Raw genomic sequence first — 57460 nt, forward strand, 5'->3', positions numbered from 1 at the left:
AAGCCGAATTGAACAACGTTATCGCCGGTGTTAACACTGGATACAAACTGCTGGTCTGTAAAGCCTGACTCAAAAGTGATTACACCAGAAAAAACGTTTGAAGTAGCAACTAAACTTGCAGCAACGGTTATTCCTTTTAAAAGTTTTTGCATTAGCAATGCTCCTTTCTTTTAAAGTTAACATAAATGTCATTTTTAAAAAGCCAGGAGTTTTAGCAAATAACATGCCAGTCTTGTGCAGGCCAGAAATAACGTGCTAATATTAGCAATAATTTAATTAATAATTGAATAATATGTAAAAAAAACTAACTATTACTTCAAGCTGATAAGTAATACTGCTTTTGGATCAACTAACTAGCACTAATTGTGATTATTAGCTATTTCTGAAGTAACGACAGGTCAGATAACGCTTGTGGCAGTGGTATTCGGGATAAAGCTAGAGCAATAAGTGTAATCAAAGGCCAATAAAAAGCAGATATTGTTATTGGTCTTTTTATTAATCGTTATGAGTTTGGTTTTCAAATATAAGTAGACATGGTTTTGAATCACTATCAACTTATGCTCCACAAATTGGGTCTATAATCATGTCGCAATTAGCAAAACTTACTTCAGCGCTAGTCATAGAAAACGTCAAAGCAACTATAAACATAATTGATTTCAGCATGAAATAATCCTCTTCAATATTTACGCTAAGGGTCATAGATTGCATGATCATATTGCATTGTACATGCGACTAGTGAAGCGTTTTGTCATTATTAAGTAAAATTTAATATTGGTATTTTATTTGACTTATAATATAAATACCTCAATTCATACTGCTCCTGTCAAATACACTCAAATCGTTTTCCATAACCTATGGAGTGGAAGAAATATTAAAAGACTTGTTTTTGCTTTGTTTATAGTTTCCTCCTGTTAATTAACAGTTGTTGTGGCTGGGTACTCTTTTCCTAGAAAGACTGTTAATCTATCTGGACTTGTTGTTTGCACTACTTGAGAAAAGCCTGGTTCCATGATAACGACACTTTCTATTAATAACTATCGTTCGGTACTTAATTTAACTATGCTATTGGGGCCACTGACGGTTGTAACAGGACCTAACGGTAGTGGTAAATCGAATTTATACCGAGCGCTACGTCTGTTAGCTGAAACGGCGCAAGGTGGCGTTATTAACTCTTTAGCTAGTGAAGGTGGATTAGAGTCTACTATTTGGGCAGGCCCTGAAAAAATATCTAAGCGCATGCGCGATGGTGTTGTGCCAATTGAAGGTGGGACACGACAGGAGGTGGTTCGATTACGAATGGGGGTTGTAACGGATACGTTAGGCTATTCTATTTCCCTCGGTTTACCTGAGCCTTCACGTTCGGCATTTTGTTTTGACCCTGAAATAAAACGAGAAACTATTTGGGCTGGGCCATTTTATCGCCCTGCTTCAGTATTAGTTGATCGTAAGGGGCCAATGGTGAAAGTGCGCGATGGACGTAGTTGGAAAGTAGTCGAGCAGCATCTAAGTAGCTTTCAAAGCATGTTCGACCAACTATCTGATCCTATCGCTGCTCCAGAAGTTTTCCAAGTTCGTGAGATGATAAGGGGTTGGCGCTTCTATGATTACTTTAGAACAGATAAGGATGCACCGGCCAGGCAAGCGCAATTAGGAACACGAACACCAGTATTAAATCATGATGGTCGTGATTTGGCCGCAGCATTACAAACAATTCGAGAAATTGGTAATCATGAAGCGCTAGATAATGCTATCAGTGACGCGTTTCCAGGAGCACGCATTGATGTTGTACATCATAATGATGGACGCTTTTCTGTTGAATTTTATCAAGAAGGTCTGTTGCGACCATTAACAAGTGCAGAGCTTTCGGATGGCACGTTACGCTATCTATTATTAGTTGCTGCTCTGCTAACCCCAAGACCTCCCTTATTAATGGTGTTAAACGAACCGGAAACAAGCTTGCACCCTGATCTTTTACCTGCGTTGGCGAGACTCATTATCAAAGCCTCTGACAATACTCAGGTTTGGATTGTATCTCATGCAAGTCGTTTAATTGCAGCATTAAGTGATCATTACGAGTGCCATGGTATACAGTTGGAGAAAGTGTTAGGGCAAACTGAAATACAAGGACAGGGAATTTTGGATACGCCACCTTGGCACTATAGGGAGTAGGTTGAAAATGGAGCCATTGGATTGTAAAGACTTAGACTTATCAACTCATTTCAGTCAAAATACCTCGAGTGGCGTTCATTAGTAGTTATACCTCTAGATTGAGAGTCATGGATATTCAGCTTATAGTCATCATCGTTTTTACATTCATTATTCACTTGATTGGGACACTTGCTTATTCAGCTAGAATTGCTGGTACTCGGACAGGGCAAATTGCAGTATCATTTGCCCTCTTCAATATCATGATACTTATTTCAAGAACCTCAAATTCATTTCAAGGCCCTTTATTAGGTAAAAGAATTGAAGAAAGTATTAGTGCAGGCGTAATGGATTCTATTGTAGTAGATTTTAGGTTAATAATATTTTCTGCAACTATAGCAACAATCGTCGGTACATTAACAATGCCTAGTTTTCAAAGACTATTTACTAGAGCGGTAAACAGATTTAAAGCTTATGGTTCTGTACCAAAATTAGCAATGCGCGGTTTTACGCCGACAGGTTTATCTCAAATAATAAACTCTATTACTATACCAACAAAAGCAAATATTTTAGGTTTAGGAAGTAGGGAAAGAATTCCTTTAAAATTTATTATATTTAATATGATTGCTACAGCAGTTTGGACTATTGGTGTGCTTTCATCATTATATGCAGGATGTTTAGAACCAGAGCTAAGGCTTACTTCTAGTCAGTTATCATCGATTATCAATGGAATTGCGACAATTTTAATGTTTATCTACATTGACCCTCATGTGGCTGTAATGACTGACGACGTTGCTAAAGGAGACAGAAGTCAAGCATATTTTAGGCGCTCAATAGTTTGGTTATTAGGAAGCAGATTGTTAGGTACTTTACTTGCTCAAGTTTTACTGCATCCCGCGGCTATTTTTATAGTTGAAGTAGCAAGAATCATATAATTTAGCCGTGATAATAAAGAAGAGGGCGCTTGAAACACTAACCTCATACGAATGCCTAAACCAATCTGTCATATACCTCCTTGGAAAGCCCTCCGCGGCTAGCGGCTTTGGGTAGTGTCTCTGAACGCTTCTATTCGCCCCAGTTGAGCGGATTATGCAGGTAGTCCGAGGTCTTGCGCAGCATGTGGCAATTGTATCTATCGTATTTATTTATGTCATGACCTGTTTTATCTGCTTTTTTCCTATTGAGTAGTGTACATATATCACTGGCATTAAAGGTCAAAGGTCTTCAACAGATTATAACCACACAGCAGCAGTCAAAGGGCTGTAATACCTTTTACATACTGTTCACAAATAAAAACACAAAATCAACATAAAAAAATAAATACGGCACTAGAATTACTTTTCCTCACATAACGGAAAAGAAGAAAAATATGAATAAATATAGTTTACTTTTAACAGGAATGTTAACACTTGCACCATGTGCTTATGCTGAAACTACAGATGTGTTCTGTGCCAAGCTAGATGGAAGTGATTGGTATTGGTTAGTTGATAATGATAATAATCAAGTGAGTATCCCAGGTGTATGGGGAAAATCATGGGTAACAAGTGACTCCTACTTTCAATATTTTAGTGTCTCACAGAATGATTACCAGGGAGTCAATAGACTGTGTAAAGACAATTATGTTGCTCAACCAGCAAATAACCGATTCAATGATTGGTATGTCTTTAAAGTTAATGAATCAAATAATAATTACTTCGTTGCTCCAGGAAAAAAGGCGATATATGGCCCTGATCACGTTTTTTTACACTTTAGTGATATTCGATTAAAGCAAAATATCCAACCGTTAGAAAACAGCTTAGGCAAACTCAGTCGTTTAAATGGTTATAGCTATTCCTGGCGCTCAAATGACATTCAAGACAGTTTAGCTGACCAAACCGAATACGGTGTTATTGCTCAAGAAATACAGACTGAGTTTCCTCATTTGATTAAGCATGATAACCAAGGTTATTTACGCGTTGATTATCGTGGTTTGATTCCAGTATTGCTAGAGTCTATCAAAGCGTTAAAGGTACGGGTTGAATCCTTAGAGGCTAAACAGTAGTAGACTTTTTATGTATTAGATTACTCTTCAAACCTCCCCTTAATTACTTTATTTTTAGCTTGTTCAAAAGTGGCGATATTCACTTCGTATAAGCAAAATACGCTTAGTAAAAACTGTACTCCCTTGTTGTATCCCCCTTGCGAAGGGTGTATATCATCATAGTGGGAGTACAGTCATTTTAAAGTTGATATTGATGTTTTCAAAGAGATATCAAATAGATTAACTTACCAACTCATTTTGTCAGGTTGCCACTCGATATATGGCTGATGAATTTTTTGGGTTATTTTTTGTAGTGTTCCATTCGCTTTGAGTTTATGTAAAGCTTCTGAAATAATAGCGTCCATTTCTTCTCGATTTTCACCTTTGGGAATAACGACAGATGAGTCCCACTGATAATATAGTTTTCGTCGAACATTTTTAATTCTATTTTGTCGGATGTAACTGTCAACGGCATCTTGTTCCATAATGTATCCCTCAATCCTGTCATTCACAAGCATTGTTACTCCGCTTGCAATGGTGGTGAGTTCTTGTGTCTTGAAAGGAAAAAAGTGAGTATGCCCCATCATTGTAGCAATAGAGTGCTTACCTAGATTAATTCTGTTCAGGTTTGGCTTCGTTGCGTTTGTATATAAAACAAAAGCAACTTGCGTGATTTTTTCTGAAGCGTAAGCATAAGGGAGTGTTTCTTCTGCAATATGAGGTAATCTGATAAGAGGTATATGAAAATCTGCTTCGCCACTAACAACATTACTAAGCGAGCGAGCAAACGGGTAAAGGACAATTGAAATTTTTCCCTCTGTGTAAACTTTATCTATAGCTTGTACAACTTCTACAAAGCCACCTTTCGGTTGGCCATCTGGTCCATACTCAGAGTGAACAGGTAAGATTGCAAGACTTGCTTTTAAGTCCCTGGCATTTGCCTTGATAAACGTGATCAAAATGAAAAATATAAACCACCAAATGGTAATGCCATGAATGATCATTATTACAAGCTTTTTCAATAATAAGTTATCAACTATTTGCTAACATACTAGTATAGACCTTAGTGCACCTCGAATAATTGTTTTCTGTCACAGGCTTTCTGGTAAATTCGCAATCAAGGCGTTGCTTTGAAGGCATGCTGGTGGCCTACTGAAAAGTTTGAAGTCAATATTTAGGTACTCACCTGCTATGTTAAGTTTATTTAGTAATATACATCCCTTCACTATGAGGTCTTGTTAATTTAAAACCAAACTTTTCATATAACTCGGGAACATCAGCCATTAGGCATATATATGCACCTTTTGGTGCTTCCTTGTTCAGAAATGCCATAATGTGCTCCATTATTATTCGGCCTAATCCCTTACCTTGATGCTCAGGCTCAACAGCAATATCCACAATATCAAAATTTAATGCGCCATCACCGATAATTCTGCCCATGCCGACTGGTTTACCATTTAAACAGATATGCACGCCATAAACACTATTTGGTAAGGCTTTTACTGCGGCTTGTTTAGGCCTTGGACTTAACCCGGAAACCTTACGCAGGCGAAGAAAGTTATCCACATCAACGACTTCTTCTATAACCTGATACATCCACTTCTCCTAATATTACTAACGGTTAATGAGTTATGAATTGCAGAGTTATTTTAGTTCGGAATAATATGAGGTGAAATTAAAAATAAATATAATGTTTTGTGAATAAATAAAGAAAATGTAATTGTAAGTATAAACTTACTCGATAAAAAATATCACATTAATTAATACATAAGTCGGGTAGATAATTAAACTTTTTTTTGGTAGCTTGTTTGCCTGTTAAGACATGTTATTGCATGTTTTTTAAGGTAGTTAAATTAATAAAAACTCTAAACGTAAACGAAGGGCTATATAGAGAAGAGTCTACGAGGGCTATTCTCAAACGCCATTTGTGAAGGACTAGACCCAAGGAAAGATTATGTTAAAAAAAATATTGTTATCTTCACTCTTTGCTGTGACTTCAATAACGACTGCCTACGCAACAGAGGAAATAAATGAGGCAGAACGGCTGGCTGGTTCTTGTCAAGGTTCTTGGAGGCTGACCTGTAGCACGCCAGCTACGTGTAGTAATTTTTCGAGTACTCAAAGAGGTTATGTATCTGATAATGGCTGCTCGGTTCACTGGGGACCTCACCAGTCAATAGGTTGCTCTAATCCTGGTTACAGAGCGGTGACGGTGGGTAAAAGTGGTGATGATCGTTATACAGAATGGTATTTCAGTTATACCAATCGCGGTCGCTGCCCTGTGAAGGCTGTTGTCCATACCCCTGGCCAAAAAGTAAGCGTATTTAAGGTGCTGATTCAATAGTATTGCTGGTCTTATTCATTGTTTCAGTCAGGTATAGGCTATTCTAGGTTTTAGCTGAAACAATAAATATCTCATAACACAACTGGTTCTGAAGCTAGTTGTGTTGCCCCCCTTTAGGGTACCTCTAGTAAATCTGCATTCTTCCTCTTTCTTAACCGAACTAAACTGTATATTTTAAGTTCATATACCCTCAGGGTGGGGTGTTTTAGGGACGTGCATGAAATAACTTGCTAGATTTTTGTTCCAAGGCACTCGTTTGGCAAGGCGCAAAAAAGAAGGCATAGTGGGCCTACGTCGAGTTTTTGCAACACAGCCAAGCGGGATGGATTGGGGTCAAAACTGTCAGTTATTTCATGCACGTTCCTTAATGATGTAACTGGTATTTTATAGGGTAATCATATTCTATGGCTGGATATTGGCAGCAAATTCAACAACAGGGGCAGCAGCTTTTAAAGCGCACTTTTGATCGCCATCTTCGCTTGGCGGTAACAGGGTTGAGTCGTAGTGGTAAAACCGCATTTATTACATCGCTAGTCAATCAGTTGTTAGAAGGGAGTCATAGTCAGCAATTGCCGTTTTTTGAGGTGACTCAAGATGATCGCTTATTAGGCGTGCGGCGTGTACAGCAACCCCATCCAGAAGTGGCCAGCTTTCGCTATGATCTTGCACTGCAGTCGTTATCTGGTGATCTGCCAGAGTGGCCTGAGCCTACCAAAGGTTTAAGTGAAATACGGCTGGCGCTGCGTTTTTTGCCAGCAACTGGATTGTCTAGCTGGCTTGCTGAGCCTGTAACATTACTGCTGGATATTGTTGATTATCCAGGGGAGTGGCTACTGGATTTACCAATGTTGGAGCAAAGCTTTCTGAGCTGGAGTGAGCAGCAGTGGGCGCTACTCAACCAGGCACCGCGCGTGGAGCTTGCCAGTGACTGGTTGAGCCGTGTAGCGGCTCTTGATTTTACCGAAGTGGCAGACGATCAATTAGTCCGTGAGCTTGCTGAGCAATATACAACACTTATCCAACGATTTAGGGTAGAGCTGGGGTTACACTTTTTACAGCCTGGGCGTTTTTTATTACCAGGTGAAATGAAAGGCGCACCGATACTCAATTTTTTTCCTATTCCTGTAGCCTCGCAAGACAAAAAGACCAATGACAGTTTGCTGGCAGAATTAACCCGTCGTTATGAGAGTTATTGTGAACAGGTAGTCAAGCGCTTTTATAAAGAGCATTTTGCTCAGGTTGATCGACAAATTGTCTTAGCAGACTGTTTACAACCCTTAAATGCAGGGCCAGGCAGCTTTAATGACTTACAACTGGCACTGGAGCAAATTGCAGAAAGCTTTAGTTATGGTAAAAGCAACTTTCTTACTCGACTATTTTCCCCCAAGATAGATAGGCTGTTGTTTGTTGCAACCAAAGCAGATCATGTCACACCTGACCAGCATGGTCATCTGGTGAGTTTATTAACGGAACTGGTCCAGGGTATTAAACGACATGTGCGGTTTGATGGTATTACAGTTGAGTCGATGGCATTAGCATCAATTAGAGCAACTCAGGCAGGTTTTTGTGATTATCAAGGGAAGCAGGTTCCTGCAATTGAAGGCCATCAGTTAACAGATCGCAGCTTGTTGACCTTGTTTCCTGGTGATGTACCTAACTCACCTCCTAAAGCTGATTACTGGCAGAAAAAACCGTTTCAATTTGTTGAATTTTTTCCGCCAGCCAAACAACTAAATCAGCCGCTCCCTCATATTCGGATGGATCAGGCGCTGGATTTTTTACTGGGAGATAAATTGCAATGAGCAAACAAGATGAACAACTGCATCAGGCCATTCATTTTGATAAGCCATTAGCTGAACAGCAAGAGCCAGATAAGATCCAGCAACGTCAGGATTTTACTGCTGACCAGTTTACTCCAAAGCTGGAGCAACCTATTGAGCAAGTTTTACCTGTGGCACCTCGACCAACTAAATCCTTAACTGGGCGCTGGCTGCTGATTGCTGCAGGGTTGGTGGGTGCAGGAGCATTAGCAGAGGTAACTTGGTTTTTAATTGACCAGTGGCAGCAGAGCAGCTTGATTGCAGCCGCTTATACTGCAGGTATTGTACTGCTGGTAACCTGTCTTAGTAAGGTGCTGCTTGGAGAGCTTCGCAGTTTATCTAAGTTGAAAAAACTTCGACAATGGCAGCGAACAGCTAATCGTTTACAGCAAAGTGAACAACAAGGAGAGGCGATACGCTTTGTGAAACGGCTAAGTCAGCGGAGTGGTTATCATACGACAGATGGTTATCAGCAGTGGTTAAGCGCTGTTAATAGCAGCCACAATGATGCAGAGGTCATTACGTTATATAGTCAAACGGTGTTGAAGCCGTTGGATAGTCAAGCCGAGCAGGTCGTCTATCGTTGGTCCTCAGAAGCGGCCTTATTGGTGGCAATCAGTCCACTGGCTATTACGGATATGCTGATACTAGGATGGCGTAATATTAAAATGATCGATAAGTTATGTGAGGTTTATGGTGTCAAACTAGGCTACTGGAGCCGTATTTCCCTTATCCGTACGGTTTTTCGAAATATGATTTATACCGGAGCTACGGAGTTGATTGCGGATATTGGTATGGATTTATTAGGTGCAGAACTGGCAGGCCGGGTGTCAACTCGCTTCACTCAGGGAATGGGGGCTGGGTTACTTACTGCCAGATTGGGTTACCAGGCGATCAATTTATGTCGGCCGATCCCTTTTTCTGTCAAACAAAAGCCTCGCTTGAAACATATCTATGGGCAGTTAATGACTTATTTGAAGCAACAGTTTATGGATAACTTACTGGCGAGTGTTAAGCCTGGTAGTCAGCAGCAATTAAGTAAGAAAAGTAGTGATATGAACAATGTTAATCAAGAAATAGAGTAAAATAAGGGCGCATTTTATGTTGGAGGTATAAGCCCTCCAACAATTTTACTTAACAGCAACTAGCCATCTAGCAAAGATTAACCAGCAAAGTTGCTCGCAACAAACTCCCAGTTAACTAATTGCCAGAAGGCTTTCAAGTAGTCAGGGCGAACATTACGGTAGTCGATGTAATAAGCATGTTCCCATACATCAACAGTGAGCAACGGTTTTTGGTTGCCGGTTAAAGGGGTGGCTGCATTACTGGTATTGACAATTTCCAGGCTGCCATCAGGGTTTTTAACCAGCCAGGTCCAACCAGAACCAAAGTTATTAACCGCTTTATCTGTTAATTGGGCCTGGAAATCAGCAAAAGAGCCAAATGCGTCGTTAATTGCTGTAGCCAGTTCGCCAGTAGGCTCGCCACCACCATTGGGGCTTAAGCAGTTCCAGTAGAAAGTATGGTTCCAGACTTGGGCTGCGTTATTAAATACGCCACCTTCAGAGTTTTTAACAATATACTCTAAGTCTTTGCCAGCAAAGTCAGTACCTTCAATCAGGCCATTTAGCTTAACGACATAAGTATTATGATGCTTACCATAGTGGTAATCTAAGGTTTCTTTGGAAATATGAGGCTCAAGCGCATCACGTTCGTAAGGAAGAGCAGGCAGTTCAATAGCCATTTTTGGTTACTCCATTTATTATTCAATCAGGCTTAATAATAGGGTATGTCTTATATAGACAATAACTTCAAATAAGGCAATACAGTGACATCATTTTTACATGCTTACTTTTACAGCAGTTATCTTTTGTAAAAAAGATGTACCACTAATGTGTTGCATATTACTCAAAGATTGCCTTGCAATAACTATCTTAACTAGCTTTCTTTGCGTTCTTTCGTTAGCCTTGCTGTGAATCTATACCCTACAGGCTTCAGAAGTAGGCAAATCATAGCACTCAAGTGGTGCCTTTTCTACGGGATAAAAAGTAGGGTTAATTGAAACCTGAATACCTCATAAACTATCCAGGTTTAAGGGGTAGTTAATTGATGAAATATTCGGGTTAAAGCGCTTGCCTATTTGTTTCGTATGTACCACTAGTGACTTTGATTCTGGAAGTACCTGGCAGGCTTTCTATGGTGTTTCTTCCCATCAATTGTGAAGGAGTAAAATAACCACCTTCACCGCGGTAGTGCAACAAGTGTTGTACAGCTAATAAAGTGCCTGCCACTGTTAGTTGGTAGCCATTGGGAGTAGTTAGATAGGCTTGTTTGATATCCCCTTGGTCATTTCTTACTTCTCCCCAAACATACACTTTGCTTTGTAACCGCTCTTGCTCTGATGGGCCGCGGCATTTACGTGATGCTTGATATTTTAAAAAGCGTTGAATAGGCGATAGCGATAGTAAAGGACGGTACCAACGTAATCGCCGCAAGCGATGAATACCCACAGGTGACAAAGGAATATAAACTTCGATATTAGGGATATGGGTTGAAAAATAAGCGGTAGCGACATCGCCCCAAGGAATCGTGACAGCCTGCTTGGCGCCATTACCGAAGTCGATTTGGCGCTGTCGGTAGCCAAGCGGTACAGTTTTAATAATGCCATTTTCGCGAACTTTACAGCCGAGTTTTAACCCTTCAATAGCGGTTTTCATCGTACCAGGGCTTAACTGGCTTTTGTTATCAAAGCCTAGTGCTAAATAATTAGCATCAGGCAATGCATTTTTAAGGGTTGCAGCAATACAGTCGGTAGGAATGACATCGAAGCCTACACCAGGGCACAGTACTACATTCGCTGCTTTCGCTGCCTGGTGTTGCGCAAAAACTGCTGTAAATACATCGATTTCTCCTGTTATATCAAGATAGTGAGCACCTTGCTTTATACATGCTGAGACTATTGCTTTACTGGTGGTGGAAAAAGGGCCTGCACAAAGCACCACCAGATTAATATCTGCCAATGCTTGGTTGATAATATCCTGGTCAGTCAAATCAAAAATACGATAAGACAACCCTAGCTCTATTGCTAAGGGGGCAATTTCTTGATCGTTGCGTCCAGCCAAAATAGGCTCTAGCCCTTGTTTTACCGCATCTTTAGCTATTAATTGGCCGGTATAACCATTGGCACCATAAATAAGCCACTTAGGAGAAAGTTGAGTTTTTATTGTTCCTGACTGGCTTTCCAGCATATGTTATAGCTCCGGCAACTGATGTAGTAAGTGGCAGGGGTATCTATCTAAAACTTTCTATTCAGAACAAAATGATTCAGGTTTGACTCAGGGTTAGTAGGCTATTAGGGTGCGTGGAGTTAATCAAGGAAATTGTGACTTGGTTATGATGGCATCAGCTGAGTGATATACAGTCAATCGGTATGTCAGAAAACAAGTGCTGCAATAAATAAGGTAGTGCTAGTTTATATTGTGCATGTATCACAAGTAGTATGGTTAAACTTAAGTAATAAAAAAGTCTATTGGTGAATAGTAACCAATATTCTACAATGGCTGGCAATGTAAAAGGGTGAGAAGTTTTACGATGACTGATAACCGATACGATGAATATGATGATTTACCCAGTGTATCGATTGCAGATGATGATATTGATAGCAGACATTATGGCAGACCAAAAACAATCGTGAAGAAGTCCAGTCCACTGCTTGCATTTGTCGTCTTCCTGTTAGTGATAGCAGTAGCTGCATTGGGAGGGGTTGGTTATTTAACCATTGATAAGCTTAGAAAAGAAAACGCCAGTCTTAAAAAGTCTCAGCAAAAAACGCTAACTATTTTAAGTGAAGTGACGGGTAAGGTGTCAGCTACAGGGGCAGATTTGGCTAAAACTGCTTCTAAACGTGAAGCGCAACGTGTCAAAATGAAAGAGCAGCTGGAGTTGGCCCATACTGAAATTCGTAAGTTATGGGACTTATCTAACAAGCGTAACAAACCAGAAATTGCAGCTAATCAGCAAACCGCAGAAAAAAATGCAAAAGCCATTGCCAAGTTAACCAAGGAGTTGGGTGACAAAGGCACTGCAGTTGAGCAGTTAGCAAAGGACTTTAAAACAAGTCAAGCCAAAATAGCTAAGCTAACCTCTGAGTTAGCCAAGTTGAAAAAAGCAAATGCCAAGCTGAGTAAGCAGTTGAGTAAACAACCAAAGTCTAACCCAGCGGATGACACGGCAATTTCTGTATTAACAGAGCAACTAAATCAGCTGGAGCAAACCGTTGAAACCCTTTCAGCTCAGCAAAAACTGGCAGGCCAGCAAGATAAAGCCAAGCAGGCTGATTTACTCAAGCAGGTGGAAGCTCATGCTGATACACTAAAAGCAATTGATGCATTTAGGCGGCAAGTCAATAGCCAGCTGCTTCAGATTAAGAAAAAACTAAAGTAATCAGGTGTAGAAAAAGCCCACTAAAGGAGTCTTTCTTTGACTGTTTTTAGTGGGTTTCAATACGTCTTTTACCTGGTATATCGTTTTGTTTTTTGGTGTCTAGTGATCCGCATGTAAAATAAGGTAGCAATTTTACATGTGTACTACTAGCAACCTGAACGATATACAACAGATATCTGCTTATCATTTATTTTGTCTACTGATTCTTATATCGAAGAATATTGTTAATAATTCAATAAAAATAAGTTGGTTTAGTTCACGCCAAAAACCAATGACACCGCTATAATCCATTGAACTGAGGCAAATCATTTTTTTTGGGCTGAGGCTCGAAGTGAAAACTATTGGCGTGATGATTTATGAATCAAGAGTAGTATGCTGGAAATCATTTCACCATAGTCAGTGAGTTAACCTATCGCCAACGAGCCTTATATAAAAAAAACTGTACCTGCGCTAGCGGGTATGACTAGAGTAGTTATCATGATGCGGTTAAGTTCTTCTTTATTGTTGCCAGTATCACTGTTAAGTGTATTGTTGATAACAGCTTGTACTAGCAACCCCCCTGTAGAACCCAGCATAAAACAACAGACTTCCTTTAATACAGTCCCAACCAATTATGACTATCAGGGGGCTGACTATAATAAGCAGCTAGGTGCTTATGCGCAGCGTATCCAGTATGCAAATAAGTGGCTGGAAAATAGTAGTAGCTATGACTTGTTTAGTTTTTATAAACCTAAGCGGGAGACGTTATCCCTAACAGCGACCAACTGGAGACAGCTTAAACAAAGTGTTACCAGTGATTTATTACACAAGCCTGTTGTTCAAGTACGCTTCCATATTCCCAAAAATATTAAGCAATCATTGCTCAGAGCTTTCAAGCAGCAAAAAGGCCTGTTAACTCCAGCCCTAAAGCTGAACTCAGCCAATGAAATTATTCCTGACATAGAAAAAACAACACTGTTGCATAATTGGTTTAAAGAAAAACAGCAGTTTAGTTTGCTTTCTTTAAAAAACACCCTGAAATACCATGTGCGCTTTGTTACCAGTGTTGAAAGCCAATGTCCAAATCGAGAACAGCAAGGCATGACAAACTGTGTAATGAAAAGCTGGGTATTATCTAATAACTTAAATTTAGGTGATGACCATAGTCCTTATAACTTGTCATACCTGAATAGACTGCTGAATGAGCACTTGCCTAAAATTGGTTACATGATTATTCCGGATCAGCCTTTGGTTGAGTCCCCTGCAGTTGTGCATATGAAGTTTGCAGACCACTCTAAAACCTTGACTTCAGCGACACCTCAACGGCGTGCAGCTGACATTAGTCCTTATTTTACTGCCAGCCGTATAGACTTTGTGTTAGTTGATTCTGCCAGCCAGCAATTGGAAGGAAAGCTGACTAAGAACAGTGCTTACTGCGAGGCTAAGTTGCTACAACTTGAGGCGCTTGATGCATTGAAAAACAGTGTTAAACCTACACTTAAGCAGCGTCAGCAAATCATGGCATACACTGACAAAATTGCCAGTGAGTTTTGTAAAAATACTTTAAAACAACTCATTAAATAAACGGCATACCTAAAATATAGAGTGTTTAATGGCGTTAGCCTTTGGATTTGAGGCTGGACGCTATAAAGGCCCTTCCAAAAAATATAATAAGTTGAATTTGTGATGCCCGTATAAATTTTTATTACCTATTGTTTAAATTTATTGAGATTTAGGCAGACTAACAGGTTTGGGGCATCAGCCTATCAAAGGCTTAATGGACTTTTTAGAGTCAGTCTACAACTGTAAGATTAATCTGAAAAAAATCACTTATATGGGGATACGCTAACCATTTGTCTTATCTATAAAAGAATAGATGTATACAGAGTTAGGCTGAATTTTAGTATGACACGACTATTTATTTTTATTCTGCATTTCAGGAAATACTGTCCATGCTGAAACTGGGCTATAAACACAGTGCAAAAGGAGCAATATGGTTAGTAGGCAATAAAGTAGTTATTGGTAATGGCACCACTTGTGACTTTATTGTAAAAGACCCTGCAATTGCGGAAGAGCATGTTAGTATTTTTATCCAAGGTGATCAGGCTACCCTAATCGACTTAACAGGTGGGATTAACACCTATGTTAATAATGAACCTGTTTTAAGAAACCGTGTATTACTTGCTGGTGATACCATTCGAATTGGCTCAACTGAGCTATTAATTTCTGACCCGAAACAAGTAAGAGCACCTGTTCATAACCCAGTAAAAAAAGTGACAGGTTGGTATCTTAAGCCAGTCAATCATGATCTTGCTGAAAATACCATAGCTGTTACTGATCAACTATTAGTAGGGCGTGCTACTGATTGCGACCTGTGTTTATCTTCTCCTCATATATCCCGACGTCATGCGGAGCTATATCTGGTTGATGGCTTGCTGTTTGTAAAAGACCTTATTTCTGCCAATGGCTCTTTTATTAATGATCTACAGATTACAGAAGGTCGGCTTCGTACGGGTGACTTAATTACCTTTGATCAATACAGCTTTGTGGTAATTGGCCCGCCTGAAGATCAGAGCAAAACCAGAGTTAGGCCAAAGTCGCAAACAATGACCAACCAAAATTATCATAAAACCAGTACTGGCTTTATACCGCTTAATCAGTTGAATAGTAATTTGCAACAACAAGAGTTATTAAATGCAAGTAAGTCTGATAGTAGTGGTTTCAAGCTCTGGGGATGGGGAGCTTTACTACTGATTTTATTGACACTGCTCTGGTGGTTTAATTTAATCAGTTAGTCGTTCATTAAATGTGTAGACCTAAAAGTGGACTATGATCAGTACAGAAATAATAGCTTCTTATTCGATTATTTCTGTAGTGACTGCTGTTTTTACTGAATTAGCAATAAAACACTTTTCATGAGACAAGTGATGTATTTCCTCCAGCTGTTGTCGGGTTGGTTGGTTGCCAATGAAGGTGATCTGTGGGCGTAGAGTGACTTTTGTCATTGCCATTTTACCATCAGAATCTTTTGCTAATGTACCTGTTGCATTGTCTACATACTCTTGGATGATAAACTTCCGTTGAGCGGCAATCGCTAAGAAAAATAGCATATGACAGCTTGATAAGGCGGCTACAAATGCTTCTTCAGGATCAACATTGGCTTCTTCTGAGTACGGCAGGGGAACAATATGGGGAGATGATGAAGCAGGTATCGTGAGCCCTCCATCAAATGACCAGGTGTGAGCTCGACTGTATTGGTGAGTTAAAAAGTCTTCCTGTTCAGCTTTTTGCCACTTAACGATGGCTGTGTATTCAGACATGTGCTGTTTCCTTTGAAAAAATCAAGGTTGACGTATATTAACCGAGGGGTTTGTACATATACTCTTTTATTGTATCAAGTGCTTGGAAATTAGGTATCCCCTCTAGAATATTGGTAGATTCAGTAAATGGATAATCTAAATTGCTTTGCCATTTGGTTATGGATGTTAAATTAGTTGCAGGAAGTAATACCATCTGCTCAATTGTAATAATCAGTTTGTTGGCGAGTAACTTTGAGGGATTATTGATTTCCCAGTTATAACGGCCACAGCCTATACGAATATTTTGGTTGGCTTTTTCTCTCATGACTACTAACCAATCGCATGAAAGATCCGTTTGAGTGGCTTGGATTGAGTCTAGTAGGCAATAGGTGTAAACATTTTCGAAAGATTGGTTGAAATTAACCACTAATGTATCGGTAATATCAGTGATACCAATGGTGGTAGCTGGAAAATCAATATTAGCGGTTTTATTTTTTATTTCCAAAATAGCATGGCTGGAAAAGGCATTTTTCATTAATTCTGGTTTGTTTTTATCTTTCGCTAGTATATAGGTGCGTATTACACTTTCAAAATGGCTATCGAGTGAACTATTCATATTCTGTTTCTATTCTTCAAATAAAAAATGACTGACTAATGTGCATTAACTATTTTGCTGTTCTATATTTAGTAGTATTTGCTTAGCTTCTAAGCCACCGGCATAGCCAACTAGTTTGCCATTGTTGCCAATAATACGGTGGCAAGGGATAAAAATAGACATGGCATTAGCGCCATTTGCGTTGGCAACCGCTCTAATTGCTCTTCTATGGCCTATTTTTTCCGCAAGTTGAAGATAACTGGCGGTGGAGCCAAAGGGAATGTCTATCAATGCCTGCCAGACGGTTTTTTGAAAAGGGGTGCCAACCATCAATAAAGGAATAGCAAAGGTATTTCTTTCCGCATTAAAATATTCTGTCAGCTGTTGTCTGGCAGCTTGTAGAATATCACTATCTTCTTCAACAAAGATTGCGTTAAGTCCTTTAGTCAGCCTGTTATCAACGGTAGTTCTTGCGTCTCTATATTGCCAGTCACACAAGCAAAGTTGACCATTATATTCACCTAAGATTAATTGCCCACAGGGTGAATGATAATATTGAATATTTATTTTGTTCATGAGCTATTACAGTGTTTCTCCATTAGCAATGGACCGATGATAAGGTTGCAACTCTCTAATTGCTTTAAAAATAAGCTGGTTTTGTGGATTGCTGATGGCAACCTGTACATCACCACCCCAGTGGACCAGCCGTTCCTGACAAATACCACAGGGGCTGAGGATTAAATAATCAGTTTGCTCGACAAAATTTTACCTGACTGGGTTCTAATTACCGCAGCTCTTCCAAAATCCACTGGATAACGTTGCTCAATAAATGTTGTTGCTGTTATGGGTCTAGGTGTCAAGTTGGGTAACAGTCTTCAAAGCTATTTATTCTCTGGCAAGACGTTTTTTTGCAGACATAGTGGCCCTATGTCAAAGAAAAGCAACTGTTCATAAGTATTCACGCTACCGCCCTTGGGATACGCCAAAAATATAGTTAGAAGTTGTAATTGAAAATGAGCCTTAGTCTGAATGTCCAGGCCCTATTCTATCTAATGACGTATTCAAACTAAGCTTTATTATGCCTGCAAAATTGTGACTAAGTTAACAGTATATAGGCTCGTGGTAAAGCTATAGGGAATGAAGCAACTAGTGGTCACAATCAATAGTTTATCTTGAGAGTAAGGTGCCTAAGATTTTATCAAATGTACCATCTTCGTATATGGATTTAAGAGCTTTATCTAACCTTGGTTTAACCCAATTTGTATCCTTATGAGTACGGGAGAACATAATATAGGCATAAGGATCATCACTGCCATATTCTGTGTAACCAAGATTACTCACTAACTCTGGGGTTACTCTTTTGGCATCTGTTAATCCAACATGAAGGGAGTCTATATACATTTGTACCCTTCCTTCATGAAGAAGTCCTAATGCTTGTTCACCTTTATTAACAAGGTGCAGTTTAATACTGTGCTTTTTGAGCCCATCCTCATACCAATAGCCTCTTATTCCTGCAACTGTAGCATGATATGTAGCTAAGTCTGACAACTGGTGAAACTTAACTCCTTTGGGATACTCAGATTTTTTATAAAATACAACATTAGGTGTTTTATTTACAGGATATGCAGAAAATAAAAAGTCTTGCATTCGCTTCTCTGTTTTATTCCATGAAAAGGTGGCTACACTATAGCCATCTTTTACGTTTTCTGAGGCGCGTTTCCATGGCATAAATGTATAGATGGGTTTAAGCCCTGCTCTATTGCAGGCTTCTGTTACAATTTGAGTAACAACACCATATCCTGTTAGTTTTTTGGATATAAATGGAGTCCACTCTCCAGTGGTGAAGGTTACCGTCGGTAGCTCTTTTGCACTGCTTGATGATAGGTAGGCTAATAAAATTACACTATAAATAATCCTCTTAAGCAGGAGCGCTATAGGCTTTCTGGCTGAGATAAGAGTTTTCATAACTATTCCATTTTTTCTGTTTGTATCAAGACCTGCTTTATTGCGTTAATAATATTTTAGTTCAAAGAGTCAAAATAGACATAAACCTAAAGCGTAGGGTTGTTAGAAGAGGGCATTGAATGATGAATTCCCATGAGCCTATAAATAACAAAGGATAGGGAGCATCTTGGCAGTAGTGGTATCCTAATCACCATGCACTTACTGTATTTCCACCAATCTTGGTGTTCAAGAGTGATGATAATGAACCCTAAAAGTCACTCGCTACTAGTTTTCGCCAATTATTGGGTTGCTATCTCAGGCAGGTGTAACAACAAGCAAAAGAGTAATCCCTAATAAAACGAAACTCTACTAGTTTGCTGAGCTTCAGACTGCTTTAACAGTTGCTTATAACACTAGTGTAAAGTGTGATCTAGTTATCGTTGTTGGTGTGTTGCATATCAGTCTAGCTGATTTACATGTTCGAGCAAAATCAATAACCTTGAAGAGTAAAGAATAGTAGGACTTATTTGGGTTTTTAATCAAGGGGTTAACAATTAATAAGAAGTTATTAATAAAAAGGTTTTAAAGGGATAAGCAGTATTATGGTGAAGTATTTATTAATTTTTTCATTACTTATAAATATATTAACTTATTATTCTTTAGCAAATGCGAACGATTATTCAGGCAAGGGAATTACTGTTGCGGTAATTGATTCTGGTGTCAATAGTACCCATCCGCAGCTCCGTCATGTTACCCGTCATTACTGCTTTTCAGAAAACTGGGATAAAGAAAATAATTATAAAAAAGCCAGTTGTCAAAATAACTATCATGGGAGTAATAACCCAGCAGATCATGGTACTCACGTTGCCGGCATCATTGCTGCTCAACCGCTGAGTGGTGGTGCGCCAACGGGTGTCGCTCCTCAAGCTAACATTGTTAATTTACGGGTACTGCATCAAGCGAATAATGGCTCTAACTTTGATATTGCCGAAGCACTACAAGCGATAGATAGTAACCCCGAATTACAAGACGTTAAAATTATTAATATGAGCTTGGGCAGCCGCTCGTTTTCCAGTTGGTCCTGTGTGCCTCCAACAGGACCTGCACGTGAGATAAGAAAGTATATAAATAAGCTTACTCAAAAAGGGGTAATTGTGGTCGCTGCTTCAGGAAATGAGGGGTTTAGTGTATTTAAAGATTTTCCTGCTTGTCTTGATAATGTTATCGCAGTAGGGGCTTATAAAGAGGGCAAGGAGAATAAACAAACCACTGCTGAGCAGCGACGGTTTGCTCATACCGAAGTACTTGCTCCAGGTTATAATATTATTTCCACAAATGAAAACTTTGATCTGATGGATAAAGATAGCCTAACTAAAACTGATTCTGGTACTTCCATGGCTACTCCCGCTGTAGCTGGTTGCATTGCACTGATGGCTGAAAAAAATCCGTATATTACTACTGAAAAGGTTAAAGCGATTTTTAGTACAACTTTTCAGAAAACATTACAAAAAAGTACTAAAAATCAACAAGTAGGTGTCTTAGATTGTATTGCGGTATTAAATAATACACCTGTTGCTAAACTAGTATCTCAAAAATAACACTTTATTTTATAATAATCACATCGCAACTACCTTGTTTGATAAATCGCTCAGCCAGCTGCCCATGCATTGCATGGGTCCAGTGGTTTTGGGGGAACCAGCCTATAAAGAGTAAGTCGACTATTTGCTGCTGTAACCGCTGATTGATGACATAGTCAGGCGCTCCCTGCATACAGGTAATGGAAAATGTGCCTGCAGGCAGATGGCTTAGCAGTTGGTTAACCTGTTGATCAAAATGAGCTTGTCGTTGTTTGACTTCATGTTGATGGGGGTGAGTAAGATCTGTGTCAACTAGCCATTCGGCAGCTAAAGGTGTTATTGCATGAAATAATTCAAGTTTAATAGCTAAACGGTTGGCCAGCCAGCCGCTGGTGGCTATTATTTTGTGAGTTAATGTTTCGTGTTGAAAATCATGTGACTCGTTGTCGACACAAACCAACCCATGTCGATTAGGTGTTGATTGGGTGATAAACCATATGGGTGTCTTGATCTCTTTGGCTAATTGCAAGGTGTTTAAAGCCATTAAGTGCTGTGAAAAAGAGAGGGTTGGGTGTAGGTCTTTGAAAATCATGGATATCTGTTTATCTTGGCAGATCTGATTTATACCTTCTACACCGATAAAAACCCCACAGCAATGGTGCGTTTTATTTATATTTAATTGGCTACAAATCTGCTCAACCTGCTGTCTTAATTCTACTTCAACTTGCTTATTATTGGGAAGCTGATTATTTGATAAGGGTAAGTACTTAAGCGGCTTAGGAGTTATAACAGCATAATAAATTTCATCTGCAAGTAAGGCTGCTGTCGTTATTGCTTTATTTAAAAAAGTGGGAGAAAAAAATGGCCAATCCAGTAGCACTAAACCAAAAGACGAATGTAGTGTATTGAACAGTTTCATTGGTTAACCGCTGTTTTATAATGATTATCTAAACAAGTATTTATTATTATGACATAAAAAAATAGTGATTTGATTCACGATTTGGTTGTTTGGTAACCGTTTTTAATCGGTTCAGTTTTTTTTATTGCAAAAAGTCATTATATACTCCTCTCGGACGATTTATTCGTGCAATGGAGAGTTTGGCTTAATGAAAAAAATGAATTTAATTACAGTGGGTATTGTTCTTAGCTTGGCTTCTTATACAGCAGCTGCTGAAGAACAGGTTAAGCCCCACGCGTATGTTGCTCCTTCGGTGGGCAAATACTTTTTTAATAATGACCGTGGCCTTGAGGATGACTCAATTTACAGTCTGGACTTCGGTTATCAGTTTAATGAGCGTACTGCCCTGCAATTAGGGGTAGGCGGTTTAAAAACTGAAGATCCTGGTTTGGATAACGAAGTTGATGGTCAGTGGTATCACCTGGATGGCCTTTACTTTTTCAACCCAACAGGTAAGTGGAAGCCTTATCTATTAGCCAGTGCGGCTCACATGAGGCTAGATCCAAATACCTCTGGTGTTGACGAAGAAACACTATTAGGCGTAGGTGTTGGTATTGAACGAGAGCTAACAGATCGGTTGGCGTTAAGAACTGATGTACGTGGTTATCATAGTCTTGATGAAGATGATAACGATGCAGCCTGGATGTTCTCGCTCAAATATGCTCTGGGTGACACTAAAACCAGCAAACCGCGTAAAGTAACGCCTGCACCTACACCAGTAGCAGAGCCAGAGACAATTTATGTCGATAAGCCTGTGAGTGTGAGGCTTAATGTTGAGTTTGACTTTGATAAGTCCGAGGTTAAGCCAGAGTATTATGGCGAGCTGGAAAAAGCAGCCCAGTTCTTGCGTAAATACTCTAACGTGCATGTCACTATTGAAGGACATACTGACTCAGTTGGTAATGACACCTACAACTTAATGTTGTCCCAGTCTCGTGCTGATGCAGTACGTGAAGCGCTGATTGAACAATATCAGGTTGATGGCAATCGCTTGACCTCTATTGGTAAGGGTGAAGCAGAACCTATTGCTGATAACGGAACGCCTCTGGGCCGTCAGCAAAATCGTCGGGTTGTTGCTACCATTGAAGCGGTTGACCGTGTACAAAAAGTAGTTTCTGAGTAATAACCAACAGCTGAGTTGGTAGCAGGTGAAAGGCCTGTTTACCAGCTTCTGCTGATGGTGCTTGTTTAATAACTGTTTGTAAAACCAGTTTATTTATTAAAAGCGCTTGTTGACTAAAGAAAAAAGTTCCAAGGTCGATATTGGAGACATGGCTATTTTCTATTGACGACAGGGCGAACGATGGTAAAGCAAGCAATCTCTCTCTGGAACCGTTTTGGTATTCGCTACCGTACAGTTGTTTTATTTTTTCTTTTAACAACTACTGGTGTATTACTGGTTGGTTGTGCCTCACATCGTATTAATCAAGAGCTAGATTTTGCTTACCAGCACTATGATAATGGTAATTGTGTTGGAGCTTTACACTCTCTTAGTCGGGTTGATCGAATGATTCGCTCACAACCACGCCGATTTTTGCAACCTGAAGTATCAATGTTGCGTGGCCTTTGTCTGGAACGACAAGGTTTGTATATGGATGCAATAGAAACCTATCGTTTTATTCAACAGACGTATCCCCAATCTGAATATGCTTACCGTGCGAAAGCCCGCATTAGAGTCTTAACGGGTGGCAAAGTGGGTAGAAGCCCTTATGCCAAGTGACATTTCAATGTCTATTTGTTAACACTCGCCTTTCAAGTTTTATTACTTACGACTACACTTTTATTAAGATTGTGCATTTCGCAAGCTACAGGATGGCATGTGATTTGTCTGGAGTGATTGTATATTTACTGAATTTATTCATACAGGGAGGTGTAACTAACAACGAAATGATAAGTTAGCTAACAATGGCAAATCACAGTTTTACCCATGAAAAACGATTAATTCCTCGCCATCATCTGACTGAATATCTCACTGTTTACAATGGTTATACTGATAGGGCGATGGGCTCTATTGGTAATATATCCACACATGGTATGATGCTGATTAGTGAACTTCCCATTATGACGGGTGCTGAGTATCAACTACTGATTAAGCTACCTAATAATGCTGGAGTGATTGATTTTATTGCTGTCTGCTTGTGGTGTAAGGCAGATGTAGACCAGCGCTACTTTGATTCAGGCTTTGAAATTATCCACACCCATCGGGGTATTGAAGATATTGTTGAGTCGCTAAAGCACTATTTTAGCTTTAAAGATTAGCTTCAGTTTTAAGGATTAGTTTTAACGATTTATTTTGTTTTGCTGGCTAACCCCGTAGAATACCCTTATATAATTCACAATGAGTGGTATTTGATAGCCATCTTCTCTTATGTCTGAACAATCAGAATCATCTTATGCAATTCCTGCCGAATCGATTACTGTTGAGCATGAAGTTAAACGCAGTCGCTTTATCGCTTTAGTTGAGCGTATTCAAGATCGCCAGCAGGCACTAGCCGCGATAGAACAAGCAAAAATGCGTTATCCAGATGCCCGACATCATTGCTGGGCCTATATTGCAGGTCCACCTGAAGGGGCAACCAGTATTGCTTTTAACGATGATGGTGAGCCGCAAGGCACTGCCGGTAAGCCTATTCTGAATGTACTACAGCACCATAAAATAGGTGAAGTACTTGTCGTAGTAGTGCGTTATTTTGGTGGAATTAAGCTGGGTGTGGGTGGTTTGGTGCGGGCTTATTCAGGGGTAACTCAAGCTGCACTTCAACAGTTACCTACTACACTAAAAGTGCCGTGTATTACTGCAACCGTAAGTTGTCAGTATCCTTTCGAACCTATTTTAAAAACCTTACTATCTGATTATCAGGGAACCATTATCGATTGCCAATATACTGATCAGGTGGTGATGGCTATTCAACTACCAGTGGAAAATAAGCAGTTGATGGCAACGGCCATCATTAATAAAAGTAAAGGACAAGCTATAGTCTCTTGGCCTGCTTATCATGAAAAATAAGAGTAACTAATGCCACAAGCATCAACGTTTTATTGGTATGATTTTGAAACCTTTGGCGCCAATCCAGCTAAAGATTGGCCTGCACAGTTTGCAGGTATTCGAACGGATCAAGATTTCAACGAAATCGACTCTCCTGATAGCTTTTATTGTCGGTTACCTGACGATCAGTTGCCAAACCCAGAGGCTTGCCTAATTACAGGCATTACTCCACAAACGACTTATCAGCATGGGATCGTGGAAGCAGCGTTTGCAGATAGGATTTATCAGCAGTTTAGTCAACCAAATACCTGTGTATTAGGCTACAACAGCATTCGCTTTGATGATGAAGTTACCCGCCACCTGTTGTATCGTAATTTTTTTGATCCCTATGCCAGAGAGTGGAAAAACGGTAATAGTCGTTGGGACTTGCTGGATGTGGTGCGCGCAGCTTATGCATTGAGGCCAGAAGGTATTGAGTGGCCCATTAATGAAGAGGGCTTGCCAAGTTTTAAGTTAGAGCTATTAACCCAAGCGAATGGTATTGCTCATACTCAGGCCCATGACGCTTTATCAGATGTCAGGGCTACTATTGCCCTGGCGAAGTTATTACGGGAAAAGCAGCCTAAGTTATTTGGTTTTATGCTAAGTATGCGCCATAAAAAGCAAGTATTAAAATATCTCTCGACAGGGCAGCCAGTTGTGCATATTTCAGGGATGTTTTCTGCTAGTCGTGGTTGCATGGCGGTGGTCATGCCTCTGGCTGAACATCCAACGAATAATAATGGCCGTATTGTTTATGATTTAAGCGTAGATCCTACTCCTTTGTTAACATTATCTGTGGAAGAAATTCGCGAACGTTTATTTACCCCTGCTAGCCAATTACCGGCAGGGGTAGAACGGATTCCCCTTAAAACAATTCATATTAATAAATGCCCGATTGTTGCCCCATTAAATGTGCTACAGCCAGCTGACCAGGAGCGTTGGCAAATCGATTTACACAGTTATAAACAGCATCATCACGCATTAGCAGAAGCACCAGGTTTAAGAGACAAAGTAGCAGAAGTATTTAATCAATTGCCTGATACCCAAGCAGATAACCCAGACTTAATGCTTTATAGTGGCGGTTTCTTTAGCCCTTATGATCGTAGCCAAATGAATCGCTTAAAAACATTACCTCCTGATCAGTTAGTGGATATGGCAGGGCAGTTTCAAGATAGTCGGCTGGATACCATGTTATTTCGCTATCGGGCTCGCAATTACCCTGAAACACTGACTGAGTTAGAGAATCAACGCTGGCAAAATTGGCGTCAAGCCAGGCTATTGGATCAAGCGGCAGGAGGCAGTATTTGTTTGCAAGAACTGCAAGCATTAATCAAGGCCCTCTTGGCTACCAAGCAAACCCCTCAGGAGCAGACTATTCTAAGGCAATTACAGCAATTTGCAGATGAAAAACAAGCAACCCTGCAATACCCTTAAGGTGTTTAAATGCTAATTGCTTAACCAGTAGGTCAGGTAATATAATTCATTCCCTTTTGGTTATAGTTGGATTGCAAACTGTACGAGGCAGTAATCACTGTCCGTTGGAAATGAGGCAAATATGTCACGTAGTTACCGGTTGGTTATAGGTTGTCCTGATAGGGTAGGAATTGTTGCCAAAGTCAGTAATTTTTTAGCTACTTATAACGGCTCAATTACTGAAGCCAATCATCACTCAGACACAGATTCCAACTGGTTTTTTATGCGCCATGAAATCTGCGCAGATTCTTTACCATTTGACCTTGAAGGGCTAAAAACAGCATTTGCACCCATTGCTAATGAGTTTAATATGCAATGGCAAATTACTGACTCAGAAGCCCCTAAAAAAGTTGTTTTGATGGCCAGTAAGCAGGCTCATTGCCTGGTTGATTTATTACACCGTTGGCATAGTGGCGATCTGCACTGTGAAATACCTTGTGTTATTTCTAACCATAATGATTTACGCAGTATTGTTGAGTGGCATGGTATTCCTTTTTTCCATGTACCCGTTGATAAGGATAATAAAACTAAATCGTTTGCTCGGGTGATGGAGCTAGTTACAGAACATGAAGCTGATGCCATTGTGTTAGCCCGTTATATGCAGATTCTACCACCCGAAATGTGTAAGCAATATGCTGGTAAAATCATTAATATTCACCATAGTTTTTTACCCTCTTTTATTGGCGCAAAGCCCTATCATCAAGCTCATCAACGGGGGGTGAAATTAATAGGTGCTACTTGTCATTATGTCACAGAGGAATTAGATGCTGGGCCTATTATTGAGCAGGATATAGTACGAATTAGCCATCGAGATACAGTTGAGGATATGGTGAGATTAGGAAAAGACTGTGAAAAAACGGCACTGGCTCATGGTTTGAGGTATCACATAGAAGACCGTGTTATTATTCATGACAATAAAACCGTGGTTTTTGTTTAAAAGCAGTTGTCTAAGTTGAAAGCGCCTCTAGCTCTTTTTTCGACTAAAATGTAAGAAAAAGGGTAGAGGCATAAAAATTTGAATAAGCTCATTGAATTCCTTTGTATATTTGTTTGTCTTAGTCTCTCAGCTGATTTATTAGCTACAGCTAGCAAATCAGCAAAAACAATAATAGTTTCAGGCTTGCCTGACTATTTTCCATTTTCATTTGAAGAAAATGGAGAGTTGAAGGGCGTATTCATTGATCTCTCAAAAGATATTTTTGCAAAACTAAAAATACCTGTAGGGTATCGCATATTTCCCTGGAAAAGGGTATTGAATAATGCAAAGCATGGTCGTATTGATATGATTGCAGGCCTTTACAAGAGCCAAGTAAGAGAAACTTACATAGATTACTCAGTAGCTATTATCCCTGATCCTACAGCCGTTTTTATGAGGAAAGGTAATGAATTTGAATATGGAGGCTGGGATGACTTAAAAGGAAAAAGTGGGGTGACTGGTTTAGGTTATGTACTAGGAGATAAATTCAGTCGATATGAAAAACAATATTTAAACCTTTATCGAGTAGAAGGATCGAAAAGAGCATTTACTCTATTAGCTGATAATAAAAGGCAATTTGATTACACAGTAAATGGATTTTATCATAGCCTACAGCTATTAACTCAATTGGGGCTTTCAGATAAAATCACCTACTCAACTAACTATGTTACCGAACCTTTATTTTACTTTGGCTACTCGAAGAAAAAACTACTGGGTGATTTATCAAAAAAAGTGAATAAGTTGCTAATTCAATATAAGAGAAATAAACTAATTAAACAGTATATCAATAAGTATGTCGAATCACTACAGATTCAAAAAGTTGATATGATGCCTGATAGTGAACAATGAAGGGGAGCTCATTAATGGTCCTCATATGTAAAAATTACTTTGGGTTTATGTAATATTGAAAAAATAGATTATCTTCTGAGCTGTTTTGCAGTGAACAAGTGAAACCGTTTTTTTCGAGTACACGCTTTGAGGCAATATTGCCTTTATCAATACCAGCAGTTAATAATGAAATTTTGTTATGGCTACACCACACTATAAACCCTTCAATGAGTTCACTTGCAAACCCTTTACCCCAGGCAGGCTCTTCTAATATATAGCCAATTCTCAATGCAGCTTCGCAACTAAGATCTTCATCTTTAGTTAAAATAAACAGTCCAATAGGTATATTAGTCTGCTTTTCAATAATCAGTAAAGTGACTCCCTCACTATCTCGCGCTTTAATCCAGTTTTTTGCATGGTCATCCGTATGGATATTTTGCCAGTCTGCTGGAAGTGAATGTGTGACAGATGGAGTTAGAATTTTTTTAATTGTGTCGGCTAAATTAATTTGTAGGTGAGGGTTATTATCAATCGAGTGCCATTCGGTGATTAATAATCGAGATGTTTCAAAATAATACTTCGTTGTAGTCACTTTTGTCTCTTGTAATAATTAAACTTAACCATTGAGGTATAACTTATTAAGTTAACCGATATCGAGTACCAACCAATGAAGAATTAAATAACTAACTAAAAAATCAGTGAATATTATAGCACTTAGTACTAAACTATAAGAAAGCAGTGTTTTGATTAACTTCATGGTTGATTGCCTTTTTATCATAAAAGTATGTTACATCAACGTAACTGTCAAGTTCAACGTTTGAGAATAAAATATGTATAAATACCTACTTTGTAAGAATGACTATATTTAAGAAAAGTAAGAATATGCTGCCAGTCATTGACTGGGAAAAAAGTTGTGTTACATTTATGTAACTTTTATTGGGGTGTTATTTTTTTAAGGAGAAGTAAGACATTATTTGACTTGAGTTATAAATTTATTTGCTAGTCCTCTAAGCAAAACGCTTCGAAACAACTAAACATCTTAAAATGCCTGTCAAGCAGGCATTTTGCTTTAATTAATCATCTCTTCCAAACTTTATGCCTACCCTGCGAAAGCTTGCTATGTTCTTGATTGAACAGGTAATCTTAGCAGTATAATGTGCTTTAGTAGGTTAATGGTGCTAAAAAGGTTAGACATCCCAAAAACTAAACGACTTTTGTCTCAGAGCCAACCAACATGAATAGCCCTAGATTTGTAACTGGTCCCCTCATGCCGCATATACTGGCAATGAGCTTTACAAGTGCTGCTGGTATTACCGCACTGTTTTTGGTGGATCTGTTGGATATGTTCTTTCTCAGTATGCTCGGCACTATTGAGTTAGCTGCAGCGGTGGGCTATGCAGGTACGGTTGCATTTTTCACTACATCTTTTGGTATTGGGCTTTCCATATCATCTGTTGCCTTAATATCAAAGGCAATAGGAGCAAATGAGCGTGCTAAGGCTGAGCGCCTGATGGTGCATGTATGTGCAACTGCTTTGATTTTTTCGAGTTTGGTTGCTGGTATTGTCTGGCTTTATATTCCTGATTTGCTGTCGTTACTCGGTGCTCAGGGTAAAACCCTTGCGCTTGCTGTTAGTTATTTAAATATTCTAATTCCCTCATTACCGTTTTTGACTCTTGCCATGTGCCTTGGTGCAGGTCTTCGTGCTGTGGGTGACGGCAAGCGTGCTATGTACTCCACCATATCAGGTGGATTGGTTAATGCGGTACTAGACCCAATTTTTATCTTTAGTCTAGACCTTGGTGTAGAAGGGGCCGCCATTGCCTCAGTTTTTGCACGAATTACCATGTTGGTTATTGCTTGCTGGGCTATTGTAAAGCACCATAAGCTGTATACACGCTTTTACCCTAAGCGTTACATACAAGATTTACGTAGCATTAATGGCATTGCTATTCCTGCTATTCTCACCAATATTGCGACCCCTACCAGTAATGCTTTTGTTACTAAGGCAATGGCAACATTTAGTGACGATGTTGTGGCAGGTTATGCGGTTATCGGGCGTTTAATTCCAGTTTTGTTTGGTGTTATCTTTGCGCTTTCAGGTGCTGTGGCACCTATTGTTGGTCAGAACTATGGTGCAGGTCAGCTTGATCGTGTCAAAGAGAGCTTGAATAAAGCTATCCTGTTTTGTATTGGTTATATTAGTGTAGTCAGCTTGCTATTTTTTCTGGTTAACAATCAAGTGATTGCTGCCTTTACTTTAAAGGATGAAGCAGGGGAGTTAGTACGTTTTTTTAGCCATTTTGTAGCTATTACTTTTATTTTTAATGGTATTTTATTTGTGGCAAATGCTTCTTTTAATAACCTTGGTAAGCCGACTTTTTCTACAATGATGAGTTGGGGCAAAGCGACTATTGGCACTGTGCCATTTATTTGGTTAGGGGCTGAGCTCTATGGTGCAGAAGGAGTATTACTTGGCCAGGCGATTGGCGGTATGTTCTTTTCATTAATTGGCATTTACCTGGCCTATCGTTTGGTGGGCCAGAAGCAAATAGCCTGTGCCCCAACAGCACAACCACTAGCAATGGATACCGATTTAAGCTCAGAACTTAATCCCTTATCATCAAGCTGTGCCCAGATTAACCAGTTAACTGAAAAGCCAGATAGCTAAGAAGAGTTTATCCTTAGTGCGAAGGATATAGGTTTTGATTAAATAAATATTTTGTGTGATGTATTGAGCTAGCTACTGGGCAAGCTCATTGGTTTTTTTTGGCAGAAAGAACATACTACATACACACGAAAGCCTTTCAATGGATAAGCGAGTAATAGCGCTAGTTGACTTAAAAGTACTAGCTGGAGGTCTCCAGCTAAATGTTAGCTTCAAATGAAATTAAATTATTGTTTTCACACCACTCATCAGATCTAATATAACTAGTTAGATCCTTAACCTGACAAACCCATTCTTGTTTGAGGTATGGCAGTGTTACCTGAATACCTCTGTGTGTTAAATCATGGAATGAGGTGAACATTTTTCTATATTTATTGTCAATAATTGGTATTCTTTTATGTTCAAGGCAATAGTATAAAAACGTGTTCCATTGATCATAACAGGAAAAAACAGCTTGCTCTCCAGGTACATCTACTTCTATTAAACAAACCCCCTGGGAACACTCATGCTCAGATAAAAGGTCATAAAGTGTAGAAAAAGTTGGTTGGTATGCCCATAACCAAATTGGAGTTGAATTTTGTATATTAATATTTCTTTCTTGCATTCTTTCGCTCATCCACTGATAAGCGATTAGCCAATTAGTATCGACATGCTTAGGATCTCCATAGTAAATATTGTTATACTCTAAGTGTTCGGCAACTTTAGTATGTTGAAAGGTCCATAATTTCATGATAAACAACTTACTTATTTTACTTCATTAAAAGCAGATTCAACAGACTCATACTGTTGTTTGGTTTGACTGGATTTATATTCAACCCAACGAAAGGGTATTTGACCAGGCCCATCGGGACTTTCCGTTAAGTGATAGTAAGTAAGAGTAACGGGTGATTTATCAAAGTTGCTCACCAGGGTTTTAGTTGCTATCACGACGACCATTTTATTCTGTATTTTAAAAACTTGCAGGTCTCTAAAAAGATACCCTAAACCAGAGACTTTTTCATCCCAAAAGGTGATATTTTGAATGTTCTCACCAATAGGGGTATGTAAAAAATGGCCTTCTTTGCTTTTAATGTAAAATGTGTAAGTGGTGTCAGGGTGAGAAGTACTATTGTCGTATAAGCCCTTAAATACAATGTCTTGAAGTCCATCATTATTGAAGTCAAGGTAGTTAGGGCCTGGTTGTAATTTAATGGGGTTATCACAATGACCTGTCAAAGAATAGACGCATAAGATCGTAATAATAAGCTTTTGCAACAAAATTAGTTCCTTACTAATCTGAAACCAGTATCATCTAGTCGATAATGTCGAGAGTGTATATCACAATACGCTAAGTTAAGCCCTTTGCTATTTTTCCAGCTTTCCCCACAAAAGTAATGCATTTTGTTGAACACGCCAGCACTGACTTGATCTTCATTTAAGTAGCTGTCATAAACCCACTCTGAGACATTACCTGACATATCATACAGGCCCAGCTCATTAGGCTTTAATTGTTTAACAAGTGTTGTCCCTTGTAGCTGAGAGTTTTCCTCATTCCAAGCAACCAGGCTTTGATTATTGCTTCCTGCGTGGAAAGTTCCATAAGTACCTTGTTGAAGGGCTGGGTATCCTCCTCTAGCTGCGATATGCCACTCATTCAAAGTAGGAAGACGAAAGCCATTAGTATTGCTTACTACAATATCAATTTGTGAACTTTCTGCACTCCTGATTACTTTTCCGGCACTGGTGTGATAAATTGGTTGCAAACCTAACTTTTCACTTAAAGCATTGGCCCATACAATGGCATCTAGCCATGATATCAGAGTGACTGGGTGTTGTTGAGAGCTTGTTTTTTGGTCAAAGCATGAGTATTCTTTCCAACCATTACAACCATCAGCTAGCTGGTAACCATGCTGAGTAGCCCAATGGTATATTGCTTGGTATAAGCCGTAGGTTACTTCAGTGCTCATTATCCAGTAAGCTTGTGGAGCTACACTTGCTGTTTTGTCGTAATTTAGTTTTCCAAATAAGTCACCAACATAATAGCTATAGTTACGAACCAACACTTCTTCAAATTCGATGGTAGGGTTGTTTGTGCTAATATTCACTGATCTTTTTGCTGCGCTTGCTTCTACAAATAGGTGAAGCGCCAGGAGTAGTATAATGCAGGTCATTTTTAGCATTGTATCTTTTGTATTTTGATATAGAAAACCGTTCATCGTGATACTCCAAGCGAGCTTTGCTTTAAACCTCGGTATTATGTATACAATGCTATATACTAGCGGGCCATGCGCAAAATAAAGTAACAACTTTACGCATGGACCACTAGTACTAATTAAAGTTAGTTGTTTTATTAATAAATTTTAATTTGCACTGTTTACCCTGGTTGAGGTTAAGTATTTGGGGTAGGTGTATAGCATCTGCTTCAGGCTATTATAATTTCTTTGGATGCACTTATTATAGAATGTTACATATATGTAACCAATGATGCTATATAGTATATATACGTATAAAAGAGTGTAACCCATCTTTTTGAAGAGTCATTTGTATTATGCTTGTTATTTAGTGATGATAAAATAAACGATGGTAAAAATAGGACTAGTCACCATGGGGCTATCATTCGAAGGCCTCGCCTAAAAAATAGATATTATTTCTTAATTATTTTTTCTACTTTAACTATTTTAAGTATATTGCTTATTTTTTGTAGAAAATAAATATAGGCTTTTATCTAATACTGATAGGTTAATAAATTCAAAACGAGTGAAATAGGGAGAAATACTTAGCTGAGAACTATTGACTAGACAATGCAGGGTGTTACATTTATGTAACATGTAACTGCGAATGCTTAAGTGAAGCATATCGTCTATCAATAATGATTGAGGAGCTGAGTATGAACTTGACTTTAGCGCTTATGGGGCTTGCCATTTATATTTTACTTTGGGAAAAGCTACCCGACTGGGGAGAGTGGTTTAACTGGATCATAGATCGTTTACCTAAACCATTGTCATACCTTTATGAAGCTTGGCATTGTCCATATTGTTTTGGGTTTTGGATTAGTTTATTTTTGCACGGAATTACAGGTATTCAAACTATTCCAGATTTAGCAACTATGCCTGTTTACTTGGGGGGGGCGGGTGTAGCCATCGGCTGGTTTCTTGATGCATTAGCAACTGCCACTTTAATTATGCTAGGACACTTGCTGCTTAATGCAATTGCGGTTCCTGCAATAAAAGGTCATCAAATGACAACAGAATTTCGTTTATCTTTTAAAAACAAAGAAAGCAATTAACTGCCATCCCAATCAACGTTGATCTATAGTCTCACGGAAGCGAGTCTATTCTGCATAAGGAATTTGCTATCACCAAGTAGCTCCCGCATCTTTAATTTTTGAGTGTTTCTTATACACTGAAGCTTTCGCAGCTTCTTTATGTTTTGTCGTATTTCCTGAAGCTGCTGTTATGATCTCATGTAAACAAGACAAAAAAACATTGATACTGAACATGTAAGTCAAGTATGTGTTTTTAGGTAAGACTTGGTTGGAAAGTAATCTGGTTGTAGGGTGATCAACTAAATGTGAGCATATTGAGTGCTATATAGTCAAATGCTATTTCTATAAGGAATATGTTTATGCGCTGTGGAAATATAAAAAATAGAAAGTAGATTCGTTGGGTAAAAGTTGCGCAAATAAGAGTGTGTATTCACTACAATAAAGTATAAGTCGCTTTAAAGCTGATTGCATAATGTTTAAAATCCACTAGTTTCAAAGCTAAGTGAGTTGTAGCCACGAATGAAAGCTAAATAATACTAGTAGGGTCTACCTTCTTATAAGGATTAGGTAGGGATAAAGTATACTGCTTTGATTGACTAATACTGAGTTTTTGATACAGAGCAGTAGCAAGTGGCTAATCTCTTTTGAATTAAGTAATGACGATGTGCTTTTTGATATTAACTCACAAGCATGATACGCCATTGTAACATGGGTGTCTATATATAATGTGTAATACACGTCAAAAAATCCTAGAGGCAGGGGTAAAAGAGCTGGCAGCCAACCCAAATGCCTCGATGGAAGCTATTGCCACATCTGCAGGTGTTAGCAGAATGACTATAAATCGCTACTTTAGCAATAGAAAAAAACTATTAGAAAGTATAGTCTTATATGTTTTTGAAAAATATCAAATGATACTTGATGAAGCCGTAGAGTTGCACGAAAAGCCTGTAGAACAGCTCAAATACTATGTTTACTCTAGTATTACATTCGGCGACATTACAACTGTGCTCAAACATCATGCAGACTTTGATGAATCTGAGCATGATCCTAATACCTGCCAGTTTTCGGATACAAATAAAAAGCTGAAGAAAATCATTACGCGTATGCAAAGGTCTAAACAAGTTAGGCAAGGTGTGCCTGTATTTTGGGTTCTTCAATTATTAGATTCAATACTTTTTGCTTCTTGGGAAGCAATCAAGCAAGGGAGAGCCACTGAGAAGGAGGCGACATTATTAGCATGGGATAGCTTTAGCTATGCAGTTCTAAAAGAGGTTGATTGACTTTAATTTTTAATAAAAATGCTTAAAAATTATCCTGTTGTGATTGATGAGTAAACAATGGGCGTTTAAAAGCGCCCTATTTATCAATCATTACAAAATACAAAAAAACTGATTAAGCCTAATTAAATTTAGTTCTTAGAGTTAGTCGACCATTGGCAGCCATTTTCAGCAATAGCCTGGTAATCCTCTTCAAAACTGTAAACTTTCCCATCTTTTTTTCTGATATACTTAAATTCGTAAATTAATCCACCTTGGCTGACCAATATATATTTACCACCTGTGCCATCACTGGTTACTTCTTCCCATTCACGAGTAAATTCTAGAGGTCTTCCCACTGATATCTCTTTACTTTCTTCTTTGGTGTTTTTGACTGGTATTTTTCCGCTTCCTTTCTGGTAAGAAACATAACCAAAGTTTTCGTTATCTGTAGGGAAGTTAAATTGCAGTTTAATAGAGCTGTTTAAACCAACGGATTTTAGGCACCTGAATTCAGATTCATCTGCTATAGCATTAAGGGAGGCAAGAGCTAAATACGCAAGCCAATAAATATTTCTCATGAGTTTTAACCTAAATATACCCTTCGCGAATGATTTTTAGGGTTTGTTGTCATCGGATCTCACCCCAATCACCTGTTATTTATAGGCTCATGGGACTTCGTTGCTCGACGGCCGCGCCTAAAAAACCCACGCTTTGGGTATTATAGTTTGATAGTTGTCAAGCTTTTTTAGTGGTATACAGCTGCTATTATATTTTGCACATTTTGCAAATCTTTATTATTCTATACGGCCGCCAAATTCGATACTTTCAACTCTGCCTTTATGGAAGATAACAACCCTTAAAAATTTGCCCTGTTTATAGGTCCACCTATCTTTTGTAATATCTTTGATAGTTTCTTTAGTGGTTTGACTGCTTGTTTTTTTCTGTGAGTCACTAAAGCTTACATGGCTATTTCTTTCTGTTATTTCTTGGCGAAATGTTTCCTTTAATATGGGTTGGCCGCAAAATAGTATAACTTTAGCCTTTGTATAGCCAGATGAAATGGGTTTGCCATCACAACGCATTGCGTAACTATTTGCTGTAATTAAAGTCATGGCAACTAAAACGAAAAGTCTGCTTGCTATCATGGTTTTAGCATTAAAGTAGCACGCTACTTATTTTTTAGTTTTGCAGCTATAGGTGTTTGAAACGGTAGCTGACTTCATGGTTATTAGTACTTGCTTATCAAGAGCTGTGTAGGTTGCAGCTTCTGTAGTGATAACGGCGTTATCAAGCTTTATTTTTACATTGTCTGTAAACCTGATATTTGTTTCATCTATACGTTCAGAGTGTTTGCTTGTAATTTCTTTTACTTTATTGACTTGTAGTTTGACATTTCCAGTATATTGAGTTGTGCAGTCAGACTCGGACCAGCTAGTTTCATCTGCAGAAATATTTACTTCAGCATTAGCACAGGTTGTGGTTGTAGCGGCAATTGTGAGTGCAGCAATTAAGTATTTTCTCATTTTATAGCCTGGTTATTGTCATATTGATAAAGTATCTGTTGTAAAAAGGATAGCTTTTTTAGGAATAAAGTACTTGTTTTAATGTTACGGATTAGTAACATTACAGCTAATGGGAAAATCAAAATATAAGGAGTTATACTTATTTGTAATCTAGATATTATTGGTATTTTACTTGATATAAGTATTTTTGCCACTATTTAGGTTGTATGTTGGGGTGTTACTGTTGTGTAACAATTGGTGTGAGTAAATACCGTAGTGGTCTTATTTATTGTTTCTAGAATGTGATATTAAATTAATATGGTTACCATTTTTAAAAGAAAGTTATGCTATTTTACTCTTGCGTGCTTGCTGAGTGGTTGTGCAACATCAGACTCAGCTATAAAACAGTTTGTTCGTGATTTTTATGACTCTACGTTACTGACTAGGGTAGGGATACTTTCCGGAGATGAAGTAAAGCCATATTTAAGTAAAGACTTAAGAAAACTTTTGGCTGATGCAAAGGCTCAACAGGAACAGTTTATTCAACAACAACCAAATCTTAAACCTGATCTAGTTGATACATTACTTTTTACGAGCATGCCGCATGACTTAGCTTATAAAACCTTTATTGAAGAAGTCACTGAAGTAAATAATATGTATAAAGTAACTGTAAGCTTTTATGCGGTACAAGAAGATTATAAATGTACTGATAAGCTGTTTATAATTACCGGTGAGTCAGTTTTTCAGGTTGCGGACATTGAATTAGGTTGTTATAGCTCTAAAAGGCTAACAGCGCTTCTATTGGATGCTATTGGGAATAATCAATAATTATTTTTAAATTAAAATGAAAAACTCAGTTTATAATTGAGGGAGGTTAATAGCTTATTTTAAACGTCAGGTTTATCATTCTGCCAGGTGCCTTTATGACTCTTCTATCCAGATTAGATGACTGTGAAAATACAGTAAAGTAGTCTTTATTAAATAAGTTGTGTATAGCTAAAGTAATACTTGCATTGTTAAGCTGATACCTTCCTAGCAGGTCAAATGTAGTAAATGACTGCACTTTGCCTTTAAACTGTTCGCCATTGCCAATATCATCTGGAAAACGGTTGCGCTCACCGGAGTATAAGGCTTGGAGTCTAATTAACGTGTTTTTTACTGGTTTATATTCCACATAAGCTGTTGCCTTTAGCGGTGGAATTCGTTGGCCTGATAAATACTCTGTTCCAGTATCTGTATCTCGTTCACCTTCTAGCCAGGAAAAAGTACCTCCTGCAACCCAGTACTTGTTATAGAGGTACTGAGTAGTTAGCTCAAGTCCTTCGATACTTTCAGGTGTTTGTTCTGGAGTTAGCAGGTCTGTGCCTGGTACAGCAGTGAGTTGCAGCCCTAAATCAGATGTGCTTCGGTATGCGGTAAATGAAAATCTGAAATTATCTTGTTTAATACGAATGCCTATTTCGGTACTACGATTATCAATGGCCTCTATATCTATACTATCAAATTCGATTGTATTACTTGCGTTGCGTAATACCCTTCCAATTTCAGGTACATCATAGCCTTCAGATACTCCTGCAAATATTTCTGTATAATCAGTCAGCTTATAAACTAGACCAATATTAAACGAGGTTTTCTGGAAAGTGACTTCACCACCATTAATATGACCGCCAAAAACGGTATTAAAGTCATCTACCTGAATTTGAGTGTGCTCATCACGCAGGCCTGCTTTTGTACTGAGTCTTTTTGTGATATTGCTTTGAAATTGTACAAAGGGTGCATGTTGAGTCATAGTCATAAAGGGCGTCCATGTATCTCCCCCTATAGAGCCAGATAATAGTGTTTGTCCAGTTTTATCTCTTAATACATCAATCCCCCAATCAAGAGCTGTCCTTTGATTATCAAATAACGCTTCTAGTGGAGTATTAAAGTCAAATCGTAAACCGTACTTTTTGGAAGTGATGGTTGATTGCCCAACCATATCACTACTACGAACCAATGGTGAGTCTTCTATAAATGCTCCAAAAATATTGTCATAATCTTGATAATAGGTTTGAGCATGAAAAGTGCTCCCAAAAATAGCTTGGTGCTTATAGATCAGACTGAGGATGAGATTTTTGCTTCCTGGGTCTTCAGTATTACTTTTGGCCGGTGTGCGTACAGCAGTGGCTTTGGTTCTGGAAATGACATCACCGCCAACTGTCTCGTAAATGTCCTCCATGGCGTGTTCATAGTATAAAGCACTGAACGCGACGCGTTGTTGTTGCCAGTCATAGGCAAGTTTACTATAAAGGTTCATGTTTTTGGATTCTGGTAATCCTATGGAGGAATTGCCGGCGGTCTTAGAAGGAATTCTGTCTCCTTCAGCATCAAAGAACCCATCAACTTGTTCATAAAAGGCAGATGCGAAAAAGCTTAGGTTATTAGCTGTTCCTTTTAATGATTGCACTAAACTTGTACTACCACTGTCTTCGATATGGGTTAAAGCAGCACTTTTAGATAATTCGGAGCTTAATACTGTAGCACTACCAGGCGCAGTATCTTTGGTAATGTAGTTAATAGTACCGCCAGAGCTTCCTACACCATATAGCGAATTAGCTCCATGCATGACTTTGATGGATTGCAGAACAGAAGCATCTAAAGAACGTAAAGCTTGATCGCCAGTACGTAAAGGTGTATCAATCGGAACCCCATTAATCAGTATTGCCATTTTTCTACCACGTATAGTAGTAGAGCGGTTGAAGGCTGTCATGGTTGAAGGAGGTAAGCTCGGTACATAGTTGCTTAAAATAAAGCCGAGGTCATTAAATATAGCGCGCTGTGTATCAATTGACTCTTGGTTAATGATGGTGACTGTGCTAGGAATTGCACTATTTGATTCAGGTAAACGGGAATGTACCTTAGTGGTCAGTAGCTCTTCCAGGCTTAACTCAAATAAGTCATCTGCAGGGTTTACTCCTTGTTCAGCGGTTGCGGTAGAAATAACTATGGAATAGAGAATACTATAAATAAAAATCGGTGCTGGCTTGATTTGCTTGAGACTGAACCACATAAGCGAATAAAAAACAGTTCATATTAATATCTACACTATAGTTACTATCAATTTTTATTCTAGTGGTGTGTTTATCTTGTTTATATAGTGGGTATTTAATAGTCTAGTTAGGCTCGTGTGCTAATTTATGTCTTTAGGGAATAACTTGTACTTTTAATATACCCAATACGAATAGTTTTTAGGTGCGGCCATCAAGTGACGAGTCCCCATGAGCCTATAATAATAGGTGATTGGGGCGAGGAATGAAGACAGTTAAATGCTCCACGGCAATTGCTCCTGCATTGCTCTAATTAGTGGTATCCATACCACCATGCATAAACTGCATTCCCATCCTCCATGGTGGTCATAACAAAATCTAGAAGTCATTCGTGAAGGGTATAATGCTAATGAGTATTAAGTGATACCCCTAAAGGGAAAGTGGGTAGCTCTATTAATATCTATCAAATAGCTGCTGGTATTATTTTGACTCTCTTATGCTAGCTATTTCATCCCATATTTTGTGTGCGAGCGCTTTATTTTCTCTATAGAATTTGTGAGAAAACAGTAAATAATAATTTTTGCTTTGAACTGGTGGTGTGATCATACGAATATCTTGAAATTCATTTGGGTATGTATGTAGCTGGCTCTGAATGTTTGCTTCTAAGTCAACAATTGCATGAATTCGCTTTCGTTTTAACATGCGTAAGCTGACTAATGAGCCATTAGTTTCTATGATGTTTTTTATTCCTCTATTTTCTAAATCACTTATTATTGAATAGCCTCTTGTTACACCAATATACTTATTTAATAAGTCTTCAACTGACTTAATAGCTGATGCTTGAGTGGTGAAAATAGAGTAACTTTGAGTACTGTTTCTTTTGGATGTATCTATTTCTCCATCGGTCATTGGATAAACGCCAACTTTCATTCGCTCTTTTTTGAAGCTAGCATCGATTGTCCCGTCCATAATGTTTTGTTGAACTGAGTACAAGCACCGCTTCCAGGGCATTTTTTCAAACTGGAAATTGATTTTAAGTTGGTAGCCAACTGCTTGAATCATCTCAATGGTTATACCTGGGTTATCAGCCAGGTGATCACCCATATTAAAAGGTGGATTGGGTTCTATATTATAAGTCAGATGAATTGTTGTGGATGATGCTTGTATAACCAGTGCATTTGATAGTGCAGCTATTATAAATAGTATTATAAACATTGGGTGGTTAGCTGCTTTCAGTGTATATCTCATCTTGGTGTCACTGTTGGCTTGCTTGGAAAGGCAACCAGCTTTACACTTCGCAAGCCGTCTTGTTCAAGACTCCGTCAGCTTGCGCAGAGGCCATAAACAATTATTAGAGGCGCCCTAAGAACTGCCTCGCTTAAGACCAAGCATAGCAACGCCCAGTTATCTTTCGCCATGAGCTTCAACCTACCGCCTGGCTGTAGAGTCTATCATGTAGACTCGGTATTGTTGGTTTGTGTAATAAGTATAGAACAATGATTTTTGATGGAGTTCTATTTACTGTAGTAAATGTTATGTTATAACATAACATTAATGTGATTTATATGAAATATGGCTTATATGAAGAGTATCCTTATGAAATGGCTAGTGAAGCAGCTAATGTTTTCTATTGTGCTGGTTGGAGTATCCGCTCAGGCTTTATGGGCAGATATTCATTTTAAAGATGTGATAGGGCGAAATATCACGCTTAAAAAGCCAGCAGAGCGCATATTTTTGGGCTTTTATTTTGAAGATTTTTTAGCCATAACGGGGCCAAACGCTTATGAAAAAGTTGTGATGTTTCCTCGGGCTTCCTGGCGTGATTATCGACGGTCTCAGTGGGAAACTTACAGCAAAATTATTCCTCAGCTAACCACAATTCTAGACTCAGGCTCGATTTATACCGGTACCTTTGACTTTGAAAAGCTGTTGGCAACAAAGCCTGATGTGGCACTTATTGCAGCATGGCAATATAAATCTTTAGGGGAAAAAGTGGCGCTTTTGGAAAAGTCAGGAATTAATGTGGTTGTTGTTGATTTTAATGCGCAAACACTCGCTAAACATGTGGCTAGCACTCTGGTTATAGGCAAAGTGATGGGAACAGAAGGCCGTGCTGAAGCAATTGCAAAAGAATATCAGCAAACGGTTGAAGATACTCAAGCAAGGGTAGCTAAGTATTTAGCTTCACACCCTTCACGTCGGGTGTATGTGGAAATGGGTACAACGGGTCCAAAGGAGTATGGTAAAAGTTACTCAACAACCATGTGGGGAAATATGCTTAAAATTGCCGGAGCTGATAATATTGCCACGGGTAAATTTGAAGGTTCTGCTCATCTGGCACCAGAGTATATATTAAGTCAAAACCCTGAGGTGATTTTTATTTCAGGTGCCCATTGGTCTAAATATAATGATAGTGCTTTACTAGGCTTTGGTATCACTGAAGCACAAGCGCAAGCTCGCTATAAGCCTTATTTAAGTCGTGCAGGATGGCATCATCTGGCAGCGGTAAAAAATGGTGATGTGTATGGTATTTATCACGCTGGCACAAGAACCATTTATGATCATGTTTTTATTCAATACCTGGCAAAGTCTATTTATCCTGAAGCATTTAAAGATATTGATCCTATAAAAAACCATCAAAAATTTTTTGAAAACTATATGCCACAACAGTTGAATGGTTCATTTATGATAAAAGTGGCAGATTAGCCATGAGTGAAGCCATAAAAGGTAAGCTATTAATAATGCAGGAAGAGCCTGTTATTAATGGACTTTACCAACAACTTAATAAAAAACGGATGTGGCGCTTAGTTATAATATGTCTATTTTTAACAGCGAGTTTAGGGTTAGATGTCAGCATTGGCTCATCTTGGATGAACTTATTTGAGATATTTAATGCACTTATTTCAGGGCCAGGTAGTAATAGTGTCAATACTACCATTGTCTGGCAACTGAGATTACCATTAACGTTAACCTGTATGATGGTTGGGGCCTGTTTAGGGTTGGCGGGTGGCTTAATGCAAACGTTGCTTGCAAACCCACTGGCTAGCCCATATACCCTTGGAGTCTCTGCAGCAGCTGGATTTGGTGCAGCAGTTGCTATTTTATCTGGTGTCACAATATTGGGTAATACATGGCTAGGGGTACCCATTGCTGCTTTTATTGCAGCCGGTTTATCTAGCTTGGCTATTTATTTTATCGGTAAAAGACAAAATATGGATGCAAAAGTACTGGTTTTAGCCGGTATAGTGATACTCTTTTTCTTTCAGGCCCTGTTATCACTCGCTCAATATTTAGCTTCACCTGAAGTATTACAGCAAATTGTGTTCTGGCTTTTTGGTAGTTTGCTAAAAGCCAATTGGGTTTCAGTTGGCGTTGCAGGTATTATCTTGCTGATCAGTATAATTTGGATATATCCCAAAGTATGGGTATTGACAGCTTTATCCAGTGGCGATGAGCAAGCTCAAGCCTTAGGCATAAATACCAGCAAGATAAGGCTGCAAGTATTTTTGCTGTGTTCCCTATTAACGACAGGTGCCGTTTCTTTTGTCGGTACGATAGGCTTTATTGGTCTTGTTGCTCCTCACTTATCGCGTATGTTGGTTGGAGAGGATCAACGTTTTTATTTGCCTGCGGCGACATTGATAGGTGCGTTACTATTAACTTCTGCCTCGTTGGTTTCAAAGGTGATTATTCCTGGTGCAATTATCCCAATTGGTATTATTACATCGTTAGTGGGGGTCCCTTTTCTTCTGTATTTACTGGTCAGCAGGCGATTTAATCAATGAGAAGCTTATGTCTTGAAGAACTTTGTGTTTCGTTGAGTGGTAAATCTATTCTTAAAGAAATTAATACTCAATTTACAGGTGGAGATTTTACCTCAATTCTTGGTCCAAATGGGTCAGGGAAAACGACATTACTTAAAGCCATTATGGGAATGGTAAGATCTCAAGGGAGAATTAGTTGTTTTGAAAATACAACACCCGTTGCTCGCCTTGAGTCGTCTTATTTATGCCAGTTTATTCATTCCAACTGTCAGCTGACAGTCATAGAAATGGTATTACTTGGTTTTGTTAAGCAATTGTCGTGGCAGGTAACCCCAGAGCAAGAGAGCCAAGCAGAGCAAATTTTATCAGAATTTAATTTATTGAAAATCGCAACTCGCCGATTTAATACATTAAGTGGCGGGCAGCAACAGCTGGTAGCAATGGCTCAAGCGCTGGTATCTAAGCCAAGCATGTTATTACTTGATGAGCCTATTAGTGCACTTGATATTCGTCATCAAATTCAAGTACTAGAAATTGCTAAAGACTACACAAAAAATACAAAGACCATAACAATAACGGTATTGCATGATTTATCGCTAGCTGCCCGCTATAGCGACAAGTTTGTTTTATTAAATGACGGGCATGTTGTAGAAGCAGGTAGCCCAGCTAAGGTATTACAACCCGAATTACTAGAGCAAGTTTATCAAGTGAAAGTAGAGGTTGGGTATTGTAGTAATGGTTATTTACATATTACGCCTACTATACCTACTGATATAAATGTAAATTAAAATTAGATTAACCATGACAAACGATAAATATCGACTGCTACTTGATTTAGCATCCTATGACTCGCAGTTAGCGGCTTTATCTTATTACTGTTTAAAAAGCTGTGATTGTTTTACTTTGTTACAAGAAAAATTAGACGAATTATGTGGTTTTATTACCAGTGAAGCTAATCAATCAATTTGGAAAAAACACGAACTGTGTGGTGAATTAGATAGACAACTTAAACAGTTAAGAGAAACTGCTATACATGCACTCTGCTCCCTTGAGCGACATCAGTCAAAATGTGCAAAAGCACACCAGTTAAATATCACGCCATATTTACAACAGTTAAGTGATAGTATTCAATGGGAGCTGAAATTAGCAAAAGTAGGAAGCACCTCAAGAGTACTATTTATCGGCTCTGGTTCTTATCCACTTTCAGCTTTTACAATTTCTCAAGCAACGGGTGCTACTGTACAAGGGCTAGATATTGACAAAGAAGCTGTTAAGCTGGCTTCAGACCTACAGCAGGAAATGTGTAAAACCAATTTTGTTTATGGTGATTTAGCTATTGTATTTCAAGCATTTAGGCCAACACATATTATAATTGCCTCTTTAGTTGAGCATAAATGGGAGGTGCTTGCCCAGTTACGTCCTTTGTTATCACTTTCACAAAAAATTTTAGTTCGCTTTGGCAACGGGCTTAAATCTGCATTTAACTATCCATTTAACCCAGAACTATCAATTGGTTGGAAGCGCACTCCCATTTTACAACTTTCTGGTGTTTATGACGCAATATTAATGGAGAAAGAATAAGTATGTCGAACCATCCCTTGGATGCCACACTCATTGTTGGCAGTGGCCCTGCTGCATTACAAGTTGCAGTGCTTTTGAAAAATGCAGGCGTTAGTCAGCTGGGTATGGTGAGTCGATGCTCTGAAAAATGGCAACAATTTTTGGATGTGTATAGTCGCACACATGAAATAAAGATAACGGTTGTTAAGCCAGAGTTATCCTATTTAGCAGGTAGTACTACACTAACTTGTCTTTATGATAGCTACAAACAGGTGCAAAACAATTGGCATAATCTTGTTTTGAGTATTCCTTCTGACGCTTATTTATCAGTTTTAGCTTTATTGCCTTTGGAAACGTTAACTTGCTTAAAGAGCATTATTTTACTTTCACCCTCTTTTGGTTCGCATCTATTAGTGAGTCAGCATTTGGAATCGAGAAAAGTTAATTGTGAGGTTATTTGTTTATCTAATTACTTTGCTGCAACTAAGTATAGGATTAGTAATGAGACGAAAGTCCTTAATCACGCCGTTACTAAAGCCTGTAAAAAAAAGCTTTACTTATCTTCGAGCCAGCATGGTAGTGAAGCTTTATTAGCATTGCAGAAACTGCTGTTAGCCACAGGTATAGAAAGCCAGCAACTGTTCAGCGGGTTGAGTGTAGAAGCAAGAAATATAACTAGTTATGTTCATCCTGCGTTATTTATCAATAAATTTTCTTTAGATCAAATAGTTGCTCCTGGTGTAATACCTAAGTACATGTATAAACTCTATCCAGAAGGACCTATTACTCCAAATGTGATTAAAAAGATGGTCGGTATTTGGTATGAGATTTCAGCCGTTGTACTAACATTAAATGCTGAACCAATAAATTTATTACAATTTTTAAATGATGATAACTATCCAGTTCATGAGTTGACTATTAGTCGAGAACAAATTGATAGCTTTTGTGATTTGACAGTCATTGAACAAGAGTATCTCCTTTATATTAGATATAGTGCAATTTTGATTGACCCTTTTTCGCAACCCAATGAAAAAGGGGGGTATTATGATTTTTCTGCAGTGCCTTACCCTAAAGCCAGCTTTGATAGTGGTAGGCTTATATTACCTAGAGTACCTGTTGAGGATATAAAGTCAATTTATTTATTTAAGGCCTTAAGTAAGTTTTTTTCTCTACAATGTCCTACAATTGATGGCTTAATTGATTGCTTTGAGGGCTGGTATGAGGAAAAAATACAAAATAATGACTTAATTAAACAGTGGGCTGAGTGTGCTGAGCAAACAGCTAGTCAAATAGTCTCAACTAATAAAAAGTTGGTTAGAGGTACCCTAGAGGAATATAAATATGAATAACGGTGTAGTATTAGCCATTTTATCAGCATTCGTATTTAGTGCCATGAATGCCTTGATTAAAGCGGCGAGCCTTACAATTCCAAGTAGTGAAATAGTGTTCTTTCGAAGTATCATCGGTACCATCCTTGTGTTATATTTAATGCGTCATAGTAAAGTAGCCTTTTCAAGAAATGGTATTTCACTCTTGATTGTAAGGGGAGTGCTTGGTGCACTGTACTTGTTGGCTTTTGTTTATACTATTGCTCATATACCGTTGGCCGATGCGGCTATATTAGCTTACTTGTCACCATTTTTTGTGATCATATTATCTCGACTTGTCCTCGGTGAAACCTTGGCTTCTCGAACAAAGTATTTACTACCCTTGGTTTTATTAGGGATGGTATTGGTGGTTAATCCATTTAACTACTCGTCTTTTAGTATTTATGCACTCGCAGGCGTTGCCAGTGCACTGTTTGCTGCAGGTGCATCTATTACTATTCGCCATTTAAGTAAAAAGCACCATACTTATGAAATTATTTTTTATTTTCTTGCTACCGCAACCATTATTTCAGCAATTTTAATGGGGGATGACTTTGTTATACCAAAAGGAGTAGAGTGGGCATACCTAATTGCAATTGGTGTTGTATCATTACTAGGGCAAGTTTTTTTGACTAAAGCATTTACCCATGAAAATGCTGCTGTCGTTGCTACAACGCGATATATAGGTATTGTATTTAATGTATTGTGGGGGGTACTCTTCTGGAGCGAGATTCCTGATTGGCTCACGACAGTAGGAGGTATCATTATCATCAGTTCTTGTATTGCACTATCTCTGAAGAAAACATTATTGACAAAAGACAAATATAGTCAAAAGCAGGTAGTTGAAACTGATCCTCAGCCAACAAAATAAATAATATACGGCTATACCGAGTCAATATATGACTACCATAATGGAGAAACGATAGTGGCACTAGCTACTCAGTTTTGGTTTCTACTTGTTAGTGCTGCATCTTGGCTATTGCTATGATTGTTGATGTCCATTCTATTGGTTTGTTTTATAGCCATTGGGTGCTCTAGTAAACTTTTATCACTTTTCATATATACCATTGATTAAATCGTCAAAGTAATACTGGTCATATTTTCCTGCTTCTATGAACTTAGCTAGTCCCTTATTGAATAGAGCCATTATTTTTTTATTATTTTCTATTTTATTAGACAATAATAAGTAAGCTTCCTGTTTCTTTAATGGGCGATGATGATTTGTAAATAGCTGAACCATTGTTTTAGGGAAAATTTTATTAATCTCAAAGTAGCCAACACTTAAGTCATGAGGGAAAATATCAATTCGTTCTTTTAGTAGCATTCTTAAATTCTATACATCAGTAATTAGTCTAGGAGTGACACCATAATATTTTAGCTCTTCCGATACAAATGGTGGCCACTCGCCTCCGGACAGGGTAATGCTTATTTCGGCATTAGCTTGGAGGGTTAGTATAGCTAATGCTATATAAAGAAACTTCATGGTACGTTGACTACTCTTGCTGTTAGCTTACGTTTAGCAAAGAGCGTTAAATGTTTCCACTCTATGTTTGCAAGCAGAAATAGTAGCCAGGCAAACTGCTCATAAGACAGGTAAGGCTGTCATTGAGGGGCAGGGTACGGTTGGCCTGCCAATGATTGTGCAATGTACCAGTCATTAGCCGCTGGGCAGCTTCTTGAGCCTGAAACATCACCTGCTCTGTCTGATGCAACAGCAGGAGGGATGCAGTGACATTTTCGCTTTGTCAGCAGTGACTAGAACATGAGCGGATTGTGACAGAAGGGACCGCAGCAGTGAAGCATATCCGTCAGTTGGGCTGTCAATTACAAGGTAAAAAAATAGTGGTGGTTTTATCTGGGCGAAATATTGCCTTAGAAAAACTGCTTAAGATTATTCAGTAAATAGTTTACAGATTGTGCAAATAAAAAAATAATAGATAAAAAACGGGAAGGTTCTGTAATGAAAAGCACAATCAAGTCAATCAAGGATAAACGGCAGCGTCACCAAGAGCGGTATACGGCACTGGGTTACCAATACGTTATAGCAGACAGCATTGATTTTATTAATGTCATTCATTGGGATCAGGTAGTGGGTAATGCCTCAGTATTTATGAGCCAGGACTATTTGCAAGTTATCGATGCCAATAGTCCAACAAATACTGAACAGCGCTATGCACTGGCTTATCAGGATGGCAAGCCTGTGGCTGCTATTGTTTGTCAGATAGCCACCATTTCTGGTAAACAACTGGTATTGCCAGATAAAAAGCTGAAAGAAAAAGTAGTTAAACAGTATCGAGAGAGAGTACTGGTATGTGGCAACTTAGTGTCTAATGGATTACATGGTGTTGCTTTGGCAAGTGACTTGGATGCTGAGCAAGGATGGCGAATAGTTGCGGAGCTGATTTATCGTATTCGACGAGGGGAAAAACTGAATGGCTCAATTAATTTTGCGTTAGTGAAGGATCTTGGCCTGGCTCAGCTTGAGGCATCAATGGTGATGGAGCGCTACAGTTACCGTAAAATACAAACTGATCCTGATATGGTGTTAGAGCTGCCTGATAACTGTACTTCATTTGATGACTATCTACAGCTACTGACATCTAAGTATCGTAATCGAGTCAAAAAAACGCAAAAACAACTAAAACAAGCGGAAATTACTGATGTACGGATAACGGACCTTTCAGCTTATGAGCAAGTGATTCATAACTTATATTTACAGGTTGAGCAGAAAGCTGAAATTCGGCCTGCTACTTTACCGAGAGGGTATTTTTCTGCTTTGGCTCAGGCATTAGGTGACAATTTTGCTTGTTCGATTATTAAATATCAGGATGAAGTTGTGGGGTTTGTGTCCACGATTAAAGATGGAAAAGTAGCTAAAGGTTACTATGTTGGCGTTGATTATCAGGTGAATGCAGAATACCCCATTTATTTTCGGTTGCTGCAATTGATTATTGAGCACGGTATTAGTATGGGCTGTAATATCATTTCCTTTGGTCGAACGGCTGTTGAGCCTAAAACCGGCTTGGGTGCTAAACCAGAAGCTACCTTTGTTTGGGCTCGGCACCGAATACCGGCAGTCAACTTTTTGGTGAGAAAACTCTTTAAGGCCATTCCTGTTGAGGAAGCGCCAGAGCGAAAAGTACTTAAGCAGTAGTTAGTTCATATCCTATATTTGTGCATCAACCTCTTTTTGGTGCACATAACCCTTCTGTCTTCAAAAAGGCTTCGCTAGTTAATAGCCGGTTTATCCTATAAAAACAGACTCTTAGTTTTATTATCAAGAAAACTAAGAGTTGGCATATAATTTGTTGTAGCTAATATGTGTCATTCATGGGAATTTCCCAGCGCACAACGTAGTCTCCTTGAGAAATGAGGGTGTCGTATAAGGTGTCGACACCCTCTAAATAGGAGTGATTGAGCATCAGGATGGGGAGTAGCTAAGCGGTTTACGTTATTTTGTCTTTCAGAGCCTTGTCGGTTTATTTCAGTCAGTTTCAGCTAATGATGCTGGTCGGTTTTTAGGACTACGCCTGAGTTTTTCAGGTATTGCCAATAGCAGGGGGGTGTAGGCAGCTACCCTACCTGCTATTTTTTTAATAAATCTAGAGTTTGATATGGAATAACAGTGCATTCTTTCTCCGTTCTTGAAGTGCCATCCCTGGTCCATCAAGAACTAAAAAGGCACCCATGCCTTAGCTCCAGAATACTCTATTACCCCATATCAGCTAGCTTTTGCGATACCCTCCAAGAGATTTTAAACAGGGATTTCCATTTTGGCGCCGCAATATTTGCAGTGGACTGCGTCACTGTCATGGCCGGTTTTTTTACAATTACGGCAAGAGTGCTCGCCTTTATCTCGACCAATTTCGACTGCTAACTCTGCGGTGATGATGCCTGTAGGGACGGCAATTATGGCATAACCGGTTACCATAATGATTGATGCCAGGCTTTGACCTAAAACTGTTTGGGGGGTGATATCACCATAGCCCACGGTGGTAATGGTAACAATTGCCCAGTAGATGCTGGTGGGGATGCTGGTAAAACCGTGTTCAGGCCCTTCTATGACATACATAAGTGAGCCAAAGATACTGACTAATACAACCACTGACATCAAAAATACAAAAATTTTGCGGCGGGCTAGCAAAATAGACCGCATTAGCATGTTGGCTTCGCCTAAATAGCGGAATAGCTTTAATACCCGGAAAATTCGCAAGACTCTAAATAATCTGATGATGATAAAAAACTGGGCTTGCGGAAGAAAAAATGCGATGTAAGACGGGAGTATGGAAAGTAGATCAACTATGCCATAAAAGCTACGGGCATAACGGAAAGGGTGTTGGGAACAATATAAACGAACGGCATACTCAATGGAAAATAAAATGGTAAATAACCATTCACAAAAAAATAACAACCCTTTGTATTCACTGGATATATGTTCTACTGAGTCAATAATAACAATAAAAACACTAATTAGGATGGCGTAAATAAGGGCGATATCAAACCCTCTGCCTGCTGGTGTTTCTGTGCCAAAGATAATCTCATTCAGCTGTTGTCTTAACCGTTGTTGAGACATTTTTTTCATAGGTAGCTAACTAATAATCTATAAACGTATCTTATGTTTGAGAGCATAGATTATATCTATTCTTAGCGATCTAACATGGGGTCAGAGCAATAATTTTAATGCAGGCTACTCAGAATGGTATCAATATGTTGTTGCAGAGGGTGACGAATGGCGGGCTTTTCAATAAAGTCCATTGCTCCTGCTTTGATAGCAGAGACAGCAACAGATACTTCTACTTGCTGTTCTCCCAGCATAATAATAGGGATATGACTGTTAATAGTATGGATTTGATCGAGCTGACTAGGTACATCAATACCAATAGCTGTGTCACTGCAAATAATACACAACGGCTGATTACAGGCTAAACATTGTAATAATTGCTCAAACTTAGTCATCACTGCACACGGAATATTATGTTGCTGGCAGACCTCTTGAACGGTTTGTTGTGTATGTAGGTCTTGATCAAATAATAATACTGTTGGTGCGTGTAGTTGTGTCATAAATGCAAGCTGGGCTGTGAGTATGGCAGTAATTAGCCCCACACTACAACTGTCTTTCTTATCGGGGCAAGCATTAATAACCAGAGTATATGATGGCTACCACCATTACAAAATCTGTAGTTGTATCATGGCCAGTTCGGAATATACGGAGACTGTTACGGGTATTTAGTAAGGAGCTGGTATGTTAAAACGAAAGCTAGACTTAACATACCGGCAACTTGATGGGGGGGACAACTATATATAGTGTTAAGGACTATCGCTTAGCTAAATATCAACCTGATCTTTAACTTGCATTATTTGGCGTACCAGATGAGCTAGTGATTTTGTGCCCATTTTCTCCATGACACGAGAACGGTGGATTTCAACAGTTCGTTGGCTCAAACTGATATCTGCCGCAATGACTTTGTTGGCTTTACCTTCCACTACATGGTGTAGTACTTCACGCTCACGGTCAGTCAAGGTGGCCAAACGCTTTAAGATTTCTTTATGCTCAAGCAACTCTTTACGTTGCTCACTATCCAGCTTCAGTCCATCATTGATAAGGTCCAGCAGCTCCTGGTCTCGAAAAGGCTTCTGAATAAAGTTCATGGCACCATTTTTAATGGCCTGCACTGCCATTTGTACATCACCATGACCAGTAATAAAAATAATGGGAAGGATGCAATGCATTTCATTGAGCTTGGCTTGTAGCTCTAAGCCACTCATACCAGGCATCCGAATATCCATCACAATGCAACCGGGGCGGTTTTCGTTATAAGCGTTTAGAAAGTCAGCAGGAGAAGCATACACTTCGACAGATTGACCTACTGATTGCATCAACAGCCCTAGCGAATCACGCACAGCTTCGTCGTCATCAATGATAAAGACAGTAGGTTGTTGTTCTTGCATATGAGCTCCAGAAGCACTTAATAAGAAAGAAGGTTTGCTGGAAAAAACCAGTCATTAATATAGCTTAGTTTGCCAGCTTGTGATGAAATTATCGAGAGGGATGATGGACGATGACAGGTTTTTGTTAAGCTTTTGATAACAAATTGTCATATACCGCGTATTAAAAATACTTTTTAATAAGAAGATATTACCAGTGACGAATGATCAGCTTGCCCAACGATTGTTGTATGCTATTCAAAACAATCGGGTTGACGGAGCGGGGCAAATTGCCCGGCAGGCATTAAGTGGTTTGGCAGACTACTGCTCACAAGCCCATTTAACGGAAGGTGATATTCAACAAGCCTGTCGTTTAGCCAGGCAATTACAGCGGATCAGGCCGTCAATGGCTCCTCTGCAACAGCTGCTAGGCACTTGGTTACGTGAAGTTGAGCAAAATGACCTATCATTTGCTCAGGCTGCCGCCCATGCTATGCAGCTGGTGCAGTATTCAAAAGAGGCAGTTGCCCGTAGTGCCAGTGCCATGGTGCAGCGAATTAAGCCCGGTAGTGTGGTGATCACCCATAGCTGGAGTTCAACTATCCGTGAGTTGTTTTGTCTATTAAGTCAGTGGCCGTGTCAGGCGATTGTGACTGAATCTCGCCCTGGCTGCGAAGGCTATAGGACGGCTGAGTTAATGTCAGAGCTAGAAATTCCCTGTCGTTTGATTACTGATGCTCAAATGGGCGTTTGGTTTGAGAACGCTGATATGGCTGTTATTGGGGCTGATATGTTGCTTGAGGATGGCTCAATCGTGAATAAGGCTGGTAGTTATTTATTGGCTTTAGCTGCAAAGGCTGCTAACAAACCCTTTTATGTATGCTGTGAAACGTTTAAACAAGTTGATTTACTTCCTAGTATGGTCGAGCTGGAGCAACATAATGGCAATGAGTTAGGTGCACCATCCTTGGCCCATATTGAGATAAAAAATCAATATTTTGAGGTAGTGCCCGCTCACTTAATTACCGAGGTGGTGACAGAGCAGGCAAGTCCTCAAAAGCTCCCTTGATTGAATTTGCTACTTAAGTTGCAATGCTGAAGGGTTTAACATGTTTTCAGGCTTTAGAATTTCCTTCAGTTGGGTTTCATCTAATAAACCTTCTTCCAATACTAGGTCAATTACCCGGCGGCCAGATTTAAGGGCTGTTTTTGCTATCCGGCTAGCATTTTCATAACCAATATAAGGGTTTAGTGCTGTGACGATACCAACACTGTTATTCACATAGTCTCTGCATTTTTCTCGGTTGGCAGTAATCCCAGTAATGCATTTTTCACTGAGCATGGTGCTGGCATTAATGAGTGACTCAATAGATTGCATGACTTTGTAAACAATTAATGGCTCCATGACGTTAAGCTGTAATTGGCCTGCCTCAGCAGCCATACTGATGCTTAAGTCATTCCCAATCACATCAAATGCAACTTGGTTAACTGCCTCTGGAATAACCGGGTTGACTTTACCAGGCATAATTGATGAGCCAGGCTGCATCTGTGGTAAGTTAATTTCATTTAAACCTGCCAGTGGGCCACTGCTAAGTAGACGTAAGTCGTTGCATATTTTAGATAGTTTGATGGCATAGCGCTTTAACATACTGGAAAACAGCACAAACGCACCCATATCAGAAGTGGCTTCGACTAAGTCGGACGCTTGTACTAAGGGGACGCTACTGATATTTGCCAGGTAATCTATAGCCAGCTTGCCATAGCCAGGATCCGCGTTAATACCAGTACCAATCGCAGTGCCACCTAAATTAATTTCTTTAAATAGATCCGCCAGCCCTTTGATCAGTTTTACGTCTTCATCGATGGTCGTGGCATAGGCGTTAAATTCCTGGCCAAGTGACATGGGCACTGCATCTTGTAACTGGGTGCGACCCATTTTAATCACATCTTTAAATTCTTCGCCTTTTTGCTTGAGACTATGCTTCAGGTTTTGTGCAGCAAGGGCTAGTTCACTGTGCCGTAAAATAATGGCCAATCTGACAGCCGTAGGATAGACATCATTTGTCGATTGCGACATGTTGACGTCAGTATTGGGGTGAAGGTGGGTATAAGCCCCACGGGGGTGGCCAAGGATTTCCAAGGCTCGGTTGGCAATGACCTCGTTGGCATTCATGTTAGTGGAGGTGCCTGCGCCCCCTTGAATCATGTCTACCACAAAATATTCATGCCACTGACCTGCAATTATTTCATCACAGGCTTGCACGATAGCATTGGCTTTGGTGTCACTTAAGTGTTTTAACGCTTGATTTGCCTGGGCCGCAGCTTTTTTTACCATGGCCAATGAAGTAATCAGGCTTGGGTAGTGGCTAATAGGTACGCCGGTTATTTGAAAGTTTTCTATGGCGCGCTGGGTTTGAATACCATAGTAAACATCTTGGGGGATTTTTTTGCTACCAAGCAAATCGTACTCAACACGGTAGTCGTTATTGTTAGCTGAGTCAGTATTCATGGCTATACCTCATTACTTAGCCGAATGCCCTTTTTATTGGGCTAAGTGTCGCTGGATAAGGACCTGTCTTCAATACGGACTAGTACGTGTCATCCGCTGTTAACAATAATACTGCTTTATATATTAGGTTAGTGGTCCATACGCAAAATAAGGAGATTAAAATGATTACAGTTTATGGTGTACAACTATCGCCTTTTGTTCGGAAAGTGTTGATTAGCCTTGATATGCTGGAGCTTGATTACACAGTAAACCCTGTCAGTCCAATGGACCCACCTGCAGGCTTTAAGGCAATCAGTCCGCTTGGCAAAGTGCCTGCACTTGAGGACGATGGTTTTGCTATTGCTGATTCGACTGTCATTTGCCAATACTTGGACGAGAAGTATGGAAAAAACCAGCTTTACCCTGCAGACTTAAAAGCGCGTACTAAAGCCTGGTGGATAGAAGAGTACGCTGATACCAAACTTGCGGAAGTGGTTGGTATGCCTTTGTTTTTTGAGCGAGTTGTGAGGCCTACATTTTTAAAACAAGAAATCAATGAGCAGTTAGTGGAGGATAATATTAAGCACAATATCCCACCTGTTTTAGATTACCTGGAGTCCGCTGCACCTAAAACCGAGTTTGTGTGTGGGGCGTTATCTGTTGCTGATATTTCGATTGCTAGCTTATTGATTAATGCTGCTTATGCGGACTATGAAATAGACTCCAAGCGCTGGTCAACGCTATCAAACTATCTGGAACGGATTTACCAACAACCGGTATTTCGGAAGTATATTGAGAGCGATAAACAAATATTGCAGGCTTGATCAGTGTGTACCAATGTAGGTATGTATAGTTACTGGATAGCAGTTTAAGGTGGGGGAGGTAACTTCCCCATCTCAACTGCTTGAGTGCAATATTGAAGGCAATAGAGGGTCTAATCAAAAAAAGCAGGGCAAGCATAGCTAAAAGGAGATGAAATTAGACAACATCTAGCTTATTATTTATAATGAGAATGATTATCATTATTATGGATGCTGAAATGAACAAACAGAGCTGGCAGCAGCATTGGATTGATAAATACTGGATTGCAATTACTACCGTTATCGCTATTGCACTATGTTATGGCTTACTGGCGCTAATGTAAGAGGGTGTTGGGCTTGATCACCCTCACAGGGTATTGGTTGCCGGTATCGATCTTCTTACTTTATGGCAGAAAATGATTGCCGACTATTAGCATTAACTGCTGCATTAACACGCTCTCTAAGCTCTTTGCCTGGCTTAAAGTGGGGAACATAACGAGCAGGTATTTCAACTGGCTCGCCTGTTTTAGGGTTTCGGCCTGTCCTTGGTGCATGGTAGTTTAGTGAAAAGCTGCCAAACCCCCTAACTTCTACACGTTCTCCTTTGATTAATGCTTCTGACATCTGTTCTAGTAGCAAATTAACAGCCAGTTCAATATCTTTAGCTGTCAGCTCTGAATCTTGTTGGGCTTCGATTAGACGCTCAATCAGCTCCGATTTGGTCATCTCCCTTCTCCCCCTGTCGATGATGACTCTTCAGTGGTGAATCCTGAAAATAAGCGGCCTTTAGCGCTTTCTAGTTATTTTTAGGATTCACCACTTAGACTAGCTAAACCTTTCTTTGGAATCAACTAACATATTGATTTTCATGATAATAATGTGTTTGTTGGGTAATAAGTAAACAGATGCTGAGTAAATAGAGGCAGTCACAGGCACTAATCGACGGTTCTGCTTTGTACTTACACATAGTAAGAGTAAGCCAGTGTTTTAGAGTTCATCATGCAGGGCAAACGTCTCATCGTTGTATATGTCTTATGCTTGAGAAGTATCCTGCAGCATGGAGCAGCAGAGTAAAGTGTATTTCTTTACATTGCCATGACAAACTAAAGGCATGTATTTATTTCAATGGTTAGTTTGTACTGTATTTAAGATTTTGGTGTAGTGATAGGCAGAAATTGTGTGTAAAGAAAAGCTGTTGCTGATAGTGGGCTTAAGTTTTGTTGGTTAAGTATATATGATGAGGCTTAGTTACCTTTTGGTGACGGTTGCTTTTGGTTTTTGTCAGCCTCGGCTGAGTCTATCCAGTGAGTTGAGTGTAAAACTTAACAACAACTGGGAACGCTTTGTACAATCACTAATCACACAACCCGCTAAAGTTACCATTACTCAACAACAGTTAAACCGATATCCCGTTGCTTTGTTGTTGCCAGCGGCGCTTTATCCTGACTTAACCCGGTATAGCTGGCAACAAATAACAGGGTTGTATCACCTCAATCAAACTTGTGCTGAACCCAAAGACATTGAGCTGCCCATTCGTGCCAAAGCATTTGAATTAGCTTTATGCAGACAACAGTTATTGCCTGTAGATTGGTTTAAGCAGGGAGAACTTATCCACCCTGCTGGAGGAAGTTATGCTGGTCGATATTTGAAGTATGTCGTTAAATCTGGAGTAACACCGCTATCTGCAGAAGTTAAGGTAAAATTAAGCCAATTGTTTGTACTTAGCAATCCAGGTCATCCTCTTCATAAGCAATTGATGCCATTAGGTCCGGAGGGCTTAAACAGCCTTCTTAACCTACATCAGTGGTATTTGCACTCTAATGGATCGCTCTGGGTTTATAATGAAAATGGTATTAACAAATATGAAAATAAAATTTGGCAGGTAACAGCTAAAAATAATGCTATTGATTTGGTATATAAAGCCAATACAAATATCTGTCAATTAGCGCCAGGTAATTTTTGTATACAAGAAAAGCCTGCCGTTAATTTTATCAGAATTGTTTTAGAAGGTGGTTTGATATTACTCAGTATTTTTTTACTGGTTAAACTGCTGATGAATCGATACTTGGAAGCAAAGGAGCGTGGTTTTATTTTACAGCTGCTGACTCATGAGTTACGTACGCCAATAGCGAGTTTAGCAATGACAGTTGAACAATTTCGTGATGCATTTGATGAGTTATCACCTTCACTGCAAGATACTTTTTCTCGGTTAACATTTGACTATCAGCGTTTAAAGCAGCTGACTAATACCAGTCAGGGCTATTTAAGTGAGGGAAAAAAGTCTTTCCTCGATAGTCAACCAATTCTATTATCTGAGTGGTTGAACTATTTATGCACTAAATATGGTGTGATGTATTCTCTTGATCAGGATAACTATTGCCATTTACCTGTCTATTGGTTAGGTATTTGCCTGGAAAACTTAATAAGG

At 39.1% G+C, this 57460-nt stretch carries 57 protein-coding genes (1 of these 57 cut by a window edge); 32 read left to right on the top strand and 25 right to left on the bottom strand.

Features of this window, described 5'->3' with window-relative positions; all coding sequences use genetic code 11:
- Positions 1-1008: 1008 nt before the first annotated feature.
- The 3 genes from ORQ98_RS16890 (at position 1009) to ORQ98_RS16900 (ending at position 4186) form a co-directional block, all read left to right on the top strand.
- Positions 1009-2169, top strand: coding sequence for an AAA family ATPase (locus ORQ98_RS16890; protein WP_274689981.1), 1161 nt, complete (start codon positions 1009-1011; stop codon positions 2167-2169).
- 107 nt (positions 2170-2276) lie between these two features.
- Positions 2277-3080 (top strand): lipid II flippase Amj family protein, encoded by an 804-nt coding sequence (locus ORQ98_RS16895; RefSeq protein ID WP_274689982.1) that lies wholly within the window; start codon positions 2277-2279, stop codon positions 3078-3080.
- A 434-nt stretch (positions 3081-3514) separates the two neighbouring features.
- The gene (locus ORQ98_RS16900) at positions 3515-4186 is read left to right on the top strand and encodes a tail fiber domain-containing protein (RefSeq protein WP_274689983.1); all 672 of its coding nucleotides are present in this window, start codon (positions 3515-3517) and stop codon (positions 4184-4186) included.
- 224 nt (positions 4187-4410) lie between these two features.
- Here the strand turns inward: ORQ98_RS16900 and ORQ98_RS16905 are convergent, their stop codons facing one another.
- Both ORQ98_RS16905 and ORQ98_RS16910 read right to left on the bottom strand, forming a co-directional pair.
- Positions 4411-5169, bottom strand: coding sequence for a substrate-binding periplasmic protein (locus ORQ98_RS16905; protein WP_274689984.1), 759 nt, complete (start codon positions 5167-5169; stop codon positions 4411-4413).
- A gap of 196 nt (positions 5170-5365) precedes the next feature.
- Entirely contained in the window at positions 5366-5761 is a 396-nt protein-coding gene (locus tag ORQ98_RS16910; RefSeq protein WP_274689985.1) for a GNAT family N-acetyltransferase, read from the bottom strand.
- Between the two features lie 358 nt (positions 5762-6119).
- On the opposite strand from ORQ98_RS16910, the gene ORQ98_RS16915 reads away from it, so the two are divergent.
- The 3 genes from ORQ98_RS16915 (at position 6120) to ORQ98_RS16925 (ending at position 9414) form a co-directional block, all read left to right on the top strand.
- Entirely contained in the window at positions 6120-6509 is a 390-nt protein-coding gene (locus tag ORQ98_RS16915; RefSeq protein WP_274689986.1) for a hypothetical protein, read from the top strand.
- A gap of 404 nt (positions 6510-6913) precedes the next feature.
- Positions 6914-8311: a YcjX family GTP-binding protein gene (locus ORQ98_RS16920; RefSeq protein ID WP_274689987.1), complete on the top strand. Its 1398-nt coding sequence runs from the start codon at positions 6914-6916 to the stop codon at positions 8309-8311.
- Positions 8308-9414 carry a YcjF family protein gene (locus ORQ98_RS16925; RefSeq protein ID WP_274689988.1) on the top strand — a complete coding sequence of 369 codons (1107 nt, stop codon included), beginning with the start codon at positions 8308-8310 and terminating at the stop codon, positions 9412-9414. Before ORQ98_RS16920 ends, ORQ98_RS16925 begins: the two co-directional genes overlap by 4 nt.
- A 77-nt stretch (positions 9415-9491) precedes the next feature.
- Here the strand turns inward: ORQ98_RS16925 and sodB are convergent, their stop codons facing one another.
- Positions 9492-10073: a superoxide dismutase [Fe] gene (sodB, locus tag ORQ98_RS16930; protein WP_274689989.1), complete on the bottom strand. Its 582-nt coding sequence runs from the start codon at positions 10071-10073 to the stop codon at positions 9492-9494.
- 379 nt (positions 10074-10452) lie between these two features.
- Entirely contained in the window at positions 10453-11577 is a 1125-nt protein-coding gene (locus ORQ98_RS16935; protein WP_274689990.1) for a saccharopine dehydrogenase family protein, read from the bottom strand.
- 343 nt (positions 11578-11920) lie between these two features.
- On the opposite strand from ORQ98_RS16935, the gene ORQ98_RS16940 reads away from it, so the two are divergent.
- The 3 genes from ORQ98_RS16940 to ORQ98_RS16950 all read left to right on the top strand — a co-directional run bounded on the left by ORQ98_RS16940 (position 11921) and on the right by ORQ98_RS16950 (position 15546).
- Positions 11921-12772, top strand: coding sequence for a coiled-coil domain-containing protein (locus ORQ98_RS16940; RefSeq protein ID WP_274689991.1), 852 nt, complete (start codon positions 11921-11923; stop codon positions 12770-12772).
- Positions 12773-13249: 477 nt separating this feature from the next.
- On the top strand, positions 13250-14335 hold the full coding sequence (locus ORQ98_RS16945; RefSeq protein WP_274689992.1) for a hypothetical protein: 1086 nt from the start codon (positions 13250-13252) through the stop codon (positions 14333-14335).
- Positions 14336-14703: 368 nt separating this feature from the next.
- Entirely contained in the window at positions 14704-15546 is an 843-nt protein-coding gene (locus tag ORQ98_RS16950) for an FHA domain-containing protein (protein ID WP_274689993.1), read from the top strand.
- A gap of 60 nt (positions 15547-15606) precedes the next feature.
- Here ORQ98_RS16950 and ORQ98_RS16955 read toward each other — a convergent pair whose 3' ends face one another.
- The 4 genes from ORQ98_RS16955 to ORQ98_RS16970 all read right to left on the bottom strand — a co-directional run bounded on the left by ORQ98_RS16955 (position 15607) and on the right by ORQ98_RS16970 (position 18610).
- Entirely contained in the window at positions 15607-16071 is a 465-nt protein-coding gene (locus ORQ98_RS16955; RefSeq protein WP_274689994.1) for an OsmC family protein, read from the bottom strand.
- A 37-nt stretch (positions 16072-16108) separates the two neighbouring features.
- Positions 16109-16666: a hypothetical protein gene (locus ORQ98_RS16960; RefSeq protein WP_274689995.1), complete on the bottom strand. Its 558-nt coding sequence runs from the start codon at positions 16664-16666 to the stop codon at positions 16109-16111.
- Between the two features lie 45 nt (positions 16667-16711).
- Positions 16712-17221 (bottom strand): methylated-DNA--[protein]-cysteine S-methyltransferase, encoded by a 510-nt coding sequence (locus tag ORQ98_RS16965; RefSeq protein ID WP_274689996.1) that lies wholly within the window; start codon positions 17219-17221, stop codon positions 16712-16714.
- 591 nt (positions 17222-17812) lie between these two features.
- Positions 17813-18610 carry a substrate-binding periplasmic protein gene (locus ORQ98_RS16970; RefSeq protein WP_274689997.1) on the bottom strand — a complete coding sequence of 266 codons (798 nt, stop codon included), beginning with the start codon at positions 18608-18610 and terminating at the stop codon, positions 17813-17815.
- Between the two features lie 581 nt (positions 18611-19191).
- Here ORQ98_RS16970 and ORQ98_RS16975 point away from each other — a divergent pair.
- Entirely contained in the window at positions 19192-20187 is a 996-nt protein-coding gene (locus tag ORQ98_RS16975; RefSeq protein ID WP_274689998.1) for a S8 family peptidase, read from the top strand.
- A 4-nt stretch (positions 20188-20191) separates the two neighbouring features.
- On the opposite strand, the gene ORQ98_RS16980 is transcribed toward ORQ98_RS16975, so the two are convergent.
- Positions 20192-21085 (bottom strand): universal stress protein, encoded by an 894-nt coding sequence (locus ORQ98_RS16980; RefSeq protein ID WP_274689999.1) that lies wholly within the window; start codon positions 21083-21085, stop codon positions 20192-20194.
- Between the two features lie 187 nt (positions 21086-21272).
- Here ORQ98_RS16980 and ORQ98_RS16985 point away from each other — a divergent pair, with 187 nt between their 5' ends.
- The 7 genes from ORQ98_RS16985 (at position 21273) to ORQ98_RS17015 (ending at position 27450) form a co-directional block, all read left to right on the top strand.
- Entirely contained in the window at positions 21273-22247 is a 975-nt protein-coding gene (locus ORQ98_RS16985; protein ID WP_274690000.1) for an OmpA family protein, read from the top strand.
- A gap of 180 nt (positions 22248-22427) precedes the next feature.
- A complete protein-coding gene (locus tag ORQ98_RS16990; protein ID WP_274690001.1) occupies positions 22428-22844 on the top strand; it encodes a tetratricopeptide repeat protein in 417 nt (138 codons plus the stop codon).
- A 185-nt stretch (positions 22845-23029) separates the two neighbouring features.
- Entirely contained in the window at positions 23030-23383 is a 354-nt protein-coding gene (locus tag ORQ98_RS16995) for a PilZ domain-containing protein (RefSeq protein WP_274690002.1), read from the top strand.
- Between the two features lie 109 nt (positions 23384-23492).
- Positions 23493-24131, top strand: a complete 639-nt coding sequence (locus tag ORQ98_RS17000; protein ID WP_274690003.1) for a YigZ family protein — start codon at positions 23493-23495, stop codon at positions 24129-24131.
- Positions 24132-24140: 9 nt separating this feature from the next.
- Positions 24141-25586, top strand: a complete 1446-nt coding sequence (gene sbcB / locus ORQ98_RS17005; RefSeq protein ID WP_274690004.1) for an exodeoxyribonuclease I — start codon at positions 24141-24143, stop codon at positions 25584-25586.
- A 121-nt stretch (positions 25587-25707) separates the two neighbouring features.
- Complete coding sequence (purU, locus tag ORQ98_RS17010; protein WP_274690005.1) at positions 25708-26562, top strand: formyltetrahydrofolate deformylase; 855 nt, start codon at positions 25708-25710, stop codon at positions 26560-26562.
- Positions 26563-26640: 78 nt separating this feature from the next.
- The gene (locus ORQ98_RS17015; protein ID WP_274690006.1) at positions 26641-27450 is read left to right on the top strand and encodes a substrate-binding periplasmic protein; all 810 of its coding nucleotides are present in this window, start codon (positions 26641-26643) and stop codon (positions 27448-27450) included.
- A gap of 34 nt (positions 27451-27484) precedes the next feature.
- On the opposite strand, the gene ORQ98_RS17020 is transcribed toward ORQ98_RS17015, so the two are convergent.
- Positions 27485-28021, bottom strand: coding sequence for a GNAT family N-acetyltransferase (locus tag ORQ98_RS17020; RefSeq protein WP_274690007.1), 537 nt, complete (start codon positions 28019-28021; stop codon positions 27485-27487).
- A gap of 675 nt (positions 28022-28696) precedes the next feature.
- Here ORQ98_RS17020 and ORQ98_RS17025 point away from each other — a divergent pair.
- Positions 28697-30100: an MATE family efflux transporter gene (locus ORQ98_RS17025; protein ID WP_274690008.1), complete on the top strand. Its 1404-nt coding sequence runs from the start codon at positions 28697-28699 to the stop codon at positions 30098-30100.
- Positions 30101-30296: 196 nt separating this feature from the next.
- On the opposite strand, the gene ORQ98_RS17030 is transcribed toward ORQ98_RS17025, so the two are convergent.
- From ORQ98_RS17030 to ORQ98_RS17040, 3 genes are read right to left on the bottom strand one after another with little or no spacing between them, the layout of a single operon-like run.
- Entirely contained in the window at positions 30297-30827 is a 531-nt protein-coding gene (locus ORQ98_RS17030; protein WP_274690009.1) for a DUF3841 domain-containing protein, read from the bottom strand.
- A 14-nt stretch (positions 30828-30841) separates the two neighbouring features.
- On the bottom strand, positions 30842-31354 hold the full coding sequence (locus ORQ98_RS17035; RefSeq protein ID WP_274690010.1) for a carbapenem self-resistance protein CarG family protein: 513 nt from the start codon (positions 31352-31354) through the stop codon (positions 30842-30844).
- 2 nt (positions 31355-31356) lie between these two features.
- Positions 31357-32292 carry a formylglycine-generating enzyme family protein gene (locus ORQ98_RS17040; RefSeq protein ID WP_274690011.1) on the bottom strand — a complete coding sequence of 312 codons (936 nt, stop codon included), beginning with the start codon at positions 32290-32292 and terminating at the stop codon, positions 31357-31359.
- A 671-nt stretch (positions 32293-32963) separates the two neighbouring features.
- Here ORQ98_RS17040 and ORQ98_RS17045 point away from each other — a divergent pair.
- Both ORQ98_RS17045 and ORQ98_RS17050 read left to right on the top strand, forming a co-directional pair.
- Complete coding sequence (locus tag ORQ98_RS17045; RefSeq protein ID WP_274690012.1) at positions 32964-33362, top strand: hypothetical protein; 399 nt, start codon at positions 32964-32966, stop codon at positions 33360-33362.
- Between the two features lie 704 nt (positions 33363-34066).
- On the top strand, positions 34067-34621 hold the full coding sequence (locus ORQ98_RS17050) for a TetR/AcrR family transcriptional regulator (protein WP_274690013.1): 555 nt from the start codon (positions 34067-34069) through the stop codon (positions 34619-34621).
- A 128-nt stretch (positions 34622-34749) separates the two neighbouring features.
- Here the strand turns inward: ORQ98_RS17050 and ORQ98_RS17055 are convergent, their stop codons facing one another.
- The 3 genes from ORQ98_RS17055 to ORQ98_RS17065 all read right to left on the bottom strand — a co-directional run bounded on the left by ORQ98_RS17055 (position 34750) and on the right by ORQ98_RS17065 (position 36123).
- Positions 34750-35178, bottom strand: coding sequence for a hypothetical protein (locus ORQ98_RS17055; protein WP_274690014.1), 429 nt, complete (start codon positions 35176-35178; stop codon positions 34750-34752).
- A gap of 216 nt (positions 35179-35394) precedes the next feature.
- Positions 35395-35745, bottom strand: a complete 351-nt coding sequence (locus tag ORQ98_RS17060; protein ID WP_274690015.1) for a DUF2845 domain-containing protein — start codon at positions 35743-35745, stop codon at positions 35395-35397.
- A gap of 27 nt (positions 35746-35772) precedes the next feature.
- On the bottom strand, positions 35773-36123 hold the full coding sequence (locus ORQ98_RS17065) for a hypothetical protein (RefSeq protein ID WP_274690016.1): 351 nt from the start codon (positions 36121-36123) through the stop codon (positions 35773-35775).
- 486 nt (positions 36124-36609) lie between these two features.
- Between ORQ98_RS17065 and ORQ98_RS17070 the strand changes: the two genes are divergently transcribed.
- Positions 36610-36930, top strand: coding sequence for a hypothetical protein (locus ORQ98_RS17070; RefSeq protein ID WP_274690017.1), 321 nt, complete (start codon positions 36610-36612; stop codon positions 36928-36930).
- Positions 36931-36976: 46 nt separating this feature from the next.
- Here the strand turns inward: ORQ98_RS17070 and ORQ98_RS17075 are convergent, their stop codons facing one another.
- The gene (locus tag ORQ98_RS17075) at positions 36977-39151 is read right to left on the bottom strand and encodes a TonB-dependent receptor (protein ID WP_274690018.1); all 2175 of its coding nucleotides are present in this window, start codon (positions 39149-39151) and stop codon (positions 36977-36979) included.
- Between the two features lie 457 nt (positions 39152-39608).
- Positions 39609-40343 (bottom strand): substrate-binding periplasmic protein, encoded by a 735-nt coding sequence (locus ORQ98_RS17080; RefSeq protein ID WP_274690019.1) that lies wholly within the window; start codon positions 40341-40343, stop codon positions 39609-39611.
- A gap of 381 nt (positions 40344-40724) precedes the next feature.
- On the opposite strand from ORQ98_RS17080, the gene ORQ98_RS17085 reads away from it, so the two are divergent.
- Genes ORQ98_RS17085 through ORQ98_RS17110 form a run of 6 tightly spaced genes read left to right on the top strand, consistent with a single transcriptional unit; the run spans position 40725 to position 46690 of the window.
- Positions 40725-41834: an ABC transporter substrate-binding protein gene (locus ORQ98_RS17085; RefSeq protein WP_274690020.1), complete on the top strand. Its 1110-nt coding sequence runs from the start codon at positions 40725-40727 to the stop codon at positions 41832-41834.
- 2 nt (positions 41835-41836) lie between these two features.
- Positions 41837-42913, top strand: a complete 1077-nt coding sequence (locus tag ORQ98_RS17090; protein WP_274690021.1) for a FecCD family ABC transporter permease — start codon at positions 41837-41839, stop codon at positions 42911-42913.
- Positions 42910-43680, top strand: a complete 771-nt coding sequence (locus ORQ98_RS17095; RefSeq protein ID WP_274690022.1) for an ABC transporter ATP-binding protein — start codon at positions 42910-42912, stop codon at positions 43678-43680. The genes ORQ98_RS17090 and ORQ98_RS17095 overlap by 4 nt, the downstream gene beginning before the upstream one ends.
- Before the next feature lie 13 nt (positions 43681-43693).
- Complete coding sequence (locus ORQ98_RS17100) at positions 43694-44473, top strand: nicotianamine synthase family protein (RefSeq protein ID WP_274690023.1); 780 nt, start codon at positions 43694-43696, stop codon at positions 44471-44473.
- Between the two features lie 2 nt (positions 44474-44475).
- Positions 44476-45801, top strand: coding sequence for an opine metallophore biosynthesis dehydrogenase (locus ORQ98_RS17105; protein WP_274690024.1), 1326 nt, complete (start codon positions 44476-44478; stop codon positions 45799-45801).
- Positions 45794-46690: a DMT family transporter gene (locus ORQ98_RS17110; RefSeq protein ID WP_274690025.1), complete on the top strand. Its 897-nt coding sequence runs from the start codon at positions 45794-45796 to the stop codon at positions 46688-46690. The genes ORQ98_RS17105 and ORQ98_RS17110 overlap by 8 nt, the downstream gene beginning before the upstream one ends.
- 177 nt (positions 46691-46867) lie before the next feature.
- On the opposite strand, the gene ORQ98_RS17115 is transcribed toward ORQ98_RS17110, so the two are convergent.
- Entirely contained in the window at positions 46868-47143 is a 276-nt protein-coding gene (locus tag ORQ98_RS17115; protein WP_274690026.1) for a hypothetical protein, read from the bottom strand.
- A 9-nt stretch (positions 47144-47152) separates the two neighbouring features.
- Positions 47153-47302: a hypothetical protein gene (locus ORQ98_RS17120; protein ID WP_274690027.1), complete on the bottom strand. Its 150-nt coding sequence runs from the start codon at positions 47300-47302 to the stop codon at positions 47153-47155.
- Between the two features lie 290 nt (positions 47303-47592).
- On the opposite strand from ORQ98_RS17120, the gene ORQ98_RS17125 reads away from it, so the two are divergent.
- Together ORQ98_RS17125 and ORQ98_RS17130 are read left to right on the top strand one after the other, a co-directional pair.
- A complete protein-coding gene (locus ORQ98_RS17125; RefSeq protein ID WP_274690028.1) occupies positions 47593-47721 on the top strand; it encodes a hypothetical protein in 129 nt (42 codons plus the stop codon).
- A 58-nt stretch (positions 47722-47779) separates the two neighbouring features.
- Entirely contained in the window at positions 47780-48973 is a 1194-nt protein-coding gene (locus ORQ98_RS17130; protein ID WP_274690029.1) for a GNAT family N-acetyltransferase, read from the top strand.
- 600 nt (positions 48974-49573) lie between these two features.
- Here ORQ98_RS17130 and ORQ98_RS17135 read toward each other — a convergent pair.
- From ORQ98_RS17135 to ORQ98_RS17145, 3 genes are all read right to left on the bottom strand, one after another.
- Positions 49574-50401, bottom strand: coding sequence for an ion transporter (locus ORQ98_RS17135; protein ID WP_274690030.1), 828 nt, complete (start codon positions 50399-50401; stop codon positions 49574-49576).
- A gap of 95 nt (positions 50402-50496) precedes the next feature.
- On the bottom strand, positions 50497-50880 hold the full coding sequence (locus tag ORQ98_RS17140; protein ID WP_274690031.1) for a response regulator: 384 nt from the start codon (positions 50878-50880) through the stop codon (positions 50497-50499).
- A gap of 264 nt (positions 50881-51144) precedes the next feature.
- Positions 51145-51768, bottom strand: a complete 624-nt coding sequence (locus ORQ98_RS17145) for a response regulator transcription factor (protein ID WP_274690032.1) — start codon at positions 51766-51768, stop codon at positions 51145-51147.
- A 193-nt stretch (positions 51769-51961) separates the two neighbouring features.
- Here ORQ98_RS17145 and ORQ98_RS17150 point away from each other — a divergent pair, with 193 nt between their 5' ends.
- Positions 51962-52813, top strand: coding sequence for an eIF2B alpha/beta/delta subunit family protein (locus ORQ98_RS17150; protein WP_274690033.1), 852 nt, complete (start codon positions 51962-51964; stop codon positions 52811-52813).
- 9 nt (positions 52814-52822) lie between these two features.
- Here the strand turns inward: ORQ98_RS17150 and aspA are convergent, their stop codons facing one another.
- Positions 52823-54253, bottom strand: coding sequence for an aspartate ammonia-lyase (gene aspA / locus ORQ98_RS17155; protein WP_274690034.1), 1431 nt, complete (start codon positions 54251-54253; stop codon positions 52823-52825).
- A gap of 161 nt (positions 54254-54414) precedes the next feature.
- Between aspA and ORQ98_RS17160 the strand changes: the two genes are divergently transcribed.
- Positions 54415-55056, top strand: a complete 642-nt coding sequence (locus tag ORQ98_RS17160; RefSeq protein WP_274690035.1) for a glutathione S-transferase family protein — start codon at positions 54415-54417, stop codon at positions 55054-55056.
- A 375-nt stretch (positions 55057-55431) separates the two neighbouring features.
- On the opposite strand, the gene ihfB is transcribed toward ORQ98_RS17160, so the two are convergent.
- Positions 55432-55758, bottom strand: coding sequence for an integration host factor subunit beta (gene ihfB / locus ORQ98_RS17165; RefSeq protein ID WP_274690036.1), 327 nt, complete (start codon positions 55756-55758; stop codon positions 55432-55434).
- 508 nt (positions 55759-56266) lie between these two features.
- Here ihfB and ORQ98_RS17170 point away from each other — a divergent pair.
- Positions 56267-57460, top strand: the 5' portion of a protein-coding gene (locus ORQ98_RS17170; protein ID WP_274690037.1) for an ATP-binding protein. It continues 249 nt past the right edge of the window; 1194 of the gene's 1443 nt are visible here — the first part of the coding sequence; its start codon is at positions 56267-56269; its stop codon lies beyond the right edge, outside the window.

It is taken from the genome of Spartinivicinus poritis, from assembly GCF_028858535.1.
Classification (GTDB): domain Bacteria; phylum Pseudomonadota; class Gammaproteobacteria; order Pseudomonadales; family Zooshikellaceae; genus Spartinivicinus; species Spartinivicinus poritis.

Excerpts from the sequence above, each read along its gene's own strand:
- ORQ98_RS16890 (WP_274689981.1), top strand. The coding sequence starts at position 1,009 with ATGATAACGACACTTTCTATTAATAACTATCGTTCGGTACTTAATTTA.
- ORQ98_RS16895 (WP_274689982.1), top strand. The coding sequence starts at position 2,277 with ATGGATATTCAGCTTATAGTCATCATCGTTTTTACATTCATTATTCAC.
- ORQ98_RS16900 (WP_274689983.1), top strand. The coding sequence starts at position 3,515 with ATGAATAAATATAGTTTACTTTTAACAGGAATGTTAACACTTGCACCA.
- ORQ98_RS16905 (WP_274689984.1), bottom strand. The coding sequence starts at position 5,169 with ATGATCATTCATGGCATTACCATTTGGTGGTTTATATTTTTCATTTTG.
- ORQ98_RS16910 (WP_274689985.1), bottom strand. The coding sequence starts at position 5,761 with ATGTATCAGGTTATAGAAGAAGTCGTTGATGTGGATAACTTTCTTCGC.
- ORQ98_RS16915 (WP_274689986.1), top strand. The coding sequence starts at position 6,120 with ATGTTAAAAAAAATATTGTTATCTTCACTCTTTGCTGTGACTTCAATA.
- ORQ98_RS16920 (WP_274689987.1), top strand. The coding sequence starts at position 6,914 with ATGGCTGGATATTGGCAGCAAATTCAACAACAGGGGCAGCAGCTTTTA.
- ORQ98_RS16925 (WP_274689988.1), top strand. The coding sequence starts at position 8,308 with ATGAGCAAACAAGATGAACAACTGCATCAGGCCATTCATTTTGATAAG.
- sodB (WP_274689989.1), bottom strand. The coding sequence starts at position 10,073 with ATGGCTATTGAACTGCCTGCTCTTCCTTACGAACGTGATGCGCTTGAG.
- ORQ98_RS16935 (WP_274689990.1), bottom strand. The coding sequence starts at position 11,577 with ATGCTGGAAAGCCAGTCAGGAACAATAAAAACTCAACTTTCTCCTAAG.
- ORQ98_RS16940 (WP_274689991.1), top strand. The coding sequence starts at position 11,921 with ATGACTGATAACCGATACGATGAATATGATGATTTACCCAGTGTATCG.
- ORQ98_RS16945 (WP_274689992.1), top strand. The coding sequence starts at position 13,250 with ATGATGCGGTTAAGTTCTTCTTTATTGTTGCCAGTATCACTGTTAAGT.
- ORQ98_RS16950 (WP_274689993.1), top strand. The coding sequence starts at position 14,704 with ATGCTGAAACTGGGCTATAAACACAGTGCAAAAGGAGCAATATGGTTA.
- ORQ98_RS16955 (WP_274689994.1), bottom strand. The coding sequence starts at position 16,071 with ATGTCTGAATACACAGCCATCGTTAAGTGGCAAAAAGCTGAACAGGAA.
- ORQ98_RS16960 (WP_274689995.1), bottom strand. The coding sequence starts at position 16,666 with ATGAATAGTTCACTCGATAGCCATTTTGAAAGTGTAATACGCACCTAT.
- ORQ98_RS16965 (WP_274689996.1), bottom strand. The coding sequence starts at position 17,221 with ATGAACAAAATAAATATTCAATATTATCATTCACCCTGTGGGCAATTA.
- ORQ98_RS16970 (WP_274689997.1), bottom strand. The coding sequence starts at position 18,610 with ATGAAAACTCTTATCTCAGCCAGAAAGCCTATAGCGCTCCTGCTTAAG.
- ORQ98_RS16975 (WP_274689998.1), top strand. The coding sequence starts at position 19,192 with ATGGTGAAGTATTTATTAATTTTTTCATTACTTATAAATATATTAACT.
- ORQ98_RS16980 (WP_274689999.1), bottom strand. The coding sequence starts at position 21,085 with ATGAAACTGTTCAATACACTACATTCGTCTTTTGGTTTAGTGCTACTG.
- ORQ98_RS16985 (WP_274690000.1), top strand. The coding sequence starts at position 21,273 with ATGAAAAAAATGAATTTAATTACAGTGGGTATTGTTCTTAGCTTGGCT.
- ORQ98_RS16990 (WP_274690001.1), top strand. The coding sequence starts at position 22,428 with ATGGTAAAGCAAGCAATCTCTCTCTGGAACCGTTTTGGTATTCGCTAC.
- ORQ98_RS16995 (WP_274690002.1), top strand. The coding sequence starts at position 23,030 with ATGGCAAATCACAGTTTTACCCATGAAAAACGATTAATTCCTCGCCAT.
- ORQ98_RS17000 (WP_274690003.1), top strand. The coding sequence starts at position 23,493 with ATGTCTGAACAATCAGAATCATCTTATGCAATTCCTGCCGAATCGATT.
- sbcB (WP_274690004.1), top strand. The coding sequence starts at position 24,141 with ATGCCACAAGCATCAACGTTTTATTGGTATGATTTTGAAACCTTTGGC.
- purU (WP_274690005.1), top strand. The coding sequence starts at position 25,708 with ATGTCACGTAGTTACCGGTTGGTTATAGGTTGTCCTGATAGGGTAGGA.
- ORQ98_RS17025 (WP_274690008.1), top strand. The coding sequence starts at position 28,697 with ATGCCGCATATACTGGCAATGAGCTTTACAAGTGCTGCTGGTATTACC.
- ORQ98_RS17030 (WP_274690009.1), bottom strand. The coding sequence starts at position 30,827 with ATGAAATTATGGACCTTTCAACATACTAAAGTTGCCGAACACTTAGAG.
- ORQ98_RS17040 (WP_274690011.1), bottom strand. The coding sequence starts at position 32,292 with ATGAACGGTTTTCTATATCAAAATACAAAAGATACAATGCTAAAAATG.
- ORQ98_RS17045 (WP_274690012.1), top strand. The coding sequence starts at position 32,964 with ATGAACTTGACTTTAGCGCTTATGGGGCTTGCCATTTATATTTTACTT.
- ORQ98_RS17050 (WP_274690013.1), top strand. The coding sequence starts at position 34,067 with ATGTGTAATACACGTCAAAAAATCCTAGAGGCAGGGGTAAAAGAGCTG.
- ORQ98_RS17055 (WP_274690014.1), bottom strand. The coding sequence starts at position 35,178 with ATGAGAAATATTTATTGGCTTGCGTATTTAGCTCTTGCCTCCCTTAAT.
- ORQ98_RS17060 (WP_274690015.1), bottom strand. The coding sequence starts at position 35,745 with ATGATAGCAAGCAGACTTTTCGTTTTAGTTGCCATGACTTTAATTACA.
- ORQ98_RS17065 (WP_274690016.1), bottom strand. The coding sequence starts at position 36,123 with ATGAGAAAATACTTAATTGCTGCACTCACAATTGCCGCTACAACCACA.
- ORQ98_RS17075 (WP_274690018.1), bottom strand. The coding sequence starts at position 39,151 with ATGTGGTTCAGTCTCAAGCAAATCAAGCCAGCACCGATTTTTATTTAT.
- ORQ98_RS17080 (WP_274690019.1), bottom strand. The coding sequence starts at position 40,343 with ATGTTTATAATACTATTTATAATAGCTGCACTATCAAATGCACTGGTT.
- ORQ98_RS17085 (WP_274690020.1), top strand. The coding sequence starts at position 40,725 with ATGAAATGGCTAGTGAAGCAGCTAATGTTTTCTATTGTGCTGGTTGGA.
- ORQ98_RS17090 (WP_274690021.1), top strand. The coding sequence starts at position 41,837 with ATGAGTGAAGCCATAAAAGGTAAGCTATTAATAATGCAGGAAGAGCCT.
- ORQ98_RS17095 (WP_274690022.1), top strand. The coding sequence starts at position 42,910 with ATGAGAAGCTTATGTCTTGAAGAACTTTGTGTTTCGTTGAGTGGTAAA.
- ORQ98_RS17100 (WP_274690023.1), top strand. The coding sequence starts at position 43,694 with ATGACAAACGATAAATATCGACTGCTACTTGATTTAGCATCCTATGAC.
- ORQ98_RS17105 (WP_274690024.1), top strand. The coding sequence starts at position 44,476 with ATGTCGAACCATCCCTTGGATGCCACACTCATTGTTGGCAGTGGCCCT.
- ORQ98_RS17110 (WP_274690025.1), top strand. The coding sequence starts at position 45,794 with ATGAATAACGGTGTAGTATTAGCCATTTTATCAGCATTCGTATTTAGT.
- ORQ98_RS17115 (WP_274690026.1), bottom strand. The coding sequence starts at position 47,143 with ATGCTACTAAAAGAACGAATTGATATTTTCCCTCATGACTTAAGTGTT.
- ORQ98_RS17120 (WP_274690027.1), bottom strand. The coding sequence starts at position 47,302 with ATGAAGTTTCTTTATATAGCATTAGCTATACTAACCCTCCAAGCTAAT.
- ORQ98_RS17130 (WP_274690029.1), top strand. The coding sequence starts at position 47,780 with ATGAAAAGCACAATCAAGTCAATCAAGGATAAACGGCAGCGTCACCAA.
- ORQ98_RS17135 (WP_274690030.1), bottom strand. The coding sequence starts at position 50,401 with ATGAAAAAAATGTCTCAACAACGGTTAAGACAACAGCTGAATGAGATT.
- ORQ98_RS17140 (WP_274690031.1), bottom strand. The coding sequence starts at position 50,880 with ATGACACAACTACACGCACCAACAGTATTATTATTTGATCAAGACCTA.
- ORQ98_RS17145 (WP_274690032.1), bottom strand. The coding sequence starts at position 51,768 with ATGCAAGAACAACAACCTACTGTCTTTATCATTGATGACGACGAAGCT.
- aspA (WP_274690034.1), bottom strand. The coding sequence starts at position 54,253 with ATGAATACTGACTCAGCTAACAATAACGACTACCGTGTTGAGTACGAT.
- ORQ98_RS17160 (WP_274690035.1), top strand. The coding sequence starts at position 54,415 with ATGATTACAGTTTATGGTGTACAACTATCGCCTTTTGTTCGGAAAGTG.
- ihfB (WP_274690036.1), bottom strand. The coding sequence starts at position 55,758 with ATGACCAAATCGGAGCTGATTGAGCGTCTAATCGAAGCCCAACAAGAT.